Here is a 57671-nt window from a genome sequence, read left to right on the forward strand (position 1 = left end):
TGATCTTTCTCGTAACGGTTGTAACATTCTTCGATTGATCAGTGACTGTATACTTTAATGTATACGTTCCTTTTTTCTTTGTATTTACCGTACCCGTTACCTTGATTTTACTAGTCAAACTGCCATCCAAATTATCTTTCGCAGTTACTCCTGATTTAGAATTAAAAGCTGAGTTATAGACAACGGTTTTACTTTTGGCGCCGAAAATGACTGGCTTGGTGCTATCTATGGTGATCTTTCTTGTAACTGTCGTAACATTTTTTGATTGATCAGTGACTGTATACTTTAATGTATACGTTCCTTTTTTCTTTGTATTTACCGTACCCGTTACCTTGATTTTACTAGTCAAACTGCCGTCTGCATTATCATTAGCACTCACGTTTGTTTTTGGATTAAATGAAGAATTAAGTCTGATTGTTTTGTTCGCGGCACCTGAAATGACAGGTTTAACCGTATCCTTAATTGGCACAACAGGACTTGATTGTTTCTTCGCAATGTAAGCTGATGAAACATAGCCCTTCACCTTTTGATCTTCAGTTTGTACGGGGTACCAGACAAATTTATTACCCTTAGATTCGTGATAGTCAAAATTCCCTGTGATGATCAAGCTTGTATTGGATGGCACAGATACGGCACCTTCCGTAGTGATTATTTCTTTCCTTATATTCACCCTGGATGTCGTCACCGCTTTGTCTCCTGCCTTGAACCAATAAACAGAGTCATGCGTTTGATCTGTCAGTGTATATTCCAGATTATTAAAGATGATATTTTCAGTGCTTTCACGATCATATTGAAAATCGGATGTTTTAAAAGGATATTTTGCTAGTTTTGTAACATTCAAATAACTTTGGTTTTCTATCTCAGCAAAAACTTCCTCTTGATAGGCATTTGTATTTATTTTCCCAGTTTCCTGGTAAAGAGGACTGTTCACAGGTTTTGTCCCATTGTATGCCATGACAGGGAAATACCAATTTTCAATAACTTTACGCGCTGCACCTTTGATTTTCGGCAAATCTTTTCTTGAATACATACTGCTCAGTACCTCGACGCCTGCTTCTATATTGTAGACTATATCATTTTCCAACCTTTTCTGGTCATACCCACTTTTATTGGTAAGCTGCATTAGACCGATACCGCCATCGTCGGATTTAATCGGTTGTCCTGCATCATTAAATTGCCTCCAATCCCCGTTTTCCTGCGTAGCAACCGCTTTTAACACCTCAGGGGGGATTTCAGCCTTTATTGCTGCATTCGTCAGTAAGCAGTTAATCTGCTTATGGGAAGGATTTTCATTCGGTTGGATTTCACCAAATGATGAGCATGCATTGGTTAATTCAGACGCTGCAAAAGCCTGTCCATTGAACAAACTGAATGTTAAACAGGTTACTATTCCAGCTTTTACTAAAGGTAACTTCATGAATCAAACTCCAGTCTATTTATATTTAAATTTATAATAATTCTAACATGATAATCTAGTAATTGTAACAATTACTGGAATAAAATTGGTTTTTTGAAATGAAATTCCTAACAAGGATAAACAATTTGTTTATTACCTAGAACAAAAGAAGCTGACTCACATTATCGAGTCAGCTTCTTTCTTTTCCAATCACAAGAATATGTATTTATTATGGTTAAAATTTTTCCTATCTTATGGTTAGATTTTTCGGCGCTATGTGTCTATTCTATTATACAATCACTTCTACCGGTTCTCTCGGTTTCCGCACCAGACACATGATACCCGGCACGATGAAGAAGATAAGGGGCCATACATGAAAGATGGTCAGAATGCCTGTAATGATGAATAAGATTCCGGCTGCCTTCACTTTGCCGCTTTTTACTAGAAAGATAGCAATCAGGCCTCCAGCCAATGCAATAAACAAGGATATAATCCCAGCCCATAATAAGCCAATAAAAAACTTGATTGACATATCCATATCAGACGTTGAAAACTCTGACTCTGTCATTAATGAGTAGTCTACTATTTCTGTTACATCGATACTGTTGATATAAACCGCTGCTATAATCGTCACGATTAATGAAATCGCAGCGATACTCACGCCAATAATACTTAATACAAATTCCCATGTCCGTTTCAATTCATTCGCCTCCCTAGAAAAGTTACTTATATATAATACCCAATCTGGGAAGGAATAAAAGACTTTTCTTAAACATCCTCAGGCTTTTTTTGAGAGCATAAACACGGCTCTGCTATTCTATTATTATTTTTTCTTCACTTCATCAATAAGGCTAATAAGACAAATGCATAATAAAATTAATCCGATAAACGTACCATTGGAACTTGGCTCTTCACCAAAAAATACAGGTGATATGAAAAAATTTAATATAAATATGATTATTGCGAGACTAACTAATACTCTATTAATGAAAAACACCTACCCTTCCATAAGACTAGTTCCGAAGCTACAGGGTTGAATTGAAGAAGACACATAAGGGGAATAAAAAAACGACTCAGATATAGAGCCGTTAATCATCCTTCTTTTTTAACTGTTCGTTTAATTTATCTACTTTATTTTCTAAATGATGCATTTTTGTCATGTGTTTTATAAAGAAACGGAAAACCTTCACAACCATTACGACTAAAAGTACAAGAAGAGCGAGGTAAAATAATTGCCATAATATATCACCAATATTAAACATAATATCACCACCTGAAATAAAATGATTAACAATCTTTTAGTTACAAAAACCTTGTAAAGAAACTAAAAGGACAAATAAAGCTACTAAGATACAAACATACCCTCGAACTTTTCGGTCATTCCGAAGTTTTTCTATTCCCACAAACAACACAAGCAAGAGCTCCTAATAAAAATAAGGTGTATGAAGAGTAGTCTACATTCCTAGTGATCAAACTATAAGATGATAGGGCTATTATACTAAACACCAACGAAATTTGAACCTTTATCAGCAACAAATCCCCTCCAAAGAAAAAGCATATCATTTATCACCATTCTTTTGGCTGAAAAATGGAAAAAAGGCTCTGTATCAGAGCCTAAAAACATTCCTATTCACAATCAAAGCCACCAATTGCTCGACAGACGGTTCATGCGGCATCATATCCGGCGTAAACCCAAAGTCTTTAAGTTTCCTGCCGGTACTTTTCCCGATTACCCCGATGGTAGCTTGATTTAACATCCCGCTAACATCAACGCCTGCCTTGTCCCCATAATCCATCAGCATATCCACTGAATGCTGATTAGAAAAAAGAACCGTATCAACAGCATTTTCTTCTAGCATTCTCGGAAGAATTTCAAGAAATCTTTCATCCACATATTTTTCGATAGATTGAAAATAGTCCTCGTCCCCATAATTTGGATCCAAGTGTTCCTTTTTCCGATCTCCTATAATCAACAGAGTTCCGTCTTCCGTCATCTCTGATTTGAGAGCTGCAATTAACCCTCGTTGCTGTAAGACTTTCTTCGATTTCCTCGATACCACATAAAGCTTGGCCGAAATTTGGCGGAAGTCTATAGCATATTCTGTGAGTAAATCTAAAAACCCATGAACACTCTCTGGTGAGGTAAAGAGCATCCGATCATACAAAAGGAAAGATAGCAGCTGACTTTTTTTAGCTTTTACTTTTGTCGTAATCCATTTAGGAAACTCGATGACATCGCCCCCAAGTTCATAAAGGTTCTCCGCCAAGGAACTTTTTGTCGTTCCCGTTCGAGCTACTAAAAACTGTTGCCCATATAGTGGTTTCTTTTCAAACCATTGCAGCCTTTTTCTTAGTAAAATGATATCCCCGACCAAGGTGATAGCCGGGTTCTGAAGCGACTTTTCACTTACCATTTCCACTATATTGGCCAAGGTCCCCTCCACCGTTTCTTGTCTTCCATAGGTGCCCCATTGAATGACGAGTACCGGCGTGTTCTTTGATTTTCCATGACTGATCAAGTTTTCACAAATATTCGGAAGGTTGGCTACTCCCATATAAAATGCAACGGTATCTACACTTTGTACAAGCCCAGTCCAATCTATTTCCTGTTTGGTACGTTCATGGCCTGTCACCATCGCAAAGGAACGTCCAAAATCCCGATGTGTCACGGGGACGCCTGCATACATGGAAGCGGCAATGCTCGACGTAACTCCTGGAATGATTTCAAATGGAATGTCTTTTTCTTTCAACGATTCCGCTTCCTCCCCAACTCTTCCAAAAACGGCAGGATCGCCGCCTTTCAAACGGACGACATTGTGTCCTGCCAGCGCTTTGGAAACGAGCAGCTCATTGATTATCTCTTGCCTAATACCCTTTGTATAAGGCGTCTTTCCACAATACATCAATTCACAATGAGGAGGGGCAGCTTCCAAAAGCTTCGGATTGAGCAACCGGTCATATAAAATTACATCCGCTTTTTCAATCGCTCTTTGCCCTTTGACGGTAATCAGACCTTCATCACCTGGACCTGCCCCCACAAAATAGACTTTCCCCTTGGCCTTGGTCATCACTTCACCTCTATCTTCTTACTTACTTGAAATGGCATGATAATATTTCACCAGTTCGATTAATGCACTACCCATTCTTTGATCTTCTGGATAGATGACCCGCTTGATTCCTTCATCGATTACGACCTGCGCCGTTACTTTTCCAACTGCAAGAGCAATCACATCGGATTTAAACCAGTCGATTATTTTATCTTCCACACCTTGTTCACGGGCAAATTTCATCAAATTACGAGGCTGCGGTGCGCTCGTGAACACGACAGAATCTATTTTCCCTCCAAGAATTTCTTCGATAAGCTGCTGCATCGTTTCTGTTTCCGGCAGAATATGTTCGTATGGAAGAATTTCTTTATGCTCTACCTTTTGTTCATCCAACCAGTTCATTAAAAGAGGTGCCGGGTCCCCATGCAGTTGCAATGCGACCTTTACATCCCCAAACAAATGGCCCTCTAGATTGCGAACGAGCCCTGCCGTACTTCCATCATCGTCACGGATTAATGGCTGCAGTCCTAGTTTTTTCAGCATATTCGCCGTTTTATAACCCCTAGCTGCGATTTTCATAGACTGCAAAGCTTCTATAAAACGAGCCTCCGCTTCCATCTTCACAGCGGTTTTATATAGAAGTTCCGTTCCCACTCCCGTCGTGAGAATGATCCAATCAAACTCTCCTGCAATTAAGCGGGTGACATCCTCCTCTAGATGAGAATCATCAAGGAAGACCGTCCCCTGTGCTGGACGAACTAGCGGTACGCCCCCAAGATTATGAACAATTTTACTTATTTCTTCCGTTTTCCTCGCTCCCAATAGAGCAATGGTTCTGCCGTTAAGCTTACTCATTCATAACCCTCCATATGTATATTCAATTTTAAACCTCTTAGCTATCTCACCTATTATACAAATTTTCAGTCTATGAAACTATAGAAAACAAAAGACTCTTCATTATCTTTCCATAATTAGATACACAATCCCACCAATCCAAGGTCTTAACATTCATTTTGAAAGAAGTAAAAAAGAGACCCTGATTTCGGGTCTCTGTCTTCATATCTGCTTTATTTTTCCGGTACGTTACAAGAACCGTCCGTACAAGCTTCACCTGTTGCTGGATCATTCACCATTTGAAGCGGATTTTCCTCAGCCCATACCTTTTTCAGCGTATCCAGGAATGCCTCTGTTGGCTGAGCTCCTGAGATGCCATACTTGCGATTAATGACGAAGAATGGGACACCTGTAATTCCAAGCAGGCTTCCTTCTTGCTCGTTCCCTCTAACCTCCGCCGTGAATGCAGTACCTGCTAGCATGGTTTCTGCCTCAGACTTTTCAAGGCCGGCCTCTTCAGCCAAACTAGCCAATGTTGCATGATCACCAATATGTTTGCCTTCCGTAAAGTATGCTTTAAAAAGGCGTTCATTCATTTCATTATCTTTACCTTTTGATTCAGCAAAATGCATCAAGCGGTGAGCATCAAACGAATTCGTTAAGACCACTTTGTCAAAATGATAATCGAGTCCCAATTCTTTAGCCTGTTGGGTCAGATTTTGGCTGCTCGCTTCTACTTCCGCTTGCGACATGCCATATTTCTTCGCAAGCATTTCATTCGAGGTCATATTAATATCACGTTCAGCCTCCGGGTTCAACTCAAAACTGCGGAACGAAACCTCTACCTGATCTTTATTTTCAAATTGGCTCAAGGCCTCCTCGAACCGACGCTTTCCTATATAACAAAACGGACATTGATAATCCGACCAAATTTCTACCTTCATGTAAAAACCCCCTTCATTTAATGCAATCACATTAAGCACATTATATAATCTTGGGTATCCTCTTGCAAGGATATTACCCTAGACACTCTTTTTCAAAATTGGCAAAGTCGACTTTTTTCATAAACTCTTCTAACGTATACCCCTTTAATAGGCGCAATGTTTCCTGTTCTGCTTCTTTCATGATTTCTTCCAAAGCCGTATCCAACTGCTTCCCAACTTCGCCGCATTCACTCGTTTCCATACAAACAAGACATTCTGGGCGTACGGCTTGATACACATCCGCTAAAGTCAGCTGAGCGGCAGGCACCTTCAAACTATATCCACCATCTCGCCCTTCCTTTGTTTCGACAATCCCTGCAACAGCAAGCTGAGCCATCACTCGGCGTAAAAACGTCGCATGTGAATTCACCTTTGAAGCTATCGCTGAACTTGTCAAAAGCTTTCCACTTTGAGCAAGCCAAACCAGTGAGTGAATGGCAATAGCAAATCGCGGCGGGCCAATTTGATTATTTCGATTACCTGAAGACATGCTTATCCCCCCTTACAAATCCTATCTCCACTATTTACATGATATATGTAAGGCCATTATACTATGTTCCGTTCTTCCGAACAAATGACCCCAGCCTCTTTCCTATTTGATAAAGGGTGCATTATTGATATACTTTTATAGTCTGAATTTTAAATCTTTAATGATAGGAGAACGTTCATGAATGGTAAATACCCATATTTACTCGTCATACTTGGCGCTATGCTTTGGGGAACAACCGGAACAGCTCAATCTTTCGCCCCTGATGGCGCCCACCCAATTGTGATTGGTTCCGTCCGCCTGGCTATTGGTGGTACTGCCTTATTGCTCATTGCAATCTGGCAAAAAAAAATAACGTTACACAATTGGCCAATAAAAGAAACCATTTTGGCGACGCTAGGTATGGCCTGTTATCAACCGCTATTTTTCACAGCTGTCAGCATGACCGGAATCGCCATCGGAACCATTATTACACTAAGCAGCGCCCCTATTATCGCTGGCTTCCTTGAATGGCTATTTGGTAAAAAACGTCCATCACCGAGCTGGTGGATGGCAACAGGTTTATCAATTGCCGGATGTTTGCTTCTTTTTTCCAATCAAGGTTCTGTTACCATTGATCCGGTAGGTGCCTTGTTTGCGCTTGGTGCTGGGGCTTCCTTTACAGTATACACACTGGTAAGTAAAAAGATTTTGGATAAACAGCCTCCAGAAGCAACCGCTGCGGTCATCTTTTGTTTCAGCGCCCTGCTTTTGGCACCTATGTTATTTATATTTGATATCAGCTGGATAGGGACCACAAACGGGTTGGCCGTCAGCCTCCATCTTGGTCTTCTCGCTACCGCAGTTGCCTACTTACTTTTTAATAAAGGGCTTTTATCTGTTCCATCATCAACAGCCGTTTCCCTGTCACTCGCTGAGCCGCTGACAGCCGCGCTTCTAGGCGTATTCCTCATCGGAGAGAGCTTGACTCTAATGTCTTGGTTTGGTGTTGGACTACTCTTATGCGGAATAATTTCACTGACGATTTCGCCAAAATCGTCAAAGAGTCCTGCTATTATGAACCAGAAGTTGTCTGTGAAAAAGTGACGCTTTTACAGAGTTGGATTTTGCAGCATAATTAATAAATAAGCTAGGATTTTTCCTAGCTTATTTTTTTGTATGATCGCAGCATAAGCTGTAAATGGATTAATTCGACCGTTGGGAAGGATAATTCGTCCTTCACGCAATTAATTCAACCTTCAAAAGGATAATTCGTCCGTTTGGCGGGATAATTCGTCCTTCACGCAATTAATTCAACCTTCATAAGAATTAATCATCCTTTTAAGCCGACTAAGTAATATAAAAACCACACGGCATGATTTTGCTCATCGGCGGCAGCACGATTGAATGCCTTGATTATGGATCGATCAGCCACACCATCTGCCACTTCTCTATAAAAATCTACGGTTTCCTGCTCATCCTGGAACGCAAATTCCACCCCGTCTCTATAGGACTCAGGGCACGATTCCGTCACTTTAGGCTGTGGCTGCACCCCCGTCAAGCTGGTATAAATCTGAGCAAATCTCTGAAAATGCTTGACCTCATCTTCCCTAATTTCCATAATCCGCTTCCGCTGCCTCTCATCCGGTGCTAATTCAGCTAATTTCTCGTAACACTGGATGGCGCTGTACTCGCCATTTATCGCCTTTTCAAGCTGACGGACTAATTTATTCTGCTGTCTACTCCAATCATCTTCATACGTTTCGTAACCATACATGTATAAAAACCTCCCTGTTCCTTTTCCCATTATGTTATGAAACACGGAGAAACAGGTGCCTAGTCATGTCATTGTAAGCTGTTAAAACATAAACGGAAGTGATGCCTCTTCCCCGGTTTTCAAATCCTTTATTTTAATGATGTTCGCATTCACCTCATTTTCACCGATTATTATGACAGCCTGAAGCCCTTCTTTATTTGCCCTATCCAAGGCCTTGCTTATCTTTTTGCCTGATAATTCGACTTCCACTTTGTATCCCTTTTGGCGGTATTCTTTGGCAACACCTAATGCTTCTTTTTCCACACCAATTGGAATAATATAGTAGTCAAGATTAGAAACATTTTTTGTTTGGTTTCTACCTTTTATAGCAGTTAAAATCACATCCAGACCAAAAGAAATGCCCACAGTCGAGACTTTATCATTGGTACCTGCAAGCCCTCCGATTGCATTGTCATATCTTCCTCCACTTCCAATACTCGACTTTAATTCGCCGTCTGCCAGAAAAATTTCATATACTGTTCCAGTGTATATCTCAAGTCCTCTAGCTAAAAACGGATTAAAGATGCAGACATCCTCAAGTTGTAAGTATTTCAATAACCCTTTTAACTCCGATAATTCCTTTACTCCTTCTTGGAGTAGAATATTATCTGTCGCCAAGTCTTTGAAGAAATTCAAGTCGATTGTTTCCCTTTCATTTAGCCAACTTCTAATTGCATTGATCGTTTCAACTGCCACTTGTTTTCTCTCTAGCTCTTGTGAAACACCCTCTATCGATATTTTTTCAAGTTTATCCAAAGTTAGTGTCACATCAGCTATTTCAGACTTAGGGACACCCAGCACTTCAAGCATGCCCGCTAATAGCTTCCGGTTGTTATATTGAATACGCACATCTAAACCCAACTTCTGAAAGGCCTCAATCGCCATCATCATTAGCTCTGCCTCCGCCGCCTGTGATTCCACGCCAACTACATCAACATCGCATTGGGTGAACTCACGAAACCTCCCTGCCTTAATTGGACCATCACGAAACACTTTTCCGATTTCATACCGCTTAAACGGCTTCCTTATTCCTGGATTCATCGCGACGACCTTTGCAAAAGGAATGGTTAAGTCATAACGAAGGGCTAATTCCCGTTTGCCCTGATCAGTCAGTGTGTACATTTCCTTTAATATTTCCGCTCCTCCTCCATATTTCGAAGCAAGTAATTCTGTATAATTCAAAATTGGTGTTTCAATTGACTGACAGCCATAAAGAAGGAAAACATCCTCTAAAGTCCTTTTAACCTGATTACGAATTGCCTCATCTTGTGGTAAATAATCCTGTGTACCTTTTACATTTTGATAAGCCATCTTCTTCATTAAAACTCCTCCTTTTGTTAGAAAAAATAAAAAACCGCATCTGATTAACTTACTAATCAAATACGGTTCATGATAAATAGCTTTCCTATTCACGATTTTTCAGCAATCGGATAGCAAAGCTACTGTGTATGATGATGAAGTTGTGAATTCATAAAGGTTTTTCCTTCTTCCATTTTCATCCACCCCTAATTACAAAGTATTTTAACACACTCCACAAAAAGGAACAATATCCCCTAGCAATCTATTGAATAATCTCCACATTTTCATACAAATAAGCTTCTTCCGGTGCCTTTATTTTCTTCGATTCTTTTAAATCAATAACCGGTACCGCTTCACCTTTATAACTCCCTTTTTTTAATGTGCCTGTAATGGTGTACCAATCATTCGTCTTCATATTTTTCACATTTCCATTGACCATATAGCCGTATAACGTCGCGTCGACCACACAGCAGGACATGGAGAGGCGGGCGATTGCCATTTGTTTTTCTTTAAATGAATCTTCACGATAAATAAACCCGGAAAGCTCTATTTCCTTCCCCTCGATTGTATCGAGGTTGTTCAGCAAATCATCCAATACTTCAAAGTAATTGTCATCTGTGACAGAAATCTTTTCACTGTTCACATGTTTCCCTGCATCGTATGAACTTACTAAGGGAGTCTGTTGCTGCGCCATTCCTCTTTTTTCCAGCACTTCTCCGCTCAATGTAAAGTCCGTCAAAATGAAGCCAAGCATAATCGGAATGAAGAACAAACTATATTTCAGGACCTTCATGGCCGGTGAAGACTCTCTATGGGATTCACACTCACAATTATGCAGGCTCTGTTTTTGTTTTTTCATACGCAGAAGACTGATTACTAAAAAAGCAAAAAGCGCAGCCAATGCATATGGAACCATTTTGGGTGCAATTAATTTCGTTAAATGACCAGAAACGTACAATTTAAAAATCATAAGCCCCAATCCAAGTAGTAGCAGTCCCTCAAGTCTTTGGATAAAAAAACTTTTCATTAGATGCCCCCCTTACTTATCATTACACCTGCGAGCAGACACAGACTGAAGACGACTGCGAAAACAAGCAGTACATATGTGACGACAAATCTCTGTTTAAAACAGGACAGCATAATCAGAACATTTTTCAAATCCAGCATTGGACCAAATACAAGGAAACCAAGGATAGAACCCGGTAGAAAACTATGAGAAAAGGAAGCGGCAACGAATGCATCTGCTGATGAACAGAGCGAAAGTACAAACGCGATTCCCATCATCAGTGCTGTGCCTTGAATCGGAGTCTGACCGATATCGGCCAGAATAGTCCGATCCATTAAAACTTGAAATACACTGGCAAACAAGGCGCCTATGATAAAGTATCTGCCGACCATAAAAAATTCCTGTGAGGTGTGATCGATGAAGCTTGTCCATTTACTAGGCAAAGAAGTAACGTGATCATGCTCATGAACAAGTTCTATCTTCTCTTCTTTTACCACGTCTTTACTGCAGAAGATATAAATAAATAAACCTATAATAACGGCCGTAATAACACAGAGAATGATTCTTCCGTATAGAATGGACGGGTTATTCTGAAAGGCATAATAAGTTGAGCCGAAAACTATGACATTTAAGATTGGGGCGGTAACGAGTAAAACAACACCTGCATGAACCGGGACACCCTTCACAATTAACCTTCGCACGACCGGTATGATTGCACACTCGCAAACCGGGATAATCAGTGCCGCCGCGATCGCAGCAAAAATAGCCGTAAGAGGTCTTTTTGGAATCATCCGCTGAATGATTTCTTCACTAACAAACAACTGGATAAACGAAGATGCAATTGCACCCAAGAACAGAAAAGGAATCGATTCTAAAAACAACCCCAAAAATACAACCAACACCGAACGAAGCATCGGGTAGGCTGAGAAATCAAGTGCTTTTGGAATAAACACATCGCCTAGAAAAAAGAATGCAAGTAGCAAAAACAGCAGAATCAATAACAGCAGATTGCCCGTGTATCGTTTCAAAAGCATTTTTCAACCACCTTTACAAATCATAATTATTACGATTTGAAATTTTAATTTGGTCTAGTATATGCCTTTGATAGAGTGAACATGACAAAAAACAGAGAGTGAACGAGTCTCTCTGTTTCAGGTTGGAGCTTTCTTTATTTATGGTAAGGTTTACAGATTCTAGCTATGTTCATGCATGATGAACTACAGAAGAAGAAAAGTAGAAGGCATCGTAATACACTTATTTATCTCTTCTATATAAATCCCGACTCTTATAACCCTCTCCAAGAATCATTTTCATTTCTTCACGTCGTTTTACTTTTGTCGCCTCTTGTTTTGCACTATATACATAACGTGCCCAATCTTTACGGTACCCTGGAGTGATTGATTGATAGAACGCAAGTAAATCCGGAGAATCCTGCAAATCTTTCTCAATATCCTGAATCATCGCGATATAATCATCTACACATTGACTTGCTTTGGAAGATGGTTGATTCTTGTTTCGGGAATCTTCTTTTAGACCGACAACCGTAAAGACATCATCTAATCCAACCATACGTGCAAACTTAATGTTACTCGATCCAATATAACCATTTTCATCTGCACCTAGCCCAGCTAATAAATCATCACGATGAATAAACGTTGGATACACTTTATTCCCCTTCTTGGGATAAGCCAAAAAGATATAGCCGCTTTTATTCAAATAATTTTTTTCAATTACCTTGTTTACGATTCCTTTTAAAGACTCCATATCTAATACAAAAGCAAATATAAGATCATACGTACTTTCAGAAAGCTCTGTATCATATTCCGCTAATTCCGCTAAATAATCTGCACCATCAGGTAAATGCACGACTGCCACCTTTTTATATTTTTGTAAATTCAATTTTTCAACTATTGTTTTAGCCATCAAGATCCACCCGTCAAATTTAATATTGTATATCTCATTAGTGTAAAAGTTCCCCATTTCATTCGCAACTTTTCCTGTTCAAATTATGAAAGTATACTTTTATTTTCAAATCTATCTAGTGAAATTATTTATTTAAGAGTCAAAAAAAGACGAGAGAATTAATCTCCCGCCTTTTCTATTATCATTGCTTTAAGGAATATTAACGGTGTTATAATTTAGAGGTAATTAGTTCCAATGCCCAGCTTCTTCGAGTTTCTTTTTACCTTTGAATGCTAGGATAATCAATACTAAATTGATAGTCAACATAAAAGCAATTGCAACCAGTACTGATGTATAGCTACCTGTAAATTCAAAGATATATCCGTATCCTGGTAAAGCGACAATCCCCGCTACTGCTAATCCAATCACAGCAGAAGCATAGATTTCACTATATTCTTTATTACCAAACAAAGCTGTTGTTAGTAGCGGTCCTAATGTACCGATAGATGCAACTACAAATCCATAGATAGCAATTGCTAACGTAAACATCGCAGAGTTTTCTGGAATTGCTAAAAGTATTCCAATTGGAACTAAACCTAAAATCATCGCAAAGAGTGCTGTATTTTTCGCACCAATTTTATCAGATAATATTCCGAAGGATAAAGCTCCTAATAACACACCAATCGACCAGCCTCCCATTGCATTACCCGCGAATGTAATATCATAGCCCAATCCCATTGCGAATGGTGCAACATGTTGACCAAAGCTTCCTATAGCCGTGATAAAGAAGAAAAATAGAAGTAATGCATAAAATGCAGAGGATTTTCTTGCTACAACTGCCGTAACTCCTTTACTTGTTACTGCTTTAGGAATTGTTTTTTCATTACTTTTTACTTCGTCCACTCCAAGTGGTTGTAAGCCTTTTTGTTGTGGGGCCATTCTGATCGTTAAGAGTACGATTGGTATAACGATCGCCATTACTAATACTCCTAAAATAATATAAGTATTTCTCCAGCCTTGGCTATCAATTAAGTTACCTGCCATAGGTTGAAGAATTGCTCCGAATAAGCCACCTGAGGCTACCATAATTCCCATTGCCAAGCCATTATGCTTTTTAAACCAGTTATTGATTAATACTGGGCCTGCCATTTGGCAAACAAAAATGGAACCAATTGACATAGGGATACAGAACAAGTACCAACCCCACACAGAATTCATTAATCCAAACATCGCAAATGATCCTGCTTGTAAAATAACTCCTATTACTAATATCATTCTAATATCATATTTCGCCATCATTTTACCTGCAATTGGAAGGAAAATCATGGTGACAATTGATGAAATACTAAAGTACAAGGATAAGCTTCCCATTCCAATGCTTAAATCCTCTGTAACAGGTGTTAAAAACAATCCACCTGCAGTCATAATACCGCCTTTTGCAATACCGACCATAATAGCTAAGCCTGCTAAAATCCACCAAGCATAGTGAATTTTTTTCTTCTGACTCATTGATGTGTGTCCCCCTACTTCTCGTTTTATGCCAAAATTCCCGCAATAAAAGCCAGTAGCGTTATCGATTATAAATAATACTACTGGTTATTAACTAGTCATTATCTTTATTGTGTAATATATTCACTTACCAAATCAACAATCCATTAACGTAATTTGATAGATCCACCATCAACCATGATTGTTTGACCAGTAATATAATCAGAATCATCGCTTGCTAAGAAAACGGCTGTACGTCCGATATCACTTTCAAGTTCGCCAAGTCTTCTTAAAGGAATTTTAGCAAGCATGTTTTGATAATATTCAGGTTGGTCTTCTGCCCATTGAAGCATTCCAGGTGATTTAGCAATTGGAGCAATGATGTTTACATTGATGCCAAATGGACCAAATTCATTAGCCGCTACACGGGTAATTCCACGAATTGCTTCTTTTGCTGCCGCATATGAACCTTGATTAGCATCTCCATTAATCCCAGCTCCAGATGCAAAGTTAATGATTTTCCCCTGTGTTTCTTTTAAGTAAGGCAATGCTGCTTGCATGAAGTAGAATGTTGGATAGAATCCTGTATTAAAAGATAAATCCAATTCTTTTTGTGTTGTATCAGCAATAGAAGCCATTCTTGATGCATGTGCATTATTCACCAAGATATCTATTTTCCCGAATTTATCAGCCACTTCTTTAACGATAGCACCCAATTTGTCATGCTCAGCAAGATTAGCTTGAATGAAAATGGATTCTGGTTGATATTCTTGTAATTCTTTTATAGTTTGGTTACCAAGCTCTTCGTTTAAATCAATGATTGCAACTTTTGCTCCTTCTTTAACAAAAGCCATCGCCATACCTTTACCAATACCGCCAGCTGCCCCTGTAATGATAGCAGTTTTCCCTTGTAGTCTACCCATTGTTCTATCCCCTTTTTTTACATGTATTTTCTAACAAACTGATCTGCTTCTCTATGCATATATCTTTTATTCAAACTTTTTTCATACGAATCGTGAATACGCACATTAGCATGAACCAATAATATATAACGTTGACTAACAAGTCAATCAAAAAGTTGACTTGTTAGTCAACCAAAAAATGTAATCATGAGAATGCATGAATGACTATTCTTATACTAGGGATGAAAGAATGAGAATAAAAAAAAGACCCCTCATTAATTCTTCCAATTATGCCTAAATAACAAATGATAAGGCTTTCGAAAATACTATAAATAACTAAAAAAAATATATACTGAACTTATTACAATTTTCTACACCAATCATCATCATTGCATTTGTGAATGAATTGACAGCAAAAAAAACTTCGATTTTTTTTGTTATAAAAGCTAAACTTATATGATACGGTATTCATTAAGAGAAGAAAGTGAATCACGAGAAGTTATATTCATTTACCATTCTGCAGATTTCTCTTATAAACACATCTAAATATGCAACATTAATGAAATAATATACAGCAAGCGAGGAATGAAATGATGGCACCTAAGAGTGATGAACAATTTAAAATAATACGGGATCAACGCTATGAAGAAATCAGTAAAGCTGCCTTGAAGGTTTTCGCACGCAAGGGTTTTGCAGCAACTAAAATTAGTGATATTACTTCATCAGTAAAATTAAGTCATGGACTTTTCTACCATTACTTCCAGTCAAAAGAAAATATTTATTTGTCTCTTATTATGAACATACTAGATCAGTTTATTGAAACAGTGAAGGAAGCCGAAAATAGAACAGGCACACCCTGGGATCAACTTGCATGGTTCACTGAACTTACATTTTCCGGATCACCAGAACAAGCACAAGATCGTCGTATTCTTGTTATTGAGGCCCAACAATCTGATTCACTCTCTGATGAAGTTAAACAAGAATTAAACCAAAAATATACCATAGCTATGAATGGGATAGCCCGTATTATCAGTAACGGGCAGCGTGATGGAATCTTTATAGATGGTGACCCGATGGAACTGGCCATTTACTATATATCCCTCAATCAAGGTCTATTATTATGGAATGCCAAAGGTTTCAATCCAGTTAAGATTTCAGTTGAAAAAGTAATGCGCCATTTGCAGGTATAAACCTAGCTTCCCCTTGTTATAAACTTATGGATAGTATATTTAAAGTGAAGTAAAAAGTCTGGAGGAACAGATCTAATACAGTTCTGATTTCCTCCCTCAAACCATAATTGAAATGATGCACCACAAAAACATGGCCTATTCTAAAATCGCCCCCTTTCTTCGTCTCACCTCTAGAATCTTTCACACGCTCTTTATCAGATCATCCTAACAAAACAATCGTTTTATGAAATTTTATACACCCCTTATACATTAGATGTCCGTTTTCTCTATGTTCATTTTACGTTGGTATATGTTTAATCACTCTTCTGTCAATCTATCCATTTTTTCCTAAAAACGCTTTAAATCTGTTAAAATTATTAATGGATAAAAAACACTTTTTTGAAATTTTGACTCCCTGAGAATAAATCAGGGAAACCACCTAATAGACGAACGATTTTTAATATAAAAAGAATATACTTTTCGGATTCAGTCGTACGTATCACGAAAAACGTGTTCTAGTGATACATTCAAAAACGAGGTGTCATTAAAGAGGGAGGTTCGTATGAATTTTATAGAGTATGATTTATTATTCGAATCGAGAAACCAGCTAATAGAGGAAATTACAGAATTGGAGGACAAGACACTAAATCACAAACCTGTTCCTGATATATGGAGCATCGCCCAAATTTGCCATCACTTATATCTTTCTGAGCAGGCAATTACTGAAGCTATAGCCAGAGGTATTCGGGATAGGGATTACAAAAATATCATTCAAAAAAATATTTACTTAATTTCTGATATGAAAAAAAAATTCAAATCTCCAGACAGCGTTTTACCCTCACAAAAACCTTTTGAAATATCAAAGATTATAGATTTACTTGCTGAATCAAGGGATCAATTATTGCAGGTTCTTTATGAAATGGATAAAGATATTGTTTTAAATAAAAAGAAAGCCAAACATCCCATGTTCGGGGACCTATCATTGGATCAATGGATTGAATTATTATCCTTACATGAGCAAAGGCATACCAAACAGATACAAGATATTAAATTCAATATTATGTAATCCCTTCAATCGCAATGTCACCTTATACTCTTCATCAGCTGTATTAACATTCTAATTTTTTGGATTCTTTGTCTATTCAATATACGACCAAATATCAGTTTCCTCTATGTTAATTATACGATGATATACGTTTATGTTACCCCTCTGCCTATCAATTTGTCATAACTTTTCTGAAGTGACACACAATATAACTATTAAAAATTTTGACTTACTGAGAAAAATGATGTACATTACCTAGTGGGCGAACAATTTTAATATAAAAATATAAAAACATTCGTATATAGAGGTGCATATCATGGAAAACGTGTTTGATTATGAAGATATTCAATTAATTCCTGCAAAATGTATAGTAAATAGCCGTTCTGAGTGTGATACAACTGTAACCTTAGGTAGACATACATTTAGGTTACCTGTGGTCCCTGCAAATATGCAAACAATTATAGACGAAAAGGTTGCCATTTACTTAGCGGAGAATGGTTACTTCTATGTGATGCATCGTTTCGAACCAGAAAAGAGACACTCATTTATTAAAGATATGCATTCACGTGAATTAATCGCATCTATTAGTGTGGGCGTCAAAGAAGAAGAGTATGGTTTCATACAACAATTATCAAATGAACATGTTATACCAGAATTCATTACGATAGATATCGCACATGGTCATTCCACTGCTGTTATAAATATGATTCAGCATATTAAAAAACACTTACCTGATACTTTTGTTATTGCAGGAAATGTGGGAACTCCAGAAGCAGTAAGAGAATTAGAACATGCTGGTGCTGATGCTACAAAAGTAGGCATTGGACCAGGGAAAGTATGTATCACTAAAATTAAAACTGGATTTGGAACTGGTGGCTGGCAATTAGCTGCACTTCGTTGGTGTGCAAAAGCAGCAAGTAAACCTATTATTGCTGACGGAGGCATTCGCACACATGGTGATATAGCTAAATCAATTAGATTCGGTGCCTCTATGGTTATGATTGGTTCATTATTTGCTGGACATGAAGAATCTCCAGGAGAAACAATTGAGAAAGATGGAAAGGCCTTTAAAGAATACTTTGGTTCAGCTTCGGAATTCCAAAAAGGTGAAAAGAAGAATGTTGAAGGCAAAAAAATGTTTGTCGAGCACAAAGGATCTTTAGAAGATACTTTGAAAGAAATGGAACAAGATCTTCAGTCCTCTATTTCTTATGCTGGAGGAAACAAGTTAGAAGCAATCCGTAATGTAGATTATGTTGTAGTTAAAAATTCAATCTTTAACGGTGACAAAGTATATTAAGATTATTATATTTCACAACCTGGTGAGCAAGATACTTTATTAAGTACTTGCTCATTTTTATATTGTTAATTAATTCCTTTTTTTAAAATTGGTACCCTCTTTAATCCTATTGTATATCTCAAACGTGATTTATGAATAATTTATCAGACAAACAGAGTTAAGCCATTTCCATATGCTAAAGTTCCCAACCTTTAGCATATGGAAATGGCTTTTTATTTTTATCGGTATCATTTTTTTAAACTTGCAAGACTAGTAAAATCCAGATAATTAAGCTAAAAGAGCAATTTTTAATAAACATCATCTGATAACTAATCATATTAGTTATCTCAGTTTATATACATTATTAGTCTCATAACCAGTGTTTTGGATACTGTCTTGCTTGAAATAAGTTATTATAGATCATTGATATAAAAACTAATAATATAGTACCTATTGCAATCGAAATAAGGAATCCCCATCCAGCTTGAGAATTAACAGCAACAAGGGCACTTGCTGCTGCGGGAGGATGAACAGTTTTTGTAAGAGTCATTATTAATAATACAATAGCTAATACTAGACCAATAATGAATAGACTCTTACCAAATATGCTCCAAATAATAAGTGCTGAAGTGGTAGAAATTAAATGTCCTCCAATAACGTTTCGAGGTTGAGACAAGATACCTTTATGGGCGCCAAATACAATTACACAGCTTGCACCTAGAGGAGCTAATCCCATAGGATATCCTAAATAGACAGCTACAAAACTAATGATAATAATAGCAATGAGTCCACCTATAGCTGAAACAAAGGAATCAATATAATCAATTCTGTCTTTATCTCTAGTTTCGCCCTTCATTTTCTTTAAATAAGCTTTTAAGCCTATGTTTGGTTGATTATTCCAACTTTTCTCAAGATTTTTTTCAAAAGCCATAATTTACGTTTCCCTCAAGCTTCCTAAATAATTTGACAAGAAATTTGACAGAGTTTCTGCCATATAAAGTTATTTTACAGGAAAACAATGAACGTTTAAATATATATCTGGATTTTCATCAATTTGGAAATCGCGACCCTTTTCACCCTCTTTTCATCCTGCATTTTCAATACAAAAAGTTAACATAAGCCCCTGTAAAATGCCGAGTACAAGACTGCCCGCTAGACCATATACTGAGAAGAATGATAGAATCTTCGGAAAATAATCACGCCTCGTTTGCCGTATAGACTGCCATGAAAACTCTCCATCTATTTTTTTACAACTATTCCTCCAATAGTGAAACTTTTCAGAAACTAAAAAAATCCTGGTAGAATTTGAATATCTACCAGAATTGATAATAGAAAATATTTTCGGTTCAGTTGCATAAACAAAAACTGCTTTTATACCTTTTTAACAAATTCAGATTTTAATTTCATAGCTCCAAATCCGTCAATTTTGCAGTCAATATCATGATCTCCATCAACCAAACGTATACTTTTTACTTTTGTACCTATTTTTAGGACTGATGAACTCCCTTTTACTTTAAGGTCTTTAATTACTGTTACAGAATCACCATCGTTTAATACATTTCCATTTGCATCTTTGATAATTTTTTTATCACTATTTTCAGTTTCTAATTCTAAAGTCCACTCATGAGCACATTCTGGGCAAACAAAAAGACTTCCATCTTCGTACGTGTATTCTGAATTACATTTTGGGCAATTTGGAAAATCAGACATAATTTCATTTCCTCCATTCGTTATGGTCCATTCTAATATAATAGTGTTATCCATACAACCGTTAATCGTCGCCCATGATGTCACGGTATTTCTCAATCCGTGTTGATTCGTTCCACAGTCCCTTATCGGCAATACATTCAGTGTTTTTCAAGTGCTGGTAATAAATTGGTCCCACTCTATAGAACCCAAAAAGGTTTTACTATATAATTTTAATGAAAAGCTGAAAAAGTGTGGTGAATCATTTGTTTAAACTCTTATTAATAGAAGATGATACGACGTTATTCAACGAGATTAAAGATAGATTAGCGCAATGGTCTTATGATATTTATGGGATTAGCGATTTTAGTAAAGTGATTCAGGAATTCACAGACATAAAGCCTGATTTAGTCATAATTGATATTCAATTGCCAAAGTTTGATGGGTTTCATTGGTGCAGAATGATTAGAAATCATTCAAATGTTCCCATTATCTTTTTATCGTCACGCGATCATCCTACTGATATGGTGATGTCTATGCAGCTTGGCGCTGATGATTTTATCCAAAAGCCCTTTCATTTTGATGTTCTCATTGCAAAGATACAGGCTACTCTTCGTCGTGTATATAATTACAATACAGAAAAGATCGAGTTAAAAACATGGTGCGGTGCCACCGTGGATTATGAAAAAAATACAGTCTCAGCTAATACAGGGTCCATTGAACTGACAAAGAATGAAATTTTTATATTAAAGAAGCTTATTGAGCAGAAAAATAAGATCGTAAGCCGGGAAGAATTAATCAACAGCTTATGGGATGATAAACGTTTTATCAGTGATAACACCCTTACAGTCAATGTGAATCGTTTACGGAAAAGACTTGATGAACTTGGCTTAGGGCGCTTTATCGAAACGAAGGTTGGACAGGGCTACATCGCTGTTGAAGAGGCAATTATATGATTAAAAAATATATAGTGGAAAGATTCAGCTGGATTATTTTCTATATACTCCTTCATCTTTTTATCATCTTTGTCGCTTTTATTGATACGGCAATTCCACTAAAGCCCATCCTCTATATTGTCTTTTTATCGATGATTATGTTCAGTATCTTTTTAATTGTCCGTTACAAAATAGAAACGAAATTCTATAAAAGTTTAGAAGACCGGGAAGACAATCTTGATTTAACAAATATAGCCGATCCAGACAGCCCTTTTGAAAGAATCATTGAAAACAGCATCATGAATCAAACCGAATTTTTGAAACAGTCTGCTTCACAAGGTCAAATGACGTTAGAACAGGAGAAAGATGAATTATTATCTTGGATTCATGAAGTGAAAACACCCTTGACGGCCATGCACTTAATGATTGACCGCTTAGATAATGAATCACTTAAGTCTCCTTTGACGTATGAGTGGCTACGCATTCATCTCCTTCTAGATCAACAGCTCCATCAAAGGCGCATTCCTTTCATCGAAAATGATTTGTATATTGAGAATACCGATTTAGAAACAATAATCTTTGATGAGATTAAAACGCTGCAATCATGGTGCATTCAAAAAGGGATTGGCTTTGACATTCATTTAGAAGTAACCGAAGTGCTTAGTGATGCCAAATGGCTGGCCTTCATCATGAGGCAGCTCTTGACCAACTCCATTAAATACAGTGAAAACTCAGATATCAGGATATATAGCCATGAACAAGCTGAACAAACGATTCTTGAAGTGAAGGATTCTGGACGGGGCATCGACCCAAAGGATTTATCCCGCATATTTGATAAAGGATTTACATCCACGACAAATCATCGTGACAATGCGGCAACAGGCATGGGGTTATATTTAACCAAGAATGCTACTGAGTCCCTATTCATCTCCATTGATGTAAAATCAGAGCTTGGAACCGGAACGACCATTACCTTGACCTTCCCAAAAAGAAATGATTTCGTGAATATCACAAGCATGTGACAAAAGTGTCACATGCTTTTATTCTTTGTTCGTCCAAACGAAGGAAAAGATATACACAGCCTTTTATAATAAGGATATAGAAAAAAGGGAGTGTATCGTATGAATATATTAGAAGCAAAAAAAATCCATAAAAGTTATGGCAATAAATTTAATAAACAAGAAGTATTAAAAGGATTGGATATTAACATCCAAGAAGGCGAATTCATGAGTATCATGGGAGCATCAGGTTCAGGGAAAACGACATTGCTCAATGTTCTCTCCTCGATTGATAAGATTAGCAACGGGAGCATTATAATCGATGGAAAAGAAATTTCCGGTATGAAAGAAAAGAAACTGGCCGAATTTCGAAAGAACCATTTAGGCTTCATCTTCCAGGAATATAACTTATTGGACACACTGACCGTCAAAGAAAATATCCTTTTGCCCTTATCCATTACAAAAACAGCCAATAATGAAGCGGCACAAAAGTTTGATACCGTGGCGAAGGAACTGGGCATATATGAAGTGAAGGATAAATACCCAAATGAAATTTCCGGTGGTCAAAAACAGCGTACGTCTGCAGCACGGGCTTTCATCCATGATCCAAGCATCATTTTTGCGGATGAACCGACTGGGGCGCTAGACTCCAAATCAGCTTCCGATTTACTGAACAAACTGAGCGAAATGAATAAAAAGCGCAAAGCGACGATCATCATGGTAACCCATGATCCAGTGGCGGCAAGTTATTGCAGCCGAGTCATTTTTATAAAAGATGGACAAATATATACACAATTAAATAAAGGCGAAGAATCCAGACAAACCTTCTTCAAGGACATCATGAAAACACAAGGTGTTTTGGGAGGGGTTCAAAATGAGCATTAATCAACTCATCTTTCGAAACCTGAAAAAGAATCTGAAGAATTATTATCTGTATGTGTTTGCCTTAGTCTTCAGCGCCTCCCTTTATTTTGCTTTTGTCACGCTGCAATATGACCCATCCATGGATAAAGCAGAAGGTTCAGTTAAAGGGGCAGCTTCTATTAAAGCAGCATCTATCTTACTTGTTGCGATTGTTTCTATATTCCTTTTATATGCCAATAGCATTTTCATAAAAAGACGCAGTAAAGAAATTGGCTTATTCCAATTGATAGGCATGACCAAGAACAGGATATTCCGTATCCTGAGTGTGGAAAACCTGATCTTGTATTTCTGTTCCGTATTCCTGGGAATCTTTGTAGGGTTTGCGGCTTCAAAATTAATCATCATGATTTTATTTAAAATTACCGGTGTCCAGGCGATCGCGACCCTTCAATTTTCTTTTCAGCCACTTATTCAAACATTGATCGTGTTTAGTGCCATCTATCTTTTCATCATGTTGATGAATTATGCCTTCATTAAAAGGCAGACCATTTTATCATTATTTAGAGTGACTTCAATGACGGAAGGAAAAGTGAAAAAGGTTTCGATTTTCGAAATGATCATCGGGATATTCGGGATTATACTGATCATCGCTGGCTATGTCGTTTCATCCAAATTATTCGATGGGGCTTTCTCACAAATGACCGAGCTTTTCATAGCCATGGTCTTCATTCTGGCATCCGTCATCATCGGGACCTACCTATTTTATAAAGGATCCGTAAGCTTTATCTTTAATATCGTCCGTAAAAAGAAAAATGGATATTTGAACATCAATGAAGTATTGTCCCTTTCATCTATCATGTTCCGGATGAAATCGAATGCGATATTATTGACGATTATCACGACCGTTTCCGCTTTGGCGATTGGGTTATTATCTTTAAGCTATATCTCCTACTACTCAGCGGAGAAAATGGCACAAAGCTCTATTCCTACCGATTTTTCCATGACGGATATGAAAGATGCAGATACATTCAAAGAAGCATTGACAGACAGTAAAATTGATTATGACGAAAAGGTGATTGATGTCATTCAAGTGGATGTCAATGTAAAGGAAATAATGGAGACTAGCCTGGAAGCTGTGAACTTTGATCCAGACATCATGACTGTCCCCGTCATCAGTGATGAATCCGTTCAAGGAATCAACCTCGCTGATGATGAGACCCTTTTCAGCGGATACAGTAATATGATGGAGAAGATCATGTCCTTGAAGGATTCCGGAAAGATTGAACTGAAAGGCAAACACGAAGTGATTCCGCAAACATATATGGGATTGAATGATGATACCATCTTGTCCTACTATTTTACGAGTGGCGGATTGCCTGTTGCCATTGTAGACCAAACGATATTCGACCGATTGAAAAAGGATATCGACCCGAAAATCCAAAAAGTATCATCGGTTAATATCGGAATTGATGTGAAGGATAAAGCTGAACTTGAAAAGGCGAATGATATATTCAATAAAATGAGTTTCAAAGAAGAACATGTGAATGATTCCCAATTTGAAATGTTCAACAACCAGAAGAAGAATATGGGTCTTATCATGTTCATCGTCGGCTTCTTGGGGTTAACCTTCCTCGTCACATCCGGTTGTATCCTATATTTCAAACAAATGGATGAAAGTGAAGGTGAAAAATCCAATTATACTATCTTAAGAAAACTGGGATTCACCCGAGGTGACTTACTAAGAGGAATCCAAGCAAAACAAGTTTTCAATTTCGGTATTCCTTTAGTTGTCGGGCTGCTTCACAGTTATTTCGCAGTCCAATCAGGATGGTTCTTATTCGGGACCGAAGTCTGGACACCGATGATCATCGTTATGGTACTCTACACGGTTTTATACTCGATCTTCGGGATACTATCCGTTTTCCATTACAAAAAAGTCATTAAAGAGTCGCTATAATAGCGAAGATGATAAAAGCTCCAGGACCCGTGAGGAACTGGAGCTTTTTATTTCCTTTAAAGGGTTCCAACTGGTTTCATCATTTGTTTAACTAATTCTCTATTGCGTTTTTTAAAGATTTCATTATGTGACGAGACCATTCCAATTTCATTAGCGTCAGGCTGGATAAATTGTTTTGCCTTGTTTACAGCATTTGCTGCATCTTGGAAGGTACCTGCTATTAAATTTAACTTCCCATCGTGCTTTAGAATATCCCCAGCCGCATAAATTCCATCTATCGAAGATTCACTAGTAGCATTACCTGCAATAAAGTAATTATCTGCTTTAGCAATACTCACTTTACTATTTTCAAGTAGAGAAGTATCACGCTCATATCCATGATTTATAATCACTTCATCAATGGGCAAGTACGAAACCTCTCCAGTTTCATGATTTGTCAATTCAACATGTTCAATTAATTCATGATTAGCACAGGCTACTAGTTTTGTAATCGAAGTATTTAAAATACAAACTGCGGAACTGTTCATTAATTGTGTTGCTTGTGATTCATGACCTGCTAAACTATCTTTTCTGTATGTTAAATAAACTTTTTTGGCGATAGGCTCTAATTCATTTGCCCAATCTATTGCAGAATTTCCACCACCGGAAATGATCACTGTTTTATCTTTAAATCGTTTAAATGACTTCACTGTGTAGTTCAAATTAGAGACTTCAAACCTTTCGGCCCCATCTATCTCTAGCTTTTGAGGATTTAATATTCCACCGCCAACAGCCACAATTATTGTTTTTGAAAAGTGCTTTTGGCCTGAAGCAGTAAGTAATACAAAAATACCTTCTTCATTACGCGTGATAGACTCCACTTTTTCATTCAACACTACTTCTGGGTTAAATGTTAAGCCTTGTTCTACTAGCTGTTCAATTAATTTTGCTCCCGTAATTGGTGTCAGCCCTCCCACGTCCCAAATCATTTTCTCTGGATATACATGAATTTTCCCGCCTAATTGTGGTTGATATTCAATAAGCTTTGTCTTCATTTCTCTTAATCCACTATAGAAAGTAGAGTAAAGGCCTGCTGGCCCTCCTCCAATAACAGTTACATCGAATAAATCTTGCTGTACCATTTTCACTCACTCCTTGGTAACCAATTGGAATTGATTATCATTCTCATTTAATGGTACACTCTTTTCTTACTTTTTACAATAAGGCTTTGTTAAATAACTCTGTTCATTTAAAAAATCTACAGAGCTATTTATTTCCAATTACTGAAACTTACCATTCATTAAGAACGTATGAATGATAAATGGCGTATTACATTAGAATGAAAAATTAGGTTAAATGGAGTAGGTGGTATGGGACGTCAATGAATATTATTGCTAAATTGTTTTTAATCCTCGGAGTCTTAATATTATTATAGATAGTATTCCCAATAGGTTAGAAATCTTATTTTAATAATAGGAAAATAAAACTTGCAAGTGATGGGTGCTACGACATACTCCTACATGTAAATATCATTATGCTTTTAAAGCATAAAGCTTTTATCTCAAAATAACGTATTAGATTTACTTCTGTAGGTGTAATGTTGAAGTTAACCTGCCATATTCATAGATACAGCAGTTTAACAGGATAGCTCTCTCTATTCGTATCCTTACTCTTAGAAAGTAGACAAGAGATATTGCGGAACACAATGTTGCCTATTCGCCCCTTGGTTGGACAATGCCATCATAAACTCCCCCCTCAACTTCTACTTCCATAATAAATCGATTTCTTCGTTTTAGAATTACACCCTCAATGAGACATAAAAATCATCTTGTTAGCTTGGTGAGCATGTAGTGTTACCTCTTTCATATTTTTTCCGGTAACAGTAAGTTGATTTATCTTCAATATCAAGCATTTTAAGATGGTCACTTTGTTAGCATTCTTAGAGCCATCTATACATTTACTATCATTTACTTTGCGGTTGATAACTACTTCGTAGGTACTCCCCCTTGTTGTATAAGTTGATATGCTTTCAAAGCCATTTCAACGTTTAATCTGTTCTCCGGCATATCAAAATCAAAATCAAGAATCTTTTTTATTTTTTCCATTCGATGATAGAGTGTTTGTCTTACAATATGCAATTTTTGAGCCGTAAGCTTCTTTGAGCGATCAAACTCAAAGTACTTCGTTAAAGTCAGAAGCAATTCCGTTCCATATTCCTTATCATAGTTTATTAAAGGAGAGAGATAGTCCTCAATAAAATGGGCTGTATCTTGATCATGCTGAATTAATTGAATTAGCCGAAATATGCCAAGGTCTTCGTAAAAGGCACTTGTTGAAAATGTACGATAATTTAAAGCTAACTGCGCTTCTCGATAACCAGTATGAGCATCCAAAAGTAACTGGTATTGTCGCCCAACGCCTATACGGATTTGGCTAGATTCACCTTCTCTAACATATAGCAAGGTATCGATCACTTTCAAGAAGCGTGCCTTAGAGGAATCGGCAGTTCCAAGATCAATAGCTAATACAATAATTTGATTTCTTATTGATGTGATATAGGGTGTAAAAGAATATTTTGCGAACCCAGATCGAATTTTTAAAGAATAATGATAAATAGCAGATTCATTTTCTTCATCCGATAAACAAAATGAAGACGGATGAAAAACATCTTCGATATCAATGATTGCAATTCGATAACGTATAGAAGTGCGCTTAGATTTTAACGAAATAAATCCCCTTGCTTGTTCCTCATTGTTGATGCGTCTATAAAGTAAATCATTTAACCATGTGGATTCCAAACGCAATCGTTTTTCATCCAAATAATGTTTACGCAATAAGTCTTGTGAGATTGCTAGAGATGCACGATCAAGGATTAGGAAATCAAATTCATCCGATTCACGATCTAAAACCATAACAAGGTACGCCCAGATTTGATCCATTGCTCCGATCGGTTGGAGAAGAATAGTATGGTCTAATGCCTTCCATTCAACGGGCGAATCATTTGTAATTCGGTCATGCCAGTGTTCTTTATCTTCATAAATGGTTTGGAGTAGCTGTTCCATAAAGTCATTTTTCAATCCTGGAATCGAAAAAGGTGTTCCATCTATAGGAAGATAGATAATTGGTGCTTCTGTCTTCTGTTGCAACAACTTTAAAATATTTGATAACCCATGAGTAGTGAGTGACAATGAATGGAACTCTCTTGAAATCGAATCTAATGTAACCAACTTCTCATGATGAGCATTAATGATAAACGAATGTAGGTCCTGTGCTATTTCAACGAAATTTATGAATTCTTTGAAAATAATAATCGGAAAGTTATACTCATTTGCCATCTCGATCATTTCTTTAGGGATCTCTTCGAAGTAGTGTCCAAGTTCTATACATAAACATGAGGCGTTGCGTTCGATAAGATTTAACAAAAATGAAGTATTAGAGGAGTCTCTCCATTCAAACCCAAATCCGGTGGAGAGTATCAGTTCCCCTCCCTGAAAGATGGTATCATCAAAAAACGGGATTTCAAGGACATGTGTCCATTTGACTTGACGGTTCAACCCGTTTGCCCCCGCAACTACCTCCGTCTTTGAAAAGAGTGAGCGCTTAAGAACATCTTGTACTGTAAGCATATGTACCACCTCATTTAATAATTGTTAGCTGTCTCATTTTATTATAACTATACTAGAAAGTCTAAGCCCATAATATATGGATCCCTTTCTCTGTTCAATCCCAAGAGAGTTCTTTTACGTACTTTGATGAAATACCTTAATCAACCTGAGAATCTTTCATAATAGTATCCATTTAACCTTTTCTCATCAGTTATATGTGCTCATGAACCTATTCTATAGAATAACGGTGGAGTACTAAAACTGAAAACCAACAAAACATTAGATGAACAATGGAAAAATTATTACTTTTTCACCAATGCTGTATTCATGAAAGTTCAAGATTACCTGTCCTAAAGGATTTAAACAATTGTGCTTGGTTAAAAAAAAACTAATATAAATTTAACCTCGTGTCTAATGTAAGGGTTATCATTTTCCTGTAAGATTTTAGAATGTTCAATTAATTAAATGCAAATAAAAAGGAGAATGAATAATGATAGTAGGAGTTCCTAAAGAATTAAAAACTGCAGAGACTAGAGTGGGATTAAATCCAACATGGGTAAAAAAATTAACAGCTTCCGGTCATGAAGTACTTATACAAAGCATGGCAGGTGAAGCTAGTGGTTTTTGTGACGAGGAATATGTTTTGGCTGGAGCAAAAATAGTAAACACGATTGACGAAATTTATGAGATGGCAGAATTTGTTGTTAAAGTGAAGGAACTTCAACCCTATGAATACGGCCTTCTTAGAGAAAATCAAATGATAATGGCATGGTTTCATTTGGCGGAAGATGTTAATCATGAAATGACACAGGCATTACTAGATAAAAAAGCAATTTCATTATCAATGGAATTAATCGTTTTACCTGACGGGACTAGACCTACGATTAAACCAATGAGTGAAATTGCAGGAACATTAGCAATGCTTGAAGCAGTCAAATATGCACAATATGGTTATGGCGGAAAAGGAATACTTCTCCGGAAACTGGCCGGTTTGCCGTCGAGCAAAGTATTCATACTTGGTGGTGGCAATGCTGGACTCAATACTGCGCAAGTTGCTGTGGGTCTCGGATTGAATGTAACAATCATGGAAGCATCAATGAAACGCATTGATTATTTGAACAATCAGTTGCCACAGGTGGACATTTTGTGTTGGGATAAAGATACGATGTTCGAAGAACTTATTCAAAGTGATGTTTTAATTAATACAATTTATCCGATGCCAGGGGTAACCGAACCTCTCATAACACGAGAGATGGTCAGTAAGATGAAACCTAATTCTATTATTATTGATATTGCAGGAACGGGTATAATTGAAACCTCACGTTATACGACTTTAGAAGACCCAGTATATTACGAACAAGAAGTCCTACATTACTGTGTCCCTAATATGCCGGCTCTATGTCCACAAACCTCGACAAACATGATGTTGATGACAACCGGCCCGTATATTATGAACATTGCGAATAGTGGTTTGAAAGAGGTTATAGAAAATGATGTAATCGTAAGAAATTGTATCAGCACTTTGAACGGTGAAATAGTTCATCACGAAGTTGGGATCAATCATAACATGTCTTATACAGATATAAATACAGAGTTACTAGTGTCCAAATAATAAAACGTCCTTAGAGTCATCTCATATTTCTACGTTTCATTTCTATGAATAGAAATCAGTATACAAGTTATTGAACGAGTCGCTACTAAAGAAATTCCAGGAGTCAGTAAAGATGCCAGTGAGAAGATTTTTGAAGGAATTATATAAGATATAATATACATTCCAATGAATTATCCATTCTGCAGACCGAATTCTTTACGAGGAATGGGGAGATAAGTTCTACACAACAAATTCATGGATAATTCAAAGTATGCTCCCTAGCATCTTACTGACTTTTTTATGATTTCTAGAAAACCACGTATTAAAAAAGCTATGGAAGTAATAATATAGATCCCATTTCTTATAAAAGGTTAAATCAGGTAAAGGAGGAGAGTATTTTACATGTCAAATTTAAGGAAAACAGATAGAACACTTACACTCATTCCAGTTGTGTTGTTTGGTTTTTCATTTATGGGGTTAACCACAGCTTTTACTACGTATGGTATTGCGGCTAATATTTCCCACGGTACGGTTCCGGGGGCAATGATAGTTGCTCTAGTGGTAATGATGTTTACTGCTTACAGTTATGGGAAAATGGCAATTGCGTTTCCATCTTCCGGTTCTGCTTATGTTTATACGCAAAAATCGATCAATCCCTCTGTTGGATTTCTTGTCGGATGGGTGATCTTAATGGATTATTTATTTATGCCAATGGTAAATTATTTAGTATTTGGTATTTTTTTCTCAGCAGCCTTTCCTACAATTCCAAGTTACATCTGGATTGCAGGTATGCTGATGCTCGTCACTTTTATTAATATTAAAGGATTGAAGTTTGCCACAAATGTAAACGCATTCATAACGATTTTTGCTTTTCTTTTTATCCTTATCTTTATAGGTTTTTCTATTAAGGAAATTTTTATGGGAGAAAGCACGACAACTCTTTTATCTCTTGAGCCATTCTATAATTCGAAAGAACCCTTTTCTTATACAATAGCTGGAGCAGCATTATTATGCTTTTGTTTCCTTGGGTTTGAATCAGTTACAGCGTTTGCGGAAGAGACAGTGAACCCTAAGAAAACAATTCCCCGAGCTGTTATTTTAATTACTCTTGGTGGTGGTTTAATCTTTACAAGTGTTTCATATTTCTCGTATCTTGTATGGCCAGAGTATAGCACATTTACTAATCCTGATTCGGCTGCCTACGAAATTATTAAACTTGTTGGTGGAAAGGCGATGTACTCAATATATCTTGCGCTTTACGCATTAGCTGTATTGGGTAGTGCCATGTCGTCCCAGGCAAGTGCATCACGAGTCCTCTATACGATGGGGCGAGATGGACAGTTTCCTGAAAAGTTCTTTGGCACCCTGCATCCGAGATATAGAACACCCGTAAATAATATACTGATCATTAGTTCTGTCTCTTTGCTTGCTTTATTTTTAAGTTTAGATCTTGTAGCATCATTTATTAATTTCGGGGCGTTTCTTGCGTATACTTGTGTTAATATTGCCGTAATTGCTCATTATTATATTAGAAATAGAGAACGTTCGGTAAAAGGAACTGTCTTATATTTATTTATTCCTATTATTGGAGCTGCACTTGATATTTTACTACTTGTGAATCTTGATGTGCACTCAAAGGTACTTGGAGCAAGTTGGTTAATAATAGGCTTCATTTATTTACTTGTATTGACAAAAGGACTTAAAAAACAGCCACCAGTATTGAAAATTGAAGAAAATATTGTGTAGATTTAGAATAAAGTCACGATGTTTATAAGAAAGATGAAAAACGGCTTAGACACAACTATTGTCGGTATGGGACCTACAGGTCGTTATGGGATTAATCTATCGAAATGGTTATCTAATTAAAAGATTGATGTCGTAGGTCAATCCTCACCTTGTAAAAAGAAATAAAGAGAATCGAGATAACACTCAGTCCAAAAGTGATAAAAAAGACGCTCTCGTGATTGCGGATATGAAACAATCAATGAGATTGTTGTTACACTCTCGATTCTTCCCAAACAATCCGTTTTTAACGTTGGTGAGCACTACGGTTCTCTTCAACTTCTCTGGAGGAAATCCAGTGGTAGAAAAGGATTTCTTGGCGCTTAATTACTCTTTTTCCAATGATGTTAATTAAGAGAAATCAACTATTTGTTGAACAATGGTGATTGTCACTTGAAATAATGGAAATCTCTAGGTCGGGGAAGTCCCCTATTATTCAATTATTTTCAAACAAATAAAAAAGAACCATAAAAAAGATGTAGCCATACTTCTTTCTCAATCAAGAATAGAGTATATGCTACACTTTTTTTACTGTAATTAATGTTTAGTTTGTACGAGGTCTCTTACCATCTGAAATAAGACTATTAATTCTTTCGATAATATCGGGAAGTTCACTCATCGTTTTAATCGTAAAATCAGCCCCATTTTGCATAAAGGAGTTTGCAGTTTTAGAGATTACATTTTCTTTATCAAATTCTGATAGACTAGTAAACTCATCTAAACTTAATCCCATCTCAGAGCTTCTAATAATGACTCCAACAGACCAAACTCCTGCATTTACTCCCTCTTTAATATCTGTGTGTATAAGGGAGATGTGGTGTAGTAATTATATCAGAATTTTCTGTTTTATTAACATCTGTTTGTTCTGATATTGCTTTTTCTTGATCCTCATTGGACTTATCATCTGTGTTTGCATATCCACTAAAGAAGACGACTAAGGGGATCCCTATATCGGTGTGCTAGCCTTCGGTAAGAGCTAAGTAATACTTTACTTTCCCGTTATATTCAACGATTAGCACGTCATCCCGCTCTTTTGTTGAGTATATTTTTGCTCCTATGGGTAATTGATTGGCCATACCATCTTTTAACGATTTACTGAAACCATTTGAGAATACCTCTGTAATTTCTCCAACAGATTCGTTCTTAGTCAGTTTAAGCTCATTCACCCATTCAATATCCGTTTTATAAATTATTTTTTCCCATTGGAGAATGTCTGCATTTTTATCGAGTTTTAAAACTTCTTCTGCATCTGGATTTTTAGATGTCACGGTTTTGATTTCTGTATTAAAACAACCAGACAAATAAAAAATGCATACCATTAACATGAAAACCACTATATTTTTCTTCATCATACACCTCCATTCAATTAGACGTATGGATTTAACTTTCGTTACTGAATATAGCTATATATTGCGTTTGAAAGTTCCGGCTAATGGCAGCCATCTATTTTTTGGGTTATTCATTCATTTTTATCCGAAAAATGCAAATGCCCTTGTTACCAAGGGCATTCGCTCAATCAGATTTAATTAACAAATAGAAATAACTTCCTATGATATTCCTCAAACGTTTGTTGACTCTTTTCCGTATAGTCCATCCACTTCACCTTTTTACATCTTTCCTCTAATCTTTCATTCAGTTCTTCTTCAATTTCATGCATGAAACGAATGATTTCACCATACGGCATATTAAAATGACGAGCAGCGAGCCGGGGTGGGGAATGCTTTACCAGTAATCTCATAAAGTGATCGACCGTGTCCGCTTTTGAAGCGAGATAATCTTCTTCATTCACGATGAATTCATACACTTGTTTTTTCACGCCAGAAAGTTTGGTCACCTCGTCACGCAATAAAAACTCCATTAATCTTTCGTTCATATGACTCTACCTCGAATTTGATTATATTTAAACTCCTTGAGATTATGTATGAAAAAGCTATACTGCTCAACACCTCATTATGACATCGTAAACGTTACCCATCAAGCAAATCCTATCCTTAAATACAAAGCGTAATAATTACGATTTAAATTCTATATGTAAAATAACATGTATACTCCCCTTAGTCAAGGTACTCAACGGTTATAGCTGAGCAAGGTTTTTTAAGATCGATTAAATGATTGGTTTTTTCATGTAAAAAATATCCCATACCATGTTTTGTTCATTTAATTATGTAAAAATCTACTAAATGTATATTTTGCATTGTTTAATGTCAAAATATGACTATACAAAAGGTGATATGAAATAAAAAATTACCTCTATTATTATTTACTGTAATATTTTTGTTAAAATTTGATATAATAAATGTAATATTTAGTCAATTGTCACTTTTTTATAGAATTTAGTTTTGTAAAGGGGTAAAATATAGCTAATGACATCTTGTTTTTTCTAAATGTTTCCGAGGAGTTATAGGGTGGGTATAGCAAGTACATAGTGACAGCAAAAATGCTGTCCGACATATCGGTTGTTTTCATTTGTTCAGAATAACAATGAAAAGAATAAGGAGTGATTTTTTGAAACCTTCAACAAATCGCATGTTAACCCGTATTAAATCCGTTTATATGTTCATTAGTAATAACGGTACGGTTTCTACTCAAGAGCTTGTAGAAGAATTTGGCATCACTCCTCGAACTGTGCAGCGCGATTTAAATGTCTTAGCTTACAATGACCTTGTTCAAAGCCCAAGCCGTGGCCTTTGGACGACAACAAGTAAAAAGGTAAAGATGTCATCTTAAAAAGAACGACCACCCGAACGAAAATCGATATGTAAAATAAGTTTGAGGCGGACATAATTGTCCGCCTCATTTTTTCTTGCTTATTTATTATTCAGTCGGCTGGGCAGCTTTCAGTTGTTCGAGCTCTTCTGCTGTTAACTCCCTGTATTCGCCAAGTTCAAGTTCTTCATCAAGCTGCAGGCTTCCCATCGAGAGACGCTTTAGATACACGACCCGTTTCCCTACGGACTCAAACATCCGTTTCACTTGATGAAACTTCCCTTCCATAATCGTTAGCTCAATATCCGATGTAAGCCCTGATTTTAAAATATTTAATTCACCTGGTTTTGTTTCGTACCCATCATCTAGGGTCACGCCGTTGCGGAATGCAGCAATGTCTCGCTCCGTTACTTCGCCGTCAATGACCGCAAAATACGTTTTAGGGACGTGTTTTTTCGGGGAAAGTAGTTGGTGGGCAAGCTTTCCGTCATTCGTGATCAGCAATAGGCCTTCTGTGTCTTTATCCAAACGTCCGACTGGGAATGGTTCGAATACCGAATCCTCTGGCTCTAAGATGTCAATGACCGTCTCCTGGTGTTTGTCTTCAGTAGCCGACAACACACCTGGCGGCTTATTCATCATTAAATATATAAATTCTCTATATTCAACCCGTTCACCATGAACCGTTACGATTTCTGTATCAGGATCCACTTGTTCCTTCGGATCCTTCAGTAGTCGTTCATTGACCTTAACGGCTCCAGATTTCAAGAGTTTTTTCACTTCTTTTCTGCTTCCGTAACCAATATTGGATAATATCTTATCAATTCTCATTATTTCCTCCTAAAGCCTATTCAGTAAAAAGCCTTGCCCACTTTTATGACAGGCAAGGCCAATATATTTTAATCAGGGATTACTTCATTCATAATACCCTTTATTTTCCACCGTAAACTTCTATCTTATAATCCCAATTTCTGCTTTAACCTGTCGATCCGACTACCGAATAAGCGATGTGCAAGCTTGCTTTTCAAGGAAAGCGCCGCATAAATGAGGGCTCCAAAAATCGCACTAACCGCACAAATCAAAATCGCCTGGAATCGCCCTTCCGTTGTAAGCCACAGCGATAATAAACTGAACATGCCCCATGCAGCCAGTCCCATTATCGTTGAAAACACTGTGATCAGCACAGTCCTTCTGATAGTAAGGCCGTAACGATATCCAGTAAAGTAGGTAATGACATACAAATTCAGCAGCACAGCAGCCAAGTAGCCGAATGCCGTGGCATAAACGGATCCTTCCGTTTCAAACAACTTGATCATCGGGATATTCAAGCTCAATTTGATTAAAAAGCCAACAAGCAGGCTGAGCACCGTATATTTTTGCTGATTGATGCCTTGTAAAATGGCCGCCGAAACGGAAAAAAGCGCAAATAAAATCGAAACTGGCGCATATGCCTTCAGGACACTGATTCCAAGTGGATCATGACTGTAAAAGGCACTATAGATTGGATCGGCTAGCACCGACATGCCAACGACCGCTGGAATCGTAATGAACAACAAAATTTGGAAGGCTTGGTTCAGCTGGCGGTTTAACTCTTCCGAATCCTCGCTTACATATGCCTTCGTCACCGAGGGAAGAAGCGCCATTGAAAACCCGGTTGCAAGCGTCATCGGAATCAAGACAAGCTTTTGGGCATATACATTCAAAACTCCAAGAGCATCTTCTGCGACATGCTGTAATCCGATGGATGCCATCGCTTTATTAAAAGACAACAAGTCTGCAAACTGAAACAATGGCATCGCGATTCCGACAAATATGAAAGGAATCGACGAAAGAAATATTTCTTTATAGATCTCCTTCAGGGAAATTTCCATCGTCCCCCGGTCTTTCTTCATCAAGCTGTCCAAATGGGGTTTTTGTTTTTTCCAATACCAAAATAACACCACTAAACCGCCGACAGCCCCTACCGTCGCCGCGAACGTAGCTACTTGGATGGCTCTCACTAACTCTCCATCCAGGACATTCAAAACAACATACACACCAGCCAAAAGGAACACGATGCGGACAATTTGTTCGATAACCTGAGATATGGCCGTTGGTTCCATCGCTTCATGACCTTGAAAAAAGCCGCGGATGATGCTCATGAACGGTACAAAAATCAAGGCGAAGCTGACTGCCCGTATGATCTCCGTGACATCCTTGACATCTTCCTGCCTGACCCCAAAGACTCCAGTAAACAGCGGGGCCATCGTATAGAGAATCAAAAAAGCGAGAAAACCGGTGACAACCATTAATTTCAGGCTCGATTTAAATAACTTCTCACCGACGGCGTACTCCTCGAGCGCATTATACTTCGAAATGAATTTAGAAACAGCAAGCGGCATGCCTGCCGTTGCAAAGCTAATGAAAATGGTATATGGAACGTACCCATATTGATAGAGGGTAGCCCCTTTATTCCCAACCATATGTTCAAATGGGATAACGTAAAATAAACCAAGTATCTTGGAAATGATCGCTCCCAGCGTTAATATAAAAGCCCCTTTTAAAAACTTAGATGACATCTAATCCCTTCCTGCCTCTGTCAGTTACGTTTCACACGCTCTTTATCTTATCATAATAATGTAATTTTTCTATAGAAAACTACTCTCAAGTTTATCGTTTTCTAAGATAATACACAAACAAATAATTCCTTTTTTCCTACGTTCGCAATCTGACAGGGTCTTGCTATATAATGGAGTGACTGAAAAAGATAAAGTGGTGATCAATTTGAAATATGATGTAGTGGTAATTGGCGGCGGTCCTTCCGGATTGATGGCAGCAATTGCAGCCGGAGAAAAAGGGTCACATGTATTGTTAGTGGATAAAGGCGAGAAGCTTGGAAGGAAACTTGCGATCTCTGGCGGCGGACGCTGCAACGTGACGAACAGGCTCTCAATCGATGAAATCATTCAGCATATCCCTGGAAACGGGCGATTTTTATACAGTGCTTTCTCAGAATTTAATAACGAAGACATTATTCAGTTCTTTGAAAAATTAGGTGTGGCTCTAAAAGAAGAGGATCATGGCCGGATGTTCCCGGTCAACGATAAGGCGCAAAGTGTCGTAGATGCACTTTTGACACGCCTTTCGAATTTGAAGGTAACCATTTACAAGAACTCTCCAGTTGCTGAGGTTCTCTATGAAAATGGAAAAACAAGCGGAGTTCGGTTAAAAGATGGACAGACATTTGACACAAATGCGGTCGTGATTGCAGTCGGTGGAAAATCAGTCCCTCACACCGGCTCAACTGGTGACGGCTACGCTTGGGCAAAAAAGGCGGGCCATACGATAACCGACCTCTTCCCGACTGAGGTACCTGTACTTAGCCATGAAACATTCATAAAAGATCGAACGCTTCAAGGGCTCGCACTTCGGGATGTTTCATTGAGTGTGCTGAACCCAAAAGGCAAGGCTCTGATTACACACAAGATGGATATGCTATTCACCCATTTTGGTGTCTCTGGTCCAGCGGTTCTAAGGTGCAGTCAATTTGTCGTGAAAGCGATGAAAAAATGGAACCTATCCGAAGTTACAATGAAACTCGATGCCCTTCCGGATCAAAACAAGGAAGAAGTCTTCCAGGACATCATGAAAGAAATCAAAGCTGAGCCGAAAAAGGCTATAAAGAATACATTAAAAGGCCTGGTTCCGGAACGCTATCTACACTTCTTACTTGAGCGGAGCGGCATCGACCTTCAGGAACAGGGAGCGACGATATCCAATGAAAAAATTCGCCGCTTCGCCGAACTATGTAAGGACTTCCAATTTGGAGTACATGGCACCCAGCCGCTTGAAAAAGCCTTCGTCACAGGCGGCGGCGTATCCGTAAAAGAAATCCATCCAAAGGAAATGGCCTCCAAACTAATGGACGGACTATATTTCTGCGGTGAAATTTTGGATATACACGGATACACAGGCGGCTATAACATCACATCAGCATTAGTAACCGGAAGACTAGCCGGCATGAATGCTGCCGTATATGCTCGTTCATAATTTAAGAAGAGGCCGATCCGTTGGGATCAGCCTCTTCTTTTTTGAGGAAATTCGTCCTTCATGTCGAGGAATTCGACCTTCGCGGATTTTATTCGTCCTTCTCGTCGAGGAATTCGTCCTTCGTGGATTTAATTCGTCCTTCACTTCGAGTATTCCGACCTTCGCTGAATTAATTCGTCCTTCACGTCAAGTAATTCGACCTTCGCGGATTTATTCCGTCCTTCACTTCGAGTATTTCGACCTTCGCGGATTTAATTCGTCCTTCTCGTCGAGTATTTCGACCTTCGCGGATTTAATTCGTCCTTCTCGTCGAGTATTCCGACCTTCGCGGATTTATTTCGTCCTTCACGTCGAGTATTTCGACCTTCGCGGATTTAATTCGTCCTTCTCGTCGAGTATTCCGACCTTCGCGGATTTATTTCGTCCTTCACGTCGAGTATTTCGACCTTCGCGGATTTAATTCGTCCTTCTCGTCGAGTATTCCGACCTTCGCGGATTTATTTCGTCCTTCACGTCGAGTATTTCGACCTTCGCGGATTTAATTCGTCCTTCTCGTCGAGTATTCCGACCTTCGCGGATTTATTTCGTCCTTCACGTCGAGTATTTCGACCTTCGCGGATTTAATTCGTCCTTCTCGTCGAGTATTCCGACCTTCGCGGATTTATTTCGTCCTTCACGTCGAGTATTTCGACCTTCGCGGATTTAATTCGTCCTTCTCGTCGAGTATTCCGACCTTCGCGGATTTATTTCGTCCTTCACGTCGAGTATTTCGACCTTCGCGGATTTAATTCGTCCTTCTCGTCGAGTATTCCGACCTTCGCGGATTTATTTCGTCCTTCACGTCGAGTATTTCGACCTTCGCGGATTTAATTCGTCCTTCTCGTCGAGTATTCCGACCTTCGCGGATTTATTTCGTCCTTCACGTCTCAATTTCGGCCTTCGCGATTTAATTCGTCCTTCTCGTCGAGTAATTCGGCCTTCGCGGATTTATTCCGTCCTTCACGTCGAGTAATTCGGCCTTCGCGGATTTATTCCGACCACAAACCCGATTATGAGAGCATTTAATCCACCATTAAAAACTCTCTGGATGATAGCGATATACTTCTAAATCAATTGTGTCCCGATCTGTGAATGTGACTCCTTCGCTTTCTAGCATCCATTTCTGGTGGGACGCGGCGTCTTCTGCTTTTATACCAATCTCACCTTTGGCATTGATCACCCTATGCCAAGGAAGGTTATATTTTCCGCTGCTAGAATGAAGAATCCTAACAACCTGTCTTGCACCGCGCGGACTTCCAGCCAGCTGTCCAATCTGCCCATATGTCATCACTTTTCCGGCGGGAATATGTTGAATAATCGTAATCACTCGTTCAGTAAAACTCTCCAAATCCCTCTCTCCTTATTAGTAATTTCAGTTAGCCAAAATCGTAATTTTTTCATCGGTTATGAGAACTCTATGATATTTAATCAAGTTTGATTTAAGCGCGGCAGGTACTCTGTAATCATCATAAGCACATACAGAAATCAAGCATCGTTCAGTAATCAATTTATCAATACCTTTTTCATATTCACCTATTGCATCCATAACTTGGTCGTCATTTCCCCATTCAACATGGCCCCAGGTTCTGATGAACATATTCCTTTCAGAATATGTATCGATATTTTCCAAGAAATAATTAACCATCGTTGAAGGATGGAAATCGCCATGAAAACAATAAAAATCAAAATTATTAATATGATGCACTTTCGCCAATTGCTCCTCATTTAAATGAAGTTGCAATTTCTTATATACGAAAGGAAAGATTCGATCATTTTCGACGACCAAGATATGATCCCCCTGCTCAACACCGGAAATAATGAACATAGCCTCATTCTCCATGTAGGTTTCCAGTTCATTAAAACAGTATAATATATGGGCCCCGTTCGATTGCTGTATATCTTTAATCAGTTGTTTCATATTGTTATCCAAAATGGATCTCCCCTTTTAATACATCAGTCACCACAGTGTATTATGTCTAACTTTACCTATTATTCGTGTGTTTGTAAAATTCATTGAATACTATAATCTGTTTTTTATACAAAATTTATGTAAAAACTAGTGTGAATATTTACAATATAATAGTATAGCGAACTACCTCTGTCCGCTTGTTACGAAGCAAAGGTAGCCTAATTCAGTATGATATATTGCTTAATGTACAAATTCCGATGTTAAGCGTCTCTCTTTAAACTACTAATTTATTTAGGCTGTGCACTATAATCACAATTTAAATCACAGGATAATAGGGTACATAACGTGGATTACAATAATAAGGCGGTCTAGGTCCTATGAGGGGCATTTCAAAAGTGTAGGAATTAGAATCGTATAACAACTCTACTTTTTCATCCGCCTGTCCGACCAAGAGCAACTTCACTTCTTCGCTAAAATAATATTGCATAATGAGGCCTCCAAAGTCTTTTTTTTCTACCCTTCAGCATATTCAAATTGCACAGCAATGAGCCGGTACTTAAGCTGGTTTATTCGATTTTATCATGCACGGCAATAGCCTATTTGACATAAGGTAAGCCGACTATATTCTTTTTAGGAGGATTCCTCATGTCACAAGACAATCAAAAGAAGGCATCCGATCAAGACTATCCCATGTATCCCAACTATGGAAAGATCACACGTTACCAAGACATTCCTATCACGGTTCCGGAACAGCGTCAATATCTCCAACCCGGTGTAGAAAAACTAATGGTGCCCCAACCAATCATTGAAAACCTTAATTACTAAATTAACAGGAAAGGTCGCACTTAACAGGAGGTGACAGCGGAATTGGTGCAGCAGTAGCGATTGCTTTTGCAAAAGAAGGCGCAGATGTTTCTATTGCTTATTTGGATGAACATGAGGATGCCAATCGAACAAAATCGAGAATTGAAGAGCTTGGACAACATTGCTTATTATTGCCTGGTGACTTAAGAGAAAAACAGCAATGTATCCATATCGTGGAAGAAACCATCGAAACATTTGGAAAGCTAGATATTCTTTGTAATCACGTCGGTATTCAATTTCAGCAACTAAGCTTGCTAGAGATCACGGATGAGCAGTTCGATAATACCTTTAAAGTAAATATCTATTCACACTTTTACACAACTCGAGCAGCCCTTCCGTACTTAAAAGCAGGAAGTTCCATCATTAATACATCTTCCGTTGTGGCCTTTAAAGGTCATAAACAATTGATTGATTACACAGCAACTAAAGGGGCTAACATTGGTTTTACTCGTGCACTGGCAAACAGTCTAGTAGATAAAGGCATCCGGGTAAACGCTGTTGCTCCTGGACGGGTATGGACGCCCCTCATCCCCTCTAGTTTCTCCGCAGACGAAGTTACCCAAGTTGATAATCCAATGGAACGCCAAGGCCAGCCCTTTGAACTAGCCCCTACCTTTGTCTATCTCGCTTCCGTTGATTCACGTTTTGTTACCGGACAAACACTTCATGTCAATGGCGGGGAAGTGACATCATCCTAACGGCTCTCTAAAATCTAGGATTTACGCAACTTAGACGACACGCCCCCCTTTTTCATTTGACTACTCCAATGATTATGTTAGTACCTTAGGAGTATGTCTTTTGCGAATTCTTACAAGATCGCTTTCGGCTTTGAAGGTTGTAGAGCTACAAAATAAGACTACCTCAGTCCGCTCGGTTAAAAGCAAAGGGTAGTCTAATAATGGTTTTATATATATGACTTAAAATGATAGGGCAGTTCAGCCTTTATCTTTTCTTATAAATAATCATCGCGCTAAAGCAGTAAATCTGTTTCTCTTCCTCTTCACCTGTAGTGGCGACATTGTATTTGATATCGACAATTTGATTATCACGGATGTCTTCAAGGAAGACATTCATTTCATCTTCTAAGTCTTGTTCATGCTCATAATCAAATAATTTCACTTGAATCATCGGCTCTCCCCTGCCCTTTTTACTATAATGATAGTTATTGAGCAGGATTCCCATTTTTCCTTAAATTTATACCTGACTGGTTTTCAAAGCGGATAATAAAGCCACTACTTCATTGCCGACTTCTTCTGTAGAAGACACCCCGCCCATATCAGGAGTCAGGGTCTTTTTATCAACCATTACCTGTTCGATCACATCTAATACTTTTGCGCCCCAATTTTCATGCCCAAAGAAATCAAGAATCTGACTCGCTGACCAAAGAGCAGCAAGTGGATTGGCAATGCCTTGATGAGCAATATCTGGCGCTGAACCATGAATCGGCTCAAACATCGAAGGATAGACTCGTTCCGGATTTAAATTGGCACCGGCCGCCAGACCCATCCCACCTGCAATGGCTGCACCTAAATCGGTGATGATATCACCAAACAAATTGGATGTGACAACGATTTGAAACCGTTCCGGCTGTTTGACAAAAAACATGCTTGCCGCATCGACCAAATAGGAGTGTGTTTCTACATCAGGATATTCCTGTCCGACTTCTTCAAAAACCTGATCCCAAAAAACCATCGAATAATTCAATGCGTTCGCCTTACTTATACTAGTTAATGTTCTTCCTGTTTTGCGCGCTAGTTCATACGCATAGCGGATGATCCTCTCCGTTCCTTTTCGCGAAAAAACCCCCGTCTGCAGCACGACTTCTTCTGGCTTCCCTTTGAATAACCAATCACCAGCACCTGCATATTCGCCTTCGCTGTTCTCACGGATGACTACCATATCGATTTGTTCACGCGTCACGTCTTTTAACGGACAAGGTGCTCCCTGAAGCAATTTAACAGGACGAACATTCACATATTGATCGAATTGCTTTCTGATTTTCAGCAGAAGTTCCCTTAGTGAAATATGGTCCGGAACGCCAGGATAACCGACAGCTCCAAGATACACGGCTTCATACTTCTTCAACTGCTCCATACCATCATCGGGCAGCATCTTCCCGTGCTCGAGATAATATTCGCAGCCCCAAGGAAAATATGTAAACTCGAACGAAAAATCCCCAGATAATTCAGCCACCTTGTTTAGTACTTTCACGCCTTCATTGATCACTTCGGGACCAATTCCATCTCCCGCAATGACCGCTATTTTATAAACATTCATTCAGCGGACGCTCCTTTATCTATATTTTCAGATTTCAACATCCTAATGTTAACATATAATCACCATTTTCCTTTTTCAAACTCATCTTCTATTTGAAACAGCCATGAGTTGGGTGATTGAAAAAAATCTATCTCGGAACCACTACGCTATTTTTATGAAAAAGCATGGGTATAAGAGTATCTGCGTTAAGGATTTGCCGGAGAATTCCCTAGTTATAACCTTGATAAAAGGTTCTATAGATATAGGATTGACTAAAGACAAAAGAGCCCTTACATGGTGAAAGGGCTCCTGCGTCATGCCTTTAAATATGCACGTCTTTCCGCATATTCCCGGCATTGTGAACAAACAGTAATCTTTTTTCTTTCTTTATTGTAATAAAACGTTACGTTCTTAGATTTCCGCTTACAAAAGTAACAAGTTTTTTTGAAAAAACCCATTACTTAACGATGACTTCGCCGTCCCATTCAAGCATTCCGCCAACCATGTTTGCCACTTTATAGCCTTGTTCCTGAAGATAATGGCACACATTTTCACTGCGGCGTCCTGAACGGCAGATAAAAATATATTCTTTTTCTTTATCAAAATAGTCAAGGTTGGCTGGGATATCATTCATACGAATATGTTTAGCGCCTTCAATCATGCCTTCTTGCACTTCTTCGTCTTCACGTACATCAACAAGCTCCATAGCTTCGCCTGCCTCAAGCTTAGCTTCCACTTCTTCTGTTGTAATGATTTTGATTTCTTCCATACTTAGCACCTCAAATTATTGTTTAATTTTTCTTATTTATTATAACAAATATTCCAGCCAAACATTACTTTATGGATTATGGACATTTAAGGTTCACATACAACCGACCAGCTAATTGAAAATACATTTTCACTTTTTTCTACCATAGGCATTCCATTATGATCAAAACATTTATTACTGGCATCCATTATACCTCGATGACTATAATAAGAATTAATAAAAAGCATACACATTATCATTAGAAATGTTAAAAAACATGCTAATCCTAGAAATTGTTTTTAATTTCCCCCCATGTTACTCCTCCTTCCATTAACTAAAGTCCTTTCGCGAAGTACATGTCTAATAGTATGGTATATACCCTGGTAAATTCAGCCTTATTTGTAATACGTCCCCATATTTATACTACATGAAAAAAGTCCAGTCCTCCATCCATTTAGCTGGTGAGGAACTGAACCCCTATTTTAAAAAACACTCATCTTTTTATTATATCTATAAACCATTCTGATAATAGCACCTAACAAGGCAGCTAATTTAAAAAATAAAACGCCAGCGAATATCATTTTCGCTAGCGTTTTATTTTGAACTAATGAATCATTCTTAATGTCTGAAACCTAACTCATATTGTTTAGGAATCTCAACTTGTTTATTCAAAGTTTTAGATGCTTCTAGAGACCAGTAAGGGTTGCGCAACATCCCTCTTCCTACGGCCACCAAGTCTGCTTCTTCATTTCCAATGATTGAGTTTGCAAGAATTGGATCATCTAATCTACCTACAGCAATCACTGGAATATCCAAAGCTTTTTTAATTTCCCTAGCCAATGGCGTTTGATAGCTAGCATGCGTGCCCGGTCTTCCGTCTGCTCCAATCGGTCCTTCTCCGCCAGAGCTGACATGGAACATATCCACACCGGCTTCTTTAAAGACTTTGGAAAACTCAATACTTTCTTCCAGACCGTATCCGCCTTCCACGTATTCTTTTGCAGAAATACGCATAATTAAAGGCATATCAGCCGGCATTTCGCTTTTCACTGCTTTAATTACTTCTACTCCAAATTTAGTTAAGTCTTTTCCGTATTCATCTTCACGTTTATTCGTAAGTGGCGATGTGAATTGGTGAATTAAATATCCGTGTGCCCCATGCAATTCAATAACGTCAAAGCCTGCTTGAACGGCTCTTCTAACTGAGTTACGGAATTTATCGACCATTTCCCTAACTTCTTCCGTCTCCAAAGCTCTTGGTGTCTTAAACGTTTCGTCAAACGCGATGGCTGATGGTGCTACCGGCGTTTCTGCATCCTGTGCTTTACGCCCTGCATGAGCAATTTGGATACCGATTTTTGCACCGTATTGATGAACTTCTTTAACAATTTTGGCGAAAGCTTCAACTTGATCGTCAGACCACAATCCAAGATCACCATTCGAAATACGTCCGTCCGGCTCTACATCGGTCATCTCCACTATAATTAATCCAGCTCCGCCAACTGCTCTGCTTACATAATGATGAAGATGCCAATTTGTAGGGATACCATCCTCGGCTTCGACAGAGTATTGGCACATTGGTGGCATAACAACCCTATTTTTAAGTTCAAGCTCTTTTATACGATAAGGTGAAAATAAATGAGTCATATTTTTTATATCTCCCTTACAGATTATTTTTTAATGCATGCACATGCATTTATATCATCTTGATAACTTTGTGTCAATTAATCAGATTCTCTTGAACACCTAATTCTGATGTTGTAAACGTTATCCTCTGTTGGTACATTTATTTTTATTTATGTTATATTTAAAATAAGTAAGCAGAGGTAGGCGAAAATAATTGTCCAGTGAACAAAACCTTATAAATACATGGCTATCCTTTACACGTATTCATGCCGAGCTCTCAAATGAGCTAGATCGAATATTGCAAGCAAGACACCAAACGACTTTAAATGAGTTTTATGTTCTATTATTTTTATCGAAAACACCGGCAAAAAAACTGAGGCTATTAGAATTGCAGCAGTTAGTAGGCTTAAGCCAAAGTGCAATGTCCAGACTTTCTGTAAGAATGGAAAATAAAAGTTGTGGTGTCATTCAAAGGCTTGGATATGAAGATGATCGCCGTGGTGTATGTGCAACCATAACAGACCGGGGAGAGCTTCGACTTAAAGAAATACTAACAACGGTTAATGAAACACTTGAAAAATCATTAAAGACCAGTGATATCGACACTGCATTGAAATTCTTTATTAATGTAAAGAACAGTCTTCAGGAGAATGAATGACTCATATGGAAAACGCTGTATAGGTTACATGAAATTTTGCGCCCCATTCATCAGAATGTGGGCTTATTTCCTATGTCCGACTTCCTAAATAAGGTTATGAGAAGAAATAATAACAGTTATTGAAAAGGAGATAGACGCACACTCTCGTCTATCTCCCTACATTAATTAAAAGTCGAAATTGTCAGGATCTGGACCAACCCGATGATTCTGATTCAATTCGCTGATTCGATTCATATCTTCTTCAGTCAATTCGAAATCAAATACTGATGAGTTTTCTACTATACGGTGTTCTTTTGTTGATTTTGGAATCGTTACAATCCCATTTTGTAAATCCCAACGTAAAATGACTTGTGCAACAGATTTGCCATACTTAGTCGCAATTTCTTGTAATACCTCATTATCCAGTAATTCACCTTGCATTAATGGAGACCAAGCTTCTAGTTGAATGCCTTGTTCCTTACAGAATGCTTGTACTTCTTTTTGAGTCAAGCGTGGATGACATTCGACTTGATTGACCATAGGCTTCACTTCTGCGTCCTTTATTACGTCTTTAAGATGATGAATCTGGAAATTACTTACTCCGATTGCTTTTACTTTTCCTTCTTTATAAAGAGTCTCTAATGCTTTCCAAGCTTCTTTATATTTTCCTTCGACAGGCCAATGTATAAGATATAAATCTAAATACTCTAAGCCAAGTTTCTTTAAGCTTGTTTCGTATGCTGCGATTGTGGATTCGTATCCTAAATCTGCATTCCAAACTTTTGAAGTTACAAATAAATCCTCTCTTGAGATTCCAGCTTCTTTTAGCCCCTCACGGATTCCTTGCCCAACTCCTTCTTCATTTTCGTAAATTGCTGCCGTATCAATGCTGCGATAGCCATGTTTAATCGCCACTTTGACCGCATTTACTAATTCAGGACCTTCTTCTACCTTAAATACGCCCAAGCCGAACCAAGGCATTTTAACACCGTTGTGCAACGTTGTTGTATCTTGTAAATTTTTCACCATAATCAATCTACCTCCAAATTTCTATTAATTGAATTCATATAATGCCCTAAAGGATCATTACATCCCTTCAAGGAATCTTCCGCATTCACTGAAGGGATGCAATGATCCCTTGACATATTATTTGACCGTGGAAATTATTAATAAGTTTCTTACCCTAACACGCTTCACCTTTCTTACTATTCCCTTCTTTCATTCCTTCCCACTTTCTATCTTTACTTTCGAGAGCTCGACTCCAACCTGTTAATATTACGGCTACAAACACCATCACTCCACCTATCCAAGCTGTATGGATGAGCCCGATAGAATCCGTAATGATTCCACCTAAGTAGGCACCAATAGCAATTCCTGCATTAAAGGCAGCAATATTGATAGCAGACGCCACGTCAACTGCACTCGGGACAAAACGCTCAGCTAAGGTCACAACATAGACTTGAAGTCCTGGCACATTCATGAAGGCAAATAACCCCATTAAAATAATAGTAATTAAACCAGCTACCTTAAACGGAGCCGTGAAAGATAAAATCACAAGTACAATAGCCTGTATAAGAAACATATAGAATAGGGCATTAATAGGATTGCGATTAGCTAGCTTTCCGCCAATTGTGTTCCCTATAGCAATGGCCACTCCATAAACTAGCAAAATTACGGCAACTGTTCCTTCTTTAAATCCTGTCACCTGCTGTAACAAGGGAGATAAATAAGTAAAGACAACGAATGTACCTCCATATCCTAATGCTGTAATAATGAATACAAGCAGTAAGCGACCATTTGTTACTAATTTGATTTGATCACGGAACGTGGTGCGAGTAGCTTTTTGTAAATCAGACGGAACAAGAATGCTGTTCCCAAGGAAAGCAATTATGCCGATTGCCACAATAATAATAAAAGCAAATCTCCAACCAAAATGTTGCCCTATAAAAGTTCCAAAAGGAACACCTGTCACAGTCGCTACCGTTAGCCCTGTAAACATAATGGCAATCGCACTCGCTCTGCGATTTTCAGGTACTAAATCTGCTGCAATCGTAGCACCTATTGACATGAAAACACCATGAGCTAAGGCAGAGATGACACGGGCTGTCAGTAATACCCCGATGCCAGTAGCACTAGCCGCAAGCGTATTTCCAGCTATAAACACAATCATAATCCAGAGTAATAAAGATTTGCGAGACATATTAGATGTTAGAGATGTCAGAATAGGTGCTCCGAACATTACTCCTAAAGCATATAAGGAAACTGTTAATCCGGCAGTTGTCACTGTAATGTGTAGATCTTTTGAAATTAGTGGTAACAGTCCCACACTAATAAACTCTGTTGTTCCAATTGCAAAGGCACTGATTGCTAATGCCAGCAATGCCAACGTACTTCTTTTTTTATCTATAATCATAATATCTTCTCCTCCTAATGATTTGTTCTATCATGAAATTGCTTAAAGCAATAAAATGTACCGTGTTAATCGGTGACAAATGTTATTATGATATATAATAGAATTAAAAAACAGTACGTACTTTTAAGTGATATAGGCACCTTAAAGTTCCTATAAAGTAAGGAGAGTTAATAAAGTATGCAGAAAAAGAAGTACAATATTTCAGTCGAAGCTACACTAGAGGTACTAGGTGGAAAATGGAAATGTGTGATTCTTTGCCATCTAACACATGGTAAAAAACGTACAAGCGAATTAAAACGTCTTATGCCAAACATTACGCAAAAAATGTTGACCCAACAATTACGTGAGTTAGAAAAAGACGGAGTGATCAATCGGATCGTTTACAACCAAGTTCCGCCCAAAGTTGAATATGAACTTAGTGAATATGGACAGAGTTTAGAAAGTATTTTAACCGCGCTATGTACGTGGGGAGAAAATCATATAACCAAAGTATATGGGGATAAATTTGCCGTTCTTGAGGAAAGTATATTAAATGATTAAAGTAATTCACTTAAATTAAATGTGAGTGTACTTAATTAAGAATCTAAAAACACCAAAAACGAAATCCACTATAGGGGGATTTCGTTTTTGGTTAGGGAAAAATGAGTGCCAAGTAAATGAGTCACTTCCTGATCAAATAAATAAAGCCACCCTAGATTGAATCTAGCATATTCCATATTCCATATTCCCATATCGAATCAATCAAACTTAGCAACACACTGGATTGCCATTTTTCCATGGTCATGAGATTGCCTAACATGCTTTTATTAGTTCTTTTTCTTTTGGTATAATAGCATGATCGTATAAAAACCAAATCAATTAAAAGTCATAAATAAACTTATGTTATTAATATTAGGATTAGGCGGAGCGATTATTTCCACCGTACTAATCGCCATATATACAAGCATAGGCGTTAACATGAATCAGTATGGCTGGCTAGGTTCTATTGCGATACTTATCTTTTTATTTGTTTGGTATAGAAACAAGTTGCAGTTCAGTGGATGGTACACTGGAAATGGGAGAGAAAAGCTGCCCAAAAAGGTCTCACAGGCACTGATCCTGTGTTAACCAACAATAAACAGGAGAATAGTTCCTGAATTTCAAATAGAGCAGGAGTGAACGATTTGCGGAAACTGTTTAATATTGTTGTTCTCTTACTCCTACTCGGTGGATTTTGGTACGGATATGGTAAAGACATTCAGGAGTCTGGGCTTAAGGCCGGGGTTAGATCCTTTGTATCCGATGTTCGCTCCCTTATAAACGGACCAGAGGTTTCGACTGCCCTGGACAAGCTGAATACCGGAGTCACCTACCTGATAGGCGAGCTAACAGAAACGTTGGATAACGCTTCTAAAGAAGAACAACCTGAAACGGAACAAGTGAAAAAACCAACATTGGAAGCACCCGCTGAGGCCTCCTTTTCAGTCCGTAATGTCGAAATTGGCGACACTAAGGCTGCTGTTGAAAAACTGGCTGGTGAAGCAAAGCGGCAAACCCGGAATGAATATGGCGTAGACTGGTTCGCTTATCACGAAAATTATCAAAACTTCTTCATGGTTGCCTACGATACGGACGATAAAGTTGTTGGATTATATACGAACCAAGATTTAATCTCCTCAAAACAAGGAATTAAACGCGGCACGCCTAAAGAAGCAGTGACTGAAAAATTAGGAGATCCTATAACAAAACTCCTTAAAGGAAACGTCTATTACCAGATTCGAAGCGATGGCGAATACGGTATGTTTGAAATGGATAAGAGCTATGTGACTATCTTCTATGACAAACATGAGAAAAATACAGTTACATCAATCCAAATTATCGACGCAAAATTGGAAAAACAAAAGAATGCCTATTTTGCAGAAGCCAGTCCGGAGTTAAAGAACGGCTTTGAATATCAACTATTTGACCTGACTAATGCATCAAGGGTCAACCATGATCTCTCGGTCCTTTCTTGGGATAAACAAGTGAAAGTGACCGCTCAGGATCACAGTGCCGATATGGCAGTGAATCATTACTTCAACCATAATAACCTTGAAGGAGAATCCCCCTTTGACCGAATGGAAGATGACAAAATCACTTTTCGAATGGCTGGGGAAAACCTCGCAGCCGGTCAGAACAGCAGTATCTTTGCTCATGAAGGGTTAATGAACTCCATCGGACACAGGGAAAATAAATTACAAAAAGATTTTGAATCTCTCGGGGTCGGCGTCGCCTTTGAAGATAATGCAAAACCGTATTATACAGAAAATTATTTAACGAAGTAATAACAAAAAGCCGTTTCTGGAGAAATCCCGCACGGCTTTTTTTGATTCTATCCTCCTGATTTTAAAAGAATCTCAACACCGTCCTAGAGTTATCTTCTTTACTTTATAGTTGTTTTTGTTTTTATAATATTCAGTTTATTTTACTTGACTGGAACTTTAACACTATAAGATAATACTTAAGAGTAATATAATGACAAATTAAACGTTGGGGTAACCGATTTATGATTAAAAGAGGTAGAAAAAAGGGTGCCAACGGTGAACAGAGTCGAGCTTTACTACTCTTCATCGCGGCAGATGAGTTTGCTCGGAAGGGTTATTTTGAAACAAAAGTTAGTACAATCGTTCATAGAGCAAATTTAAGTCAGCCTACTTTTTATCTGTATTTTGAAAGTAAAGAGGCTATTTTTAAGGAGTTAGTTAAGAAATTCCGATATGAATTATTTAATCTTACTATACAAAGCCGGCTTGAAACTGGGCTTGATTTAAACGCTATTCCCCGCAAAATCACCCAAGGATTAGCCGCGATATTTCGTTTCTTTGCTGAAAATCAAAGTTTAACTCGAATTGGTTTTTTTCTCTCTCAAGAGGCTGAAGAAATAAAGAAGCAGTTAGCGGCACAAATAAAAGAAAACCTGATTTATGAACAACAAAATGGCTATTTCCATCCAGATGCTAACATGTTGATTATAGCTGAAAGCTTAGTCGGAATTATTGAACGTTTAACCATAACTCAAATTTTTGAAGAAAACATTCAGCCTGAAATATTAGCGAATGAAATTGTACACCTTTTGTTGGACGGATTGTTAGTTAAGACCTAATAATTCATTTTACTTTTCTAACTATTATTCCTCTGCGAAATTTAAAATATAGTTGATAGGGAGTATTATTATGAATTCTTTAAAGCAATCGCAGCAGGAACCGCTCGAAAGAATGTGGATTGCACTTATGATTGAAGCCAAACAAAGCGGAATAACAAAAGAACAGGTCAGAAAATTTATTAGACAGCATCAAATGAATAATGCTTTCGAAACAGATTTACAGCCGCAAATGGACTCAATGGAAGATTAGTTATTAGGAATAATAATTTCAAAACGAATAAAAGATGGACTCCATATGGAAGTCCATCTTTTATCTGAAAATCTAATTAATTTGTACTTCATCTATATTATTGATAATCATTGGTCAAAAGCTCCATACTAAACCTTAAACCCCATTAAACAAGGATGTGAGTTTAGATGGACTTTTTTCACGGCCAAGAAGCACTTACTATAATTCAGTGGATCTTAAGGGCCATTGTGTCTTACTTCTTTTTACTTTTTGCAGCTAAAATAATGGGGCAACGAGCTATTTCTCAGTTAAGATTACTTGATTTTTTAATAGCATTAATTATTGGAAACATCCTTGCCCATCCTTTATCTGATGAACAGTTAGGTCTAAAGGGACCATTGATAACGACAGCCGTATTAGTACTTTTATATATTTTTTGCGTTTTTTTGAGCCTAAAGTGGGGAAAACTTCGAAGTTTTTTTGAAAACTCTCCTTTTCCCCTTATAGAAAATGGGCAAATTGTTTATAAAAGCTTAGCCAAAGCCAGAATCTCTATCGATTTTTTATTATCTGAATTAAGAAAAGAAAAAATTGAAGATATTCAAAAAGTTGCGCTTGCATTATGGGAACCAGATGGTACAATTTCATTTTTTTTAAACCCTCAATATGAAGCCGTAACCCCTGCCGATTTAGAACTAGTAACAAAAACCTTTTCTTTTCCGAGAACGATTATTAAAGAGGGAAAAATTGATTTTAGTGAATTAACCCGCATTGGTAAAGACGAAGAATGGCTTAAAAACCGAATAAAAACTGCATACAGTGAGGACGTATATGATATTTTATTAGCAACCATTGATAATAACGATACAGTGAAAATCTTTTTATACAAATAGATTTTGAAGCTAAACCATATAAGTCCTCTTAGCTATGCCTTTATTTAATACGATTTACTTTTACTTAAAGAAGAGAGTAGTTTTATACCCTGAATATGTTAAAGGCCACCAAATTGGTGGCCTTCTTAGGACAAGATTACCCCTGTTTATACATAGAGAAAACTTCCCTCTGCTTCTACCAAAGTAGTGTATTTAAGAACTTATACACATCCTCATAAACCTGCTCACGCTCTTTGCCTAATGTGATTATATGGCCAGAGTTTTCGTACCATATCAAGTGTTTATGCTGCGTATCGACTTCACTGAAAATCGCTGTAGCACTGTTCGTATAGTCCGGATCATCCAAGCGCCCTTGTAAAACAAGAGTTGGTGATGTGATTAAATCTAAATTTTCACCAGTCTCATTTATTATATTCACCACATCTTTCAGTTGAGTCATAGGCTCTTCTTCCAACAGCTTCACTTCGGCAGCAATTTGGTCTGCATCTTTGCCTTCAAACTTCTTATATGCCTGTGCATAATTGAGCAAGCGGTTTTTTTGTCGATCGATACTTTTTCCTTGCGTCGGAGCGCACATTGAAACCACCCCTATCACAGGAAGTTCAATTCCTACTTTTAATGAGAACACTCCTCCTAAAGAAATTCCTACAACAGCAATTTCCTCGTAGCCTTCATCTTTAAGGAATTGATAACCATCCACTACGTCTTTCCACCATTCCTTTGGACCTGTTTTAGCAAGTTCCTCGGCTGATACTCCGTGCCCTCTATAAAGAGGTCCGTGACAGGTATAGTCGCGATCATTCAGGTATTTCCCTAATTTTTTCATATCTCCCGTACTTCCGGTAAACCCGTGAAGTAAAAGAACAGCTCTATTTCCACCTCTGTATGTGAATGACTCAGGTGCTTTCACTTTCATCTATCTAGGACCTTCTTTCTGCTCTTGTTGATAAATAGAATCTAAATGATTTTCAAAAAAAAATCAATTAATACCCCTTGAGTGGGATTTCTTCTATCCTATTCCGTATTTTCATTAAAACAGATAAATCAAGTATATAGTATCCTTACCACACTCTTTACAACTCATCCGTTCAGAAGCACATTTTACTATGATTGATTTTATTTAGCAATCGTCATTTAACCATTTTTTTTTAAAAAAGTAAAATATACCTTGTAATACGATGTACATCGTATTACACTAAAGCAAATGAAAAAAGAAGGTGATTTTTTGGATAAAGAATTGATGAAGGGAAGTATTGACCTCCTCCTGCTTTCACTTCTTTCACAAAAAGAGCTGTATGGCTATGAAATGACGAAGATTCTAAGGCAAATGAGCGAGGGGCAATACGAAATCAGTGAAGGCACCCTATACCCGGCTCTTAAGCGTCTAGAAAGAAAGGAATTTATAGAAGGGTATTGGAAAGAGTCCGAGTCCGGACGCAGGAAATATTATCGTATCACAGACAGCGGCCAAACCGAGCTTGAACGTAAACGCAGCAGCTTTACCTTCCTTGAAAATTTAGTTCGGAAAAGCGCAGAGGATTTCTGATGAAAACAGCATTTGAAAGGTATGTAAAAAAAATAGTCAACCAAACCGATTGTACCAAGGAAGAAAAAGAAGATATGTTTGAAGAACTGCTTCTCCATCTGGAGTTGAGCCGGGATGATTTAATAAAGCAGGGGAAGACCCCAAAAGAAGCCGAGAAAATGGCATTAATCCTTTTTGGCGACGAATGGGAAATCGGCAGTCAAATTCAGCAGGCCATTTTTCCATACCGAAAAGAGCTTATGCTGACTTTATCCATTGTTTCAATTCTTTTTACGTTTTCGGTGTATGCGCTGCAACTTTTCCAAGAAGGAGATGCTTACATCGGCTGGCTTCTTTTTTCGATACTGACTAGTGCAACTTTACTCTCTCTTACACTTAACCTCCTAGTCTCTATCAACCGGAAAATCATGGTCAACACCGTGTTAGTGACCCATGCCCTTGTCTATATATATGGATGGGGAATCGCGTCCGCCCTTGACTTTACATTATTTCCTTTATTCAGCCTGATTATGGCAGCGATTCTCCTACTATCCCTTTACCTCATTTACAAAACAGCCTTGGTTCTTCCAGGATATAGTGGAAAGAATTTAAAAAAAGCAAAACTCCTGCACATTTTCAATATTACACTCGGCATCCTGATTTTGTCAGTTACCTTATTTTTCTTATATGCTTTTTTAATCTTCTCAAGTGAAGTCCAGCCGTTTATGCTATTATTTTTCATCCCGACTGTCTTATGGATTTCGTTATATATCCTACAGATTAAACTGTTAAAAAAGAAGCCTACGGCATCAAATATATGTGCTGTTCTACAGGTATTACTTGTTCTAGCAATTATTTTTACGATGATGATACTCTACCGTTAAGGAGTCCTTCAAATGAAAAAGAAGCACATCTATCTCATTCTGACCACGCTTGCGATTGTGACTGTCCTGTTTGTCATCGCCGGCTTGGTCTTTAAAAAAGAAGAAAATGAAAAGCAGCAGGGCTTAACCAATCAATACGACGTATCCACTCAAGGTACAATTGCATACGTCACACACTTTAAGGGAAAGCCACAATTAAAACTCTATAATCCTACATTATCCGTTGAAGAAAAAGTCCTTGAATTGAGCAACGATGAACAAATCCTCGACCCGACTTATTCCTACAATGGAAATATGCTTGCCTTTATTGTAGCTAAAAAAAACCAAGAAGAAGATTCAACTAGTTCCATTCAGCTTCTTGATTTGAAATCACAGAAAATCAGTGAATTATTCAAAGCAGACTTCCTGATCACAGAACTCGATTTCACAAAAAGCGGCCGCTCTCTCTTTTATATTGGAGCCGGTTCGTTTAAAAACTATTCGCCGATCACGGGTCCCCGTCCTCACGATCTCGATATTTATGAATTTGATATAGAAAAAAAAGAGTCCACCCAACTGACCTCTTTTAAGAAATATGGTCTTAGTTCCCTAAATGTCACCACTGATGGAAAAGCCGCTTATTATCAAACCGATGATGATGCGGATGCTAAAACGGCTGATGAGATTTTCGAAACGCATCAACGGATTTTCAAAGTGAAATTTGACCAAACAGGTATCGAAACCGTCACAGACTCTAAACGTGATGTCGATATTTTTGATTTCACAATTACCCCGGATGAAAAAACGATGATTTTCCAGTCCATCTCCAACGAGCAATCAGGTAGTACCTATATTTATGAGCTTTATAGCTATGACCTCAAAACCAAGACCGAAAAGCAGCTGACCCATCTTCAAGAATACACAGATCGCCCAGTCATCAGCAGCGATACAAAAACGGTCTATTTTATGGTAGATAAGAAATTCGGCAAAAGCGATCCACAGTATCATCTATATAAAGTGGGGATTGATGGAGACAACCCGGAAGAAATTTTGTTACCTAATTAATAAGAAAGGCTTCCGACACCAATTATTGACGGTGCCGGAAGCTTTTTTTATGGGGTTACTCGTGAGTTTGGCTGGTTTACTCGTGAATTATCACGATTTACTCGTGAGTTTCTGGCTTACTCGTGAATTTTCACGATTTACTCGTAAGTTTGGCTGATTTACTCGTGAGTTTTCACGATTTACTCGTGAGTTTCTGGTTTACTCGTGAATTTTCACGATTTACTCGTGAGTTTCTGGCTTACTCGTGAATTTTCACGATTTACTCGTAAGTTTGGCTGATTTACTCGTGAGTTTTCACGATTTACTCGTGAGTTTCTGGTTTACTCGTGAATTTTCACGATTTACTCGTGAGTTTCTGGCTTACTCGTGAATTTTCACGATTTACTCGTAAGTTTGGCTGATTTACTCGTGAGTTTTCACGATTTACTCGTGAGTTTCTGGTTTACTCGTGAATTTTCACGATTTACTCGTGAGTTTCTGGCTTACTCGTGAATTTTCACGATTTACTCGTAAGTTTGGCTGATTTACTCGTGAGTTTTCACGATTTACTCGTGAGTTTCTGGTTTACTCGTGAATTTTCACGATTTACTCGTGAGTTTCTGGCTTACTCGTGAATTTTCACGATTTACTCGTAAGTTTGGCTGATTTACTCGTGAGTTTTCACGATTTACTCGTGAGTTTCTGGTTTACTCGTGAATTTTCACGATTTACTCGTGAGT

General features: G+C 37.9%; 54 protein-coding genes and 2 pseudogenes. 23 read left to right on the forward strand and 33 right to left on the reverse strand.

Features of this window, described 5'->3' with window-relative positions; genetic code table 11:
• The 8 genes from AKG34_RS18030 to AKG34_RS18055 form a co-directional block, all read right to left on the reverse strand.
• On the reverse strand, positions 1 to 1417 hold a 1417-nt coding region (locus AKG34_RS18030; RefSeq protein ID WP_083450837.1), incomplete at its 3' end, for an immunoglobulin-like domain-containing protein.
• Positions 1418 to 1685: 268 nt separating this feature from the next.
• On the reverse strand, positions 1686 to 2096 hold the full coding sequence (locus tag AKG34_RS18035; RefSeq protein WP_053347360.1) for a DUF4064 domain-containing protein: 411 nt from the start codon (positions 2094 to 2096) through the stop codon (positions 1686 to 1688).
• Positions 2097 to 2484: 388 nt separating this feature from the next.
• Positions 2485 to 2658, reverse strand: coding sequence for a hypothetical protein (locus AKG34_RS28070; protein ID WP_161804950.1), 174 nt, complete (start codon positions 2656 to 2658; stop codon positions 2485 to 2487).
• A gap of 36 nt (positions 2659 to 2694) precedes the next feature.
• Complete coding sequence (locus AKG34_RS29730; RefSeq protein ID WP_161804951.1) at positions 2695 to 2808, reverse strand: DUF3953 domain-containing protein; 114 nt, start codon at positions 2806 to 2808, stop codon at positions 2695 to 2697.
• 195 nt (positions 2809 to 3003) lie between these two features.
• Positions 3004 to 4464 carry a uroporphyrinogen-III C-methyltransferase gene (gene cobA, locus AKG34_RS18040; protein WP_053347361.1) on the reverse strand — a complete coding sequence of 487 codons (1461 nt, stop codon included), beginning with the start codon at positions 4462 to 4464 and terminating at the stop codon, positions 3004 to 3006.
• A gap of 18 nt (positions 4465 to 4482) precedes the next feature.
• The gene (locus tag AKG34_RS18045) at positions 4483 to 5298 is read right to left on the reverse strand and encodes a uroporphyrinogen-III synthase (protein ID WP_053347362.1); all 816 of its coding nucleotides are present in this window, start codon (positions 5296 to 5298) and stop codon (positions 4483 to 4485) included.
• Positions 5299 to 5510: 212 nt separating this feature from the next.
• Positions 5511 to 6221 carry a DsbA family oxidoreductase gene (locus AKG34_RS18050; RefSeq protein ID WP_053347363.1) on the reverse strand — a complete coding sequence of 237 codons (711 nt, stop codon included), beginning with the start codon at positions 6219 to 6221 and terminating at the stop codon, positions 5511 to 5513.
• Positions 6222 to 6294: 73 nt separating this feature from the next.
• The gene (locus AKG34_RS18055) at positions 6295 to 6750 is read right to left on the reverse strand and encodes an RrF2 family transcriptional regulator (RefSeq protein WP_053347364.1); all 456 of its coding nucleotides are present in this window, start codon (positions 6748 to 6750) and stop codon (positions 6295 to 6297) included.
• Positions 6751 to 6927: 177 nt separating this feature from the next.
• Between AKG34_RS18055 and AKG34_RS18060 the strand changes: the two genes are divergently transcribed.
• Complete coding sequence (locus tag AKG34_RS18060; protein ID WP_053347365.1) at positions 6928 to 7833, forward strand: EamA family transporter; 906 nt, start codon at positions 6928 to 6930, stop codon at positions 7831 to 7833.
• A 226-nt stretch (positions 7834 to 8059) separates the two neighbouring features.
• Here AKG34_RS18060 and AKG34_RS18065 read toward each other — a convergent pair whose 3' ends face one another.
• The 7 genes from AKG34_RS18065 to AKG34_RS18095 all read right to left on the reverse strand — a co-directional run bounded on the left by AKG34_RS18065 (position 8060) and on the right by AKG34_RS18095 (position 15160).
• Positions 8060 to 8503 carry a ferritin family protein gene (locus AKG34_RS18065; protein ID WP_053347366.1) on the reverse strand — a complete coding sequence of 148 codons (444 nt, stop codon included), beginning with the start codon at positions 8501 to 8503 and terminating at the stop codon, positions 8060 to 8062.
• Positions 8504 to 8584: 81 nt separating this feature from the next.
• Positions 8585 to 9862: a histidine--tRNA ligase gene (locus tag AKG34_RS18070; RefSeq protein ID WP_053347367.1), complete on the reverse strand. Its 1278-nt coding sequence runs from the start codon at positions 9860 to 9862 to the stop codon at positions 8585 to 8587.
• 241 nt (positions 9863 to 10103) lie between these two features.
• Positions 10104 to 10868 carry a TIGR03943 family putative permease subunit gene (locus AKG34_RS18075; RefSeq protein WP_053347368.1) on the reverse strand — a complete coding sequence of 255 codons (765 nt, stop codon included), beginning with the start codon at positions 10866 to 10868 and terminating at the stop codon, positions 10104 to 10106.
• Positions 10868 to 11881, reverse strand: coding sequence for a permease (locus tag AKG34_RS18080; RefSeq protein WP_053347369.1), 1014 nt, complete (start codon positions 11879 to 11881; stop codon positions 10868 to 10870). The genes AKG34_RS18075 and AKG34_RS18080 overlap by 1 nt, the downstream gene beginning before the upstream one ends.
• 220 nt (positions 11882 to 12101) lie before the next feature.
• On the reverse strand, positions 12102 to 12770 hold the full coding sequence (locus AKG34_RS18085; RefSeq protein ID WP_053347370.1) for a YdeI/OmpD-associated family protein: 669 nt from the start codon (positions 12768 to 12770) through the stop codon (positions 12102 to 12104).
• Between the two features lie 225 nt (positions 12771 to 12995).
• On the reverse strand, positions 12996 to 14258 hold the full coding sequence (locus AKG34_RS18090) for an MFS transporter (RefSeq protein ID WP_053347371.1): 1263 nt from the start codon (positions 14256 to 14258) through the stop codon (positions 12996 to 12998).
• 146 nt (positions 14259 to 14404) lie between these two features.
• Positions 14405 to 15160, reverse strand: a complete 756-nt coding sequence (locus AKG34_RS18095) for an SDR family NAD(P)-dependent oxidoreductase (RefSeq protein WP_053347372.1) — start codon at positions 15158 to 15160, stop codon at positions 14405 to 14407.
• Between the two features lie 569 nt (positions 15161 to 15729).
• Here AKG34_RS18095 and AKG34_RS18100 point away from each other — a divergent pair.
• From AKG34_RS18100 to guaC, 3 genes are all read left to right on the forward strand, one after another.
• The gene (locus AKG34_RS18100; RefSeq protein ID WP_083450840.1) at positions 15730 to 16329 is read left to right on the forward strand and encodes a TetR/AcrR family transcriptional regulator; all 600 of its coding nucleotides are present in this window, start codon (positions 15730 to 15732) and stop codon (positions 16327 to 16329) included.
• Between the two features lie 541 nt (positions 16330 to 16870).
• Positions 16871 to 17374 carry a DinB family protein gene (locus tag AKG34_RS18105; protein WP_053347374.1) on the forward strand — a complete coding sequence of 168 codons (504 nt, stop codon included), beginning with the start codon at positions 16871 to 16873 and terminating at the stop codon, positions 17372 to 17374.
• A gap of 295 nt (positions 17375 to 17669) precedes the next feature.
• Entirely contained in the window at positions 17670 to 18653 is a 984-nt protein-coding gene (gene guaC, locus AKG34_RS18110; protein WP_053347375.1) for a GMP reductase, read from the forward strand.
• 349 nt (positions 18654 to 19002) lie between these two features.
• Here guaC and AKG34_RS18115 read toward each other — a convergent pair whose 3' ends face one another.
• Both AKG34_RS18115 and AKG34_RS18120 read right to left on the reverse strand, forming a co-directional pair.
• The gene (locus AKG34_RS18115; RefSeq protein WP_053347376.1) at positions 19003 to 19563 is read right to left on the reverse strand and encodes an HPP family protein; all 561 of its coding nucleotides are present in this window, start codon (positions 19561 to 19563) and stop codon (positions 19003 to 19005) included.
• A 440-nt stretch (positions 19564 to 20003) separates the two neighbouring features.
• Complete coding sequence (locus AKG34_RS18120) at positions 20004 to 20342, reverse strand: zinc ribbon domain-containing protein YjdM (protein WP_053347377.1); 339 nt, start codon at positions 20340 to 20342, stop codon at positions 20004 to 20006.
• Positions 20343 to 20584: 242 nt separating this feature from the next.
• Here AKG34_RS18120 and AKG34_RS18125 point away from each other — a divergent pair, with 242 nt between their 5' ends.
• The 4 genes from AKG34_RS18125 (at position 20585) to AKG34_RS18140 (ending at position 25072) form a co-directional block, all read left to right on the forward strand.
• Complete coding sequence (locus tag AKG34_RS18125) at positions 20585 to 21274, forward strand: response regulator transcription factor (protein WP_053347378.1); 690 nt, start codon at positions 20585 to 20587, stop codon at positions 21272 to 21274.
• On the forward strand, positions 21271 to 22275 hold the full coding sequence (locus AKG34_RS18130; protein WP_053347379.1) for a sensor histidine kinase: 1005 nt from the start codon (positions 21271 to 21273) through the stop codon (positions 22273 to 22275). The genes AKG34_RS18125 and AKG34_RS18130 overlap by 4 nt, the downstream gene beginning before the upstream one ends.
• A gap of 99 nt (positions 22276 to 22374) precedes the next feature.
• Complete coding sequence (locus AKG34_RS18135) at positions 22375 to 23136, forward strand: ABC transporter ATP-binding protein (RefSeq protein WP_053347380.1); 762 nt, start codon at positions 22375 to 22377, stop codon at positions 23134 to 23136.
• Positions 23126 to 25072, forward strand: coding sequence for an FtsX-like permease family protein (locus tag AKG34_RS18140; RefSeq protein WP_053347381.1), 1947 nt, complete (start codon positions 23126 to 23128; stop codon positions 25070 to 25072). The genes AKG34_RS18135 and AKG34_RS18140 overlap by 11 nt, the downstream gene beginning before the upstream one ends.
• 56 nt (positions 25073 to 25128) lie before the next feature.
• On the opposite strand, the gene AKG34_RS18145 is transcribed toward AKG34_RS18140, so the two are convergent.
• Complete coding sequence (locus AKG34_RS18145) at positions 25129 to 26193, reverse strand: NAD(P)/FAD-dependent oxidoreductase (protein WP_053347382.1); 1065 nt, start codon at positions 26191 to 26193, stop codon at positions 25129 to 25131.
• Positions 26194 to 27036: 843 nt separating this feature from the next.
• Complete coding sequence (locus tag AKG34_RS18150) at positions 27037 to 28677, reverse strand: PucR family transcriptional regulator (protein WP_053347383.1); 1641 nt, start codon at positions 28675 to 28677, stop codon at positions 27037 to 27039.
• 469 nt (positions 28678 to 29146) lie between these two features.
• Here AKG34_RS18150 and AKG34_RS18155 point away from each other — a divergent pair, with 469 nt between their 5' ends.
• The 3 genes and pseudogenes from AKG34_RS18155 to AKG34_RS29030 all read left to right on the forward strand — a co-directional run.
• Positions 29147 to 30268, forward strand: coding sequence for an alanine dehydrogenase (locus AKG34_RS18155; protein ID WP_053347384.1), 1122 nt, complete (start codon positions 29147 to 29149; stop codon positions 30266 to 30268).
• A 381-nt stretch (positions 30269 to 30649) separates the two neighbouring features.
• Positions 30650 to 31993 carry an APC family permease gene (locus AKG34_RS18160; protein WP_053347385.1) on the forward strand — a complete coding sequence of 448 codons (1344 nt, stop codon included), beginning with the start codon at positions 30650 to 30652 and terminating at the stop codon, positions 31991 to 31993.
• A 45-nt stretch (positions 31994 to 32038) separates the two neighbouring features.
• Positions 32039 to 32222 (forward strand): annotated as a pseudogene (locus tag AKG34_RS29030) (IS110 family transposase); the annotation flags it as partial.
• A gap of 351 nt (positions 32223 to 32573) precedes the next feature.
• On the opposite strand, the gene AKG34_RS18165 reads toward AKG34_RS29030, so the two are convergent.
• From AKG34_RS18165 to AKG34_RS18175, 3 genes are all read right to left on the reverse strand, one after another.
• Positions 32574 to 32762 (reverse strand): hypothetical protein, encoded by a 189-nt coding sequence (locus AKG34_RS18165; protein WP_053347386.1) that lies wholly within the window; start codon positions 32760 to 32762, stop codon positions 32574 to 32576.
• 226 nt (positions 32763 to 32988) lie between these two features.
• Complete coding sequence (locus tag AKG34_RS18170) at positions 32989 to 33378, reverse strand: hypothetical protein (protein WP_053347387.1); 390 nt, start codon at positions 33376 to 33378, stop codon at positions 32989 to 32991.
• Positions 33379 to 33551: 173 nt separating this feature from the next.
• Entirely contained in the window at positions 33552 to 33902 is a 351-nt protein-coding gene (locus AKG34_RS18175; protein ID WP_053347388.1) for a hypothetical protein, read from the reverse strand.
• A 632-nt stretch (positions 33903 to 34534) separates the two neighbouring features.
• On the opposite strand from AKG34_RS18175, the gene AKG34_RS18180 reads away from it, so the two are divergent.
• Entirely contained in the window at positions 34535 to 34756 is a 222-nt protein-coding gene (locus AKG34_RS18180) for a DeoR family transcriptional regulator (RefSeq protein WP_034309346.1), read from the forward strand.
• 87 nt (positions 34757 to 34843) lie between these two features.
• Here the strand turns inward: AKG34_RS18180 and AKG34_RS18185 are convergent, their stop codons facing one another.
• Complete coding sequence (locus AKG34_RS18185; protein ID WP_053347389.1) at positions 34844 to 35566, reverse strand: pseudouridine synthase; 723 nt, start codon at positions 35564 to 35566, stop codon at positions 34844 to 34846.
• Between the two features lie 125 nt (positions 35567 to 35691).
• Positions 35692 to 37293 (reverse strand): putative polysaccharide biosynthesis protein, encoded by a 1602-nt coding sequence (locus AKG34_RS18190; protein ID WP_053347390.1) that lies wholly within the window; start codon positions 37291 to 37293, stop codon positions 35692 to 35694.
• Positions 37294 to 37498: 205 nt separating this feature from the next.
• Here AKG34_RS18190 and AKG34_RS18195 point away from each other — a divergent pair, with 205 nt between their 5' ends.
• Positions 37499 to 38764: a BaiN/RdsA family NAD(P)/FAD-dependent oxidoreductase gene (locus tag AKG34_RS18195; protein WP_053347391.1), complete on the forward strand. Its 1266-nt coding sequence runs from the start codon at positions 37499 to 37501 to the stop codon at positions 38762 to 38764.
• 1072 nt (positions 38765 to 39836) lie between these two features.
• Here AKG34_RS18195 and AKG34_RS18200 read toward each other — a convergent pair.
• Together AKG34_RS18200 and AKG34_RS18205 are read right to left on the reverse strand one after the other, a co-directional pair.
• Complete coding sequence (locus AKG34_RS18200; RefSeq protein WP_083450841.1) at positions 39837 to 40151, reverse strand: MGMT family protein; 315 nt, start codon at positions 40149 to 40151, stop codon at positions 39837 to 39839.
• A 24-nt stretch (positions 40152 to 40175) separates the two neighbouring features.
• Positions 40176 to 40733: an MEDS domain-containing protein gene (locus AKG34_RS18205; protein ID WP_053347392.1), complete on the reverse strand. Its 558-nt coding sequence runs from the start codon at positions 40731 to 40733 to the stop codon at positions 40176 to 40178.
• A gap of 624 nt (positions 40734 to 41357) precedes the next feature.
• Here AKG34_RS18205 and AKG34_RS18210 point away from each other — a divergent pair.
• Positions 41358 to 42274, forward strand: a pseudogene (locus tag AKG34_RS18210) (SDR family oxidoreductase).
• A gap of 244 nt (positions 42275 to 42518) precedes the next feature.
• On the opposite strand, the gene AKG34_RS18215 reads toward AKG34_RS18210, so the two are convergent.
• From AKG34_RS18215 to AKG34_RS18230, 4 genes are all read right to left on the reverse strand, one after another.
• On the reverse strand, positions 42519 to 42704 hold the full coding sequence (locus AKG34_RS18215) for a sporulation protein Cse60 (protein ID WP_053347393.1): 186 nt from the start codon (positions 42702 to 42704) through the stop codon (positions 42519 to 42521).
• Between the two features lie 66 nt (positions 42705 to 42770).
• Positions 42771 to 43853, reverse strand: coding sequence for a tartrate dehydrogenase (locus AKG34_RS18220; protein WP_053347394.1), 1083 nt, complete (start codon positions 43851 to 43853; stop codon positions 42771 to 42773).
• A 436-nt stretch (positions 43854 to 44289) separates the two neighbouring features.
• Positions 44290 to 44601, reverse strand: a complete 312-nt coding sequence (locus AKG34_RS18225) for a rhodanese-like domain-containing protein (protein WP_034309364.1) — start codon at positions 44599 to 44601, stop codon at positions 44290 to 44292.
• 597 nt (positions 44602 to 45198) lie between these two features.
• Positions 45199 to 46227 carry an NADH:flavin oxidoreductase/NADH oxidase gene (locus tag AKG34_RS18230; protein WP_053347395.1) on the reverse strand — a complete coding sequence of 343 codons (1029 nt, stop codon included), beginning with the start codon at positions 46225 to 46227 and terminating at the stop codon, positions 45199 to 45201.
• Positions 46228 to 46420: 193 nt separating this feature from the next.
• Here AKG34_RS18230 and AKG34_RS18235 point away from each other — a divergent pair, with 193 nt between their 5' ends.
• On the forward strand, positions 46421 to 46864 hold the full coding sequence (locus AKG34_RS18235) for a MarR family winged helix-turn-helix transcriptional regulator (protein ID WP_083450842.1): 444 nt from the start codon (positions 46421 to 46423) through the stop codon (positions 46862 to 46864).
• A 165-nt stretch (positions 46865 to 47029) separates the two neighbouring features.
• On the opposite strand, the gene AKG34_RS18240 is transcribed toward AKG34_RS18235, so the two are convergent.
• The gene (locus AKG34_RS18240) at positions 47030 to 47872 is read right to left on the reverse strand and encodes a glyoxal/methylglyoxal reductase (protein ID WP_053347396.1); all 843 of its coding nucleotides are present in this window, start codon (positions 47870 to 47872) and stop codon (positions 47030 to 47032) included.
• Positions 47873 to 48026: 154 nt separating this feature from the next.
• Positions 48027 to 49256, reverse strand: a complete 1230-nt coding sequence (locus AKG34_RS18245) for an MFS transporter (protein WP_053347397.1) — start codon at positions 49254 to 49256, stop codon at positions 48027 to 48029.
• Positions 49257 to 49433: 177 nt separating this feature from the next.
• Between AKG34_RS18245 and AKG34_RS18250 the strand changes: the two genes are divergently transcribed.
• From AKG34_RS18250 to AKG34_RS18270, 5 genes are all read left to right on the forward strand, one after another.
• Positions 49434 to 49796: a winged helix-turn-helix transcriptional regulator gene (locus tag AKG34_RS18250; protein WP_053347398.1), complete on the forward strand. Its 363-nt coding sequence runs from the start codon at positions 49434 to 49436 to the stop codon at positions 49794 to 49796.
• Positions 49797 to 50410: 614 nt separating this feature from the next.
• Positions 50411 to 51559, forward strand: coding sequence for a CAP domain-containing protein (locus AKG34_RS18255; protein WP_330219157.1), 1149 nt, complete (start codon positions 50411 to 50413; stop codon positions 51557 to 51559).
• A 221-nt stretch (positions 51560 to 51780) separates the two neighbouring features.
• Positions 51781 to 52377 carry a TetR/AcrR family transcriptional regulator gene (locus tag AKG34_RS18260; RefSeq protein ID WP_053347400.1) on the forward strand — a complete coding sequence of 199 codons (597 nt, stop codon included), beginning with the start codon at positions 51781 to 51783 and terminating at the stop codon, positions 52375 to 52377.
• A 70-nt stretch (positions 52378 to 52447) separates the two neighbouring features.
• On the forward strand, positions 52448 to 52627 hold the full coding sequence (locus AKG34_RS18265) for an anti-repressor SinI family protein (RefSeq protein WP_053347401.1): 180 nt from the start codon (positions 52448 to 52450) through the stop codon (positions 52625 to 52627).
• 167 nt (positions 52628 to 52794) lie between these two features.
• Entirely contained in the window at positions 52795 to 53499 is a 705-nt protein-coding gene (locus AKG34_RS18270) for a DUF421 domain-containing protein (RefSeq protein ID WP_053347402.1), read from the forward strand.
• A gap of 175 nt (positions 53500 to 53674) precedes the next feature.
• Here AKG34_RS18270 and AKG34_RS18275 read toward each other — a convergent pair whose 3' ends face one another.
• A complete protein-coding gene (locus tag AKG34_RS18275) occupies positions 53675 to 54415 on the reverse strand; it encodes an alpha/beta hydrolase (protein ID WP_053347403.1) in 741 nt (246 codons plus the stop codon).
• A 309-nt stretch (positions 54416 to 54724) separates the two neighbouring features.
• On the opposite strand from AKG34_RS18275, the gene AKG34_RS18280 reads away from it, so the two are divergent.
• From AKG34_RS18280 to AKG34_RS18290, 3 genes are read left to right on the forward strand one after another with little or no spacing between them, the layout of a single operon-like run.
• Positions 54725 to 55045 (forward strand): PadR family transcriptional regulator, encoded by a 321-nt coding sequence (locus AKG34_RS18280; protein WP_053347404.1) that lies wholly within the window; start codon positions 54725 to 54727, stop codon positions 55043 to 55045.
• Positions 55045 to 55908 (forward strand): permease prefix domain 1-containing protein, encoded by an 864-nt coding sequence (locus AKG34_RS18285; RefSeq protein ID WP_053347405.1) that lies wholly within the window; start codon positions 55045 to 55047, stop codon positions 55906 to 55908. The genes AKG34_RS18280 and AKG34_RS18285 overlap by 1 nt, the downstream gene beginning before the upstream one ends.
• Before the next feature lie 12 nt (positions 55909 to 55920).
• The gene (locus tag AKG34_RS18290) at positions 55921 to 56952 is read left to right on the forward strand and encodes a TolB family protein (RefSeq protein ID WP_053347406.1); all 1032 of its coding nucleotides are present in this window, start codon (positions 55921 to 55923) and stop codon (positions 56950 to 56952) included.
• Positions 56953 to 57671: the final 719 nt, after the last annotated feature.

It is taken from the genome of Peribacillus butanolivorans (assembly GCF_001273755.1).
Taxonomy (GTDB): Bacteria; Bacillota; Bacilli; order Bacillales; family DSM-1321; genus Peribacillus; species Peribacillus butanolivorans.

Bases quoted from the DNA above. Each gene is read 5' to 3' on its own strand.
- AKG34_RS28070 (WP_161804950.1), bottom strand. From the start codon at position 2,658: ATGTTTAATATTGGTGATATATTATGGCAATTATTTTACCTCGCTCTT.
- cobA (WP_053347361.1), bottom strand. From the start codon at position 4,464: ATGACCAAGGCCAAGGGGAAAGTCTATTTTGTGGGGGCAGGTCCAGGT.
- AKG34_RS18045 (WP_053347362.1), bottom strand. From the start codon at position 5,298: ATGAGTAAGCTTAACGGCAGAACCATTGCTCTATTGGGAGCGAGGAAA.
- AKG34_RS18050 (WP_053347363.1), bottom strand. From the start codon at position 6,221: ATGAAGGTAGAAATTTGGTCGGATTATCAATGTCCGTTTTGTTATATA.
- AKG34_RS18055 (WP_053347364.1), bottom strand. From the start codon at position 6,750: ATGTCTTCAGGTAATCGAAATAATCAAATTGGCCCGCCGCGATTTGCT.
- AKG34_RS18060 (WP_053347365.1), top strand. From the start codon at position 6,928: ATGAATGGTAAATACCCATATTTACTCGTCATACTTGGCGCTATGCTT.
- AKG34_RS18065 (WP_053347366.1), bottom strand. From the start codon at position 8,503: ATGTATGGTTACGAAACGTATGAAGATGATTGGAGTAGACAGCAGAAT.
- AKG34_RS18070 (WP_053347367.1), bottom strand. From the start codon at position 9,862: ATGAAGAAGATGGCTTATCAAAATGTAAAAGGTACACAGGATTATTTA.
- AKG34_RS18075 (WP_053347368.1), bottom strand. From the start codon at position 10,868: ATGAAAAGTTTTTTTATCCAAAGACTTGAGGGACTGCTACTACTTGGA.
- AKG34_RS18080 (WP_053347369.1), bottom strand. From the start codon at position 11,881: ATGCTTTTGAAACGATACACGGGCAATCTGCTGTTATTGATTCTGCTG.
- AKG34_RS18085 (WP_053347370.1), bottom strand. From the start codon at position 12,770: ATGGCTAAAACAATAGTTGAAAAATTGAATTTACAAAAATATAAAAAG.
- AKG34_RS18090 (WP_053347371.1), bottom strand. From the start codon at position 14,258: ATGAGTCAGAAGAAAAAAATTCACTATGCTTGGTGGATTTTAGCAGGC.
- AKG34_RS18095 (WP_053347372.1), bottom strand. From the start codon at position 15,160: ATGGGTAGACTACAAGGGAAAACTGCTATCATTACAGGGGCAGCTGGC.
- AKG34_RS18100 (WP_083450840.1), top strand. From the start codon at position 15,730: ATGATGGCACCTAAGAGTGATGAACAATTTAAAATAATACGGGATCAA.
- AKG34_RS18105 (WP_053347374.1), top strand. From the start codon at position 16,871: ATGAATTTTATAGAGTATGATTTATTATTCGAATCGAGAAACCAGCTA.
- guaC (WP_053347375.1), top strand. From the start codon at position 17,670: ATGGAAAACGTGTTTGATTATGAAGATATTCAATTAATTCCTGCAAAA.
- AKG34_RS18115 (WP_053347376.1), bottom strand. From the start codon at position 19,563: ATGGCTTTTGAAAAAAATCTTGAGAAAAGTTGGAATAATCAACCAAAC.
- AKG34_RS18120 (WP_053347377.1), bottom strand. From the start codon at position 20,342: ATGTCTGATTTTCCAAATTGCCCAAAATGTAATTCAGAATACACGTAC.
- AKG34_RS18130 (WP_053347379.1), top strand. From the start codon at position 21,271: ATGATTAAAAAATATATAGTGGAAAGATTCAGCTGGATTATTTTCTAT.
- AKG34_RS18135 (WP_053347380.1), top strand. From the start codon at position 22,375: ATGAATATATTAGAAGCAAAAAAAATCCATAAAAGTTATGGCAATAAA.
- AKG34_RS18140 (WP_053347381.1), top strand. From the start codon at position 23,126: ATGAGCATTAATCAACTCATCTTTCGAAACCTGAAAAAGAATCTGAAG.
- AKG34_RS18145 (WP_053347382.1), bottom strand. From the start codon at position 26,193: ATGGTACAGCAAGATTTATTCGATGTAACTGTTATTGGAGGAGGGCCA.
- AKG34_RS18150 (WP_053347383.1), bottom strand. From the start codon at position 28,677: ATGCTTACAGTACAAGATGTTCTTAAGCGCTCACTCTTTTCAAAGACG.
- AKG34_RS18155 (WP_053347384.1), top strand. From the start codon at position 29,147: ATGATAGTAGGAGTTCCTAAAGAATTAAAAACTGCAGAGACTAGAGTG.
- AKG34_RS18160 (WP_053347385.1), top strand. From the start codon at position 30,650: ATGTCAAATTTAAGGAAAACAGATAGAACACTTACACTCATTCCAGTT.
- AKG34_RS18165 (WP_053347386.1), bottom strand. From the start codon at position 32,762: ATGGGATTAAGTTTAGATGAGTTTACTAGTCTATCAGAATTTGATAAA.
- AKG34_RS18170 (WP_053347387.1), bottom strand. From the start codon at position 33,378: ATGAAGAAAAATATAGTGGTTTTCATGTTAATGGTATGCATTTTTTAT.
- AKG34_RS18175 (WP_053347388.1), bottom strand. From the start codon at position 33,902: ATGAACGAAAGATTAATGGAGTTTTTATTGCGTGACGAGGTGACCAAA.
- AKG34_RS18185 (WP_053347389.1), bottom strand. From the start codon at position 35,566: ATGAGAATTGATAAGATATTATCCAATATTGGTTACGGAAGCAGAAAA.
- AKG34_RS18190 (WP_053347390.1), bottom strand. From the start codon at position 37,293: ATGTCATCTAAGTTTTTAAAAGGGGCTTTTATATTAACGCTGGGAGCG.
- AKG34_RS18215 (WP_053347393.1), bottom strand. From the start codon at position 42,704: ATGATTCAAGTGAAATTATTTGATTATGAGCATGAACAAGACTTAGAA.
- AKG34_RS18220 (WP_053347394.1), bottom strand. From the start codon at position 43,853: ATGAATGTTTATAAAATAGCGGTCATTGCGGGAGATGGAATTGGTCCC.
- AKG34_RS18225 (WP_034309364.1), bottom strand. From the start codon at position 44,601: ATGGAAGAAATCAAAATCATTACAACAGAAGAAGTGGAAGCTAAGCTT.
- AKG34_RS18230 (WP_053347395.1), bottom strand. From the start codon at position 46,227: ATGACTCATTTATTTTCACCTTATCGTATAAAAGAGCTTGAACTTAAA.
- AKG34_RS18240 (WP_053347396.1), bottom strand. From the start codon at position 47,872: ATGGTGAAAAATTTACAAGATACAACAACGTTGCACAACGGTGTTAAA.
- AKG34_RS18245 (WP_053347397.1), bottom strand. From the start codon at position 49,256: ATGATTATAGATAAAAAAAGAAGTACGTTGGCATTGCTGGCATTAGCA.
- AKG34_RS18250 (WP_053347398.1), top strand. From the start codon at position 49,434: ATGCAGAAAAAGAAGTACAATATTTCAGTCGAAGCTACACTAGAGGTA.
- AKG34_RS18260 (WP_053347400.1), top strand. From the start codon at position 51,781: ATGATTAAAAGAGGTAGAAAAAAGGGTGCCAACGGTGAACAGAGTCGA.
- AKG34_RS18265 (WP_053347401.1), top strand. From the start codon at position 52,448: ATGAATTCTTTAAAGCAATCGCAGCAGGAACCGCTCGAAAGAATGTGG.
- AKG34_RS18270 (WP_053347402.1), top strand. From the start codon at position 52,795: ATGGACTTTTTTCACGGCCAAGAAGCACTTACTATAATTCAGTGGATC.
- AKG34_RS18275 (WP_053347403.1), bottom strand. From the start codon at position 54,415: ATGAAAGTGAAAGCACCTGAGTCATTCACATACAGAGGTGGAAATAGA.
- AKG34_RS18285 (WP_053347405.1), top strand. From the start codon at position 55,045: ATGAAAACAGCATTTGAAAGGTATGTAAAAAAAATAGTCAACCAAACC.
- AKG34_RS18290 (WP_053347406.1), top strand. From the start codon at position 55,921: ATGAAAAAGAAGCACATCTATCTCATTCTGACCACGCTTGCGATTGTG.